This window comes from Paenibacillus dendritiformis (assembly GCF_015845845.1).
GTDB classification, from domain to species: Bacteria; Bacillota; Bacilli; order Paenibacillales; family Paenibacillaceae; genus Paenibacillus_B; species Paenibacillus_B dendritiformis_C.
The window spans coordinates 1-46,935 of sequence record NZ_LDIG01000213.1; the positions used below are offsets into that span (position 1 = coordinate 1).

General features: G+C 55.7%; 44 protein-coding genes, 1 pseudogene and 1 riboswitch. Of the genes and pseudogenes, 23 read left to right on the plus strand and 22 right to left on the minus strand.

The annotated features are described in order from the left end of the window. The 10 genes and pseudogenes from ABD76_RS29035 to ABD76_RS21440 form a co-directional block, all read left to right on the plus strand. Positions 1-199 (plus strand): annotated as a pseudogene (locus tag ABD76_RS29035) (IS1380 family transposase); the annotation flags it as partial. 376 nt (positions 200-575) lie between these two features. Further along, a complete protein-coding gene (locus tag ABD76_RS21400; protein ID WP_197259129.1) occupies positions 576-2,930 on the plus strand; it encodes a S9 family peptidase in 2,355 nt (784 codons plus the stop codon). Positions 2,931-3,001: 71 nt separating this feature from the next. Next, positions 3,002-3,112, plus strand: a riboswitch (SAM riboswitch). A 115-nt stretch (positions 3,113-3,227) separates the two neighbouring features. Next, positions 3,228-4,232, plus strand: coding sequence for a methionine ABC transporter ATP-binding protein (locus ABD76_RS21405; RefSeq protein ID WP_197259130.1), 1,005 nt, complete (start codon positions 3,228-3,230; stop codon positions 4,230-4,232). A gap of 1 nt (position 4,233) precedes the next feature. Next, on the plus strand, positions 4,234-4,893 hold the full coding sequence (locus ABD76_RS21410) for a methionine ABC transporter permease (protein ID WP_197259131.1): 660 nt from the start codon (positions 4,234-4,236) through the stop codon (positions 4,891-4,893). Positions 4,894-4,946: 53 nt separating this feature from the next. Further along, positions 4,947-5,792, plus strand: a complete 846-nt coding sequence (locus tag ABD76_RS21415; protein WP_197259132.1) for a MetQ/NlpA family ABC transporter substrate-binding protein — start codon at positions 4,947-4,949, stop codon at positions 5,790-5,792. A 27-nt stretch (positions 5,793-5,819) separates the two neighbouring features. Continuing rightward, positions 5,820-6,920: an iron-containing alcohol dehydrogenase family protein gene (locus ABD76_RS21420; RefSeq protein ID WP_197259133.1), complete on the plus strand. Its 1,101-nt coding sequence runs from the start codon at positions 5,820-5,822 to the stop codon at positions 6,918-6,920. Positions 6,921-7,008: 88 nt separating this feature from the next. After that, positions 7,009-7,251: a DUF2332 family protein gene (locus ABD76_RS21425; RefSeq protein WP_242069700.1), complete on the plus strand. Its 243-nt coding sequence runs from the start codon at positions 7,009-7,011 to the stop codon at positions 7,249-7,251. A gap of 44 nt (positions 7,252-7,295) precedes the next feature. After that, positions 7,296-7,898, plus strand: coding sequence for a CPBP family intramembrane glutamic endopeptidase (locus ABD76_RS21430; RefSeq protein WP_242069701.1), 603 nt, complete (start codon positions 7,296-7,298; stop codon positions 7,896-7,898). 254 nt (positions 7,899-8,152) lie between these two features. After that, a complete protein-coding gene (locus tag ABD76_RS21435) occupies positions 8,153-8,869 on the plus strand; it encodes a DUF421 domain-containing protein (RefSeq protein ID WP_197259134.1) in 717 nt (238 codons plus the stop codon). 20 nt (positions 8,870-8,889) lie between these two features. Further along, positions 8,890-9,261, plus strand: a complete 372-nt coding sequence (locus tag ABD76_RS21440) for a DUF4363 family protein (RefSeq protein WP_197259135.1) — start codon at positions 8,890-8,892, stop codon at positions 9,259-9,261. Here ABD76_RS21440 and ABD76_RS21445 read toward each other — a convergent pair. Continuing rightward, positions 9,258-9,779 carry a hypothetical protein gene (locus tag ABD76_RS21445; RefSeq protein ID WP_197259136.1) on the minus strand — a complete coding sequence of 174 codons (522 nt, stop codon included), beginning with the start codon at positions 9,777-9,779 and terminating at the stop codon, positions 9,258-9,260. The genes ABD76_RS21440 and ABD76_RS21445 overlap by 4 nt on opposite strands. Positions 9,780-9,908: 129 nt before the next feature. Here ABD76_RS21445 and ABD76_RS29745 point away from each other — a divergent pair, with 129 nt between their 5' ends. The 3 genes from ABD76_RS29745 (at position 9,909) to ABD76_RS21455 (ending at position 11,729) form a co-directional block, all read left to right on the plus strand. Beyond that, positions 9,909-10,169 carry a hypothetical protein gene (locus ABD76_RS29745; protein ID WP_242069702.1) on the plus strand — a complete coding sequence of 87 codons (261 nt, stop codon included), beginning with the start codon at positions 9,909-9,911 and terminating at the stop codon, positions 10,167-10,169. Further along, a complete protein-coding gene (locus tag ABD76_RS21450; RefSeq protein ID WP_242069703.1) occupies positions 10,166-10,813 on the plus strand; it encodes an ABC transporter permease subunit in 648 nt (215 codons plus the stop codon). The genes ABD76_RS29745 and ABD76_RS21450 overlap by 4 nt, the downstream gene beginning before the upstream one ends. Before the next feature lie 118 nt (positions 10,814-10,931). Then, positions 10,932-11,729 carry an ABC transporter permease gene (locus ABD76_RS21455; RefSeq protein ID WP_338125166.1) on the plus strand — a complete coding sequence of 266 codons (798 nt, stop codon included), beginning with the start codon at positions 10,932-10,934 and terminating at the stop codon, positions 11,727-11,729. A gap of 101 nt (positions 11,730-11,830) precedes the next feature. On the opposite strand, the gene ABD76_RS21460 is transcribed toward ABD76_RS21455, so the two are convergent. After that, positions 11,831-12,043, minus strand: coding sequence for a hypothetical protein (locus tag ABD76_RS21460; RefSeq protein WP_197259137.1), 213 nt, complete (start codon positions 12,041-12,043; stop codon positions 11,831-11,833). Positions 12,044-12,794: 751 nt separating this feature from the next. On the opposite strand from ABD76_RS21460, the gene ABD76_RS21465 reads away from it, so the two are divergent. Then, positions 12,795-13,403 carry a DUF2087 domain-containing protein gene (locus ABD76_RS21465; protein WP_197259138.1) on the plus strand — a complete coding sequence of 203 codons (609 nt, stop codon included), beginning with the start codon at positions 12,795-12,797 and terminating at the stop codon, positions 13,401-13,403. A 255-nt stretch (positions 13,404-13,658) separates the two neighbouring features. Here the strand turns inward: ABD76_RS21465 and ABD76_RS21470 are convergent, their stop codons facing one another. From ABD76_RS21470 to ABD76_RS21490, 5 genes are all read right to left on the minus strand, one after another. Further along, a complete protein-coding gene (locus ABD76_RS21470; RefSeq protein WP_172879155.1) occupies positions 13,659-14,672 on the minus strand; it encodes a zinc-dependent alcohol dehydrogenase in 1,014 nt (337 codons plus the stop codon). A gap of 24 nt (positions 14,673-14,696) precedes the next feature. Then, positions 14,697-15,518 (minus strand): carbohydrate ABC transporter permease, encoded by an 822-nt coding sequence (locus tag ABD76_RS21475; RefSeq protein WP_197259139.1) that lies wholly within the window; start codon positions 15,516-15,518, stop codon positions 14,697-14,699. A 43-nt stretch (positions 15,519-15,561) separates the two neighbouring features. Continuing rightward, complete coding sequence (locus ABD76_RS21480; RefSeq protein ID WP_197259161.1) at positions 15,562-16,494, minus strand: ABC transporter permease subunit; 933 nt, start codon at positions 16,492-16,494, stop codon at positions 15,562-15,564. A 122-nt stretch (positions 16,495-16,616) separates the two neighbouring features. Continuing rightward, positions 16,617-17,936: an ABC transporter substrate-binding protein gene (locus ABD76_RS21485; RefSeq protein ID WP_242069704.1), complete on the minus strand. Its 1,320-nt coding sequence runs from the start codon at positions 17,934-17,936 to the stop codon at positions 16,617-16,619. 345 nt (positions 17,937-18,281) lie between these two features. Further along, on the minus strand, positions 18,282-19,673 hold the full coding sequence (locus tag ABD76_RS21490; RefSeq protein WP_197259140.1) for an extracellular solute-binding protein: 1,392 nt from the start codon (positions 19,671-19,673) through the stop codon (positions 18,282-18,284). A 291-nt stretch (positions 19,674-19,964) separates the two neighbouring features. Here ABD76_RS21490 and ABD76_RS21495 point away from each other — a divergent pair, with 291 nt between their 5' ends. Next, a complete protein-coding gene (locus ABD76_RS21495) occupies positions 19,965-20,903 on the plus strand; it encodes a WYL domain-containing protein (protein ID WP_197259141.1) in 939 nt (312 codons plus the stop codon). 95 nt (positions 20,904-20,998) lie between these two features. Then, on the plus strand, positions 20,999-21,748 hold the full coding sequence (map, locus tag ABD76_RS21500) for a type I methionyl aminopeptidase (RefSeq protein ID WP_197259142.1): 750 nt from the start codon (positions 20,999-21,001) through the stop codon (positions 21,746-21,748). 102 nt (positions 21,749-21,850) lie between these two features. On the opposite strand, the gene ABD76_RS21505 is transcribed toward map, so the two are convergent. Further along, on the minus strand, positions 21,851-22,243 hold the full coding sequence (locus ABD76_RS21505; protein WP_197259143.1) for a rhodanese-like domain-containing protein: 393 nt from the start codon (positions 22,241-22,243) through the stop codon (positions 21,851-21,853). A gap of 229 nt (positions 22,244-22,472) precedes the next feature. On the opposite strand from ABD76_RS21505, the gene ABD76_RS21510 reads away from it, so the two are divergent. Continuing rightward, positions 22,473-22,835, plus strand: coding sequence for a VOC family protein (locus ABD76_RS21510; RefSeq protein WP_197259144.1), 363 nt, complete (start codon positions 22,473-22,475; stop codon positions 22,833-22,835). Positions 22,836-22,930: 95 nt separating this feature from the next. On the opposite strand, the gene ABD76_RS21515 is transcribed toward ABD76_RS21510, so the two are convergent. Beyond that, a complete protein-coding gene (locus tag ABD76_RS21515; RefSeq protein WP_197259145.1) occupies positions 22,931-23,263 on the minus strand; it encodes a MazG nucleotide pyrophosphohydrolase domain-containing protein in 333 nt (110 codons plus the stop codon). A gap of 77 nt (positions 23,264-23,340) precedes the next feature. On the opposite strand from ABD76_RS21515, the gene ABD76_RS21520 reads away from it, so the two are divergent. From ABD76_RS21520 to ABD76_RS21535, 4 genes are all read left to right on the plus strand, one after another. Further along, positions 23,341-23,919: an LOG family protein gene (locus ABD76_RS21520; RefSeq protein ID WP_197259146.1), complete on the plus strand. Its 579-nt coding sequence runs from the start codon at positions 23,341-23,343 to the stop codon at positions 23,917-23,919. Positions 23,920-24,586: 667 nt separating this feature from the next. Then, the gene (locus ABD76_RS21525) at positions 24,587-25,504 is read left to right on the plus strand and encodes a transposase (protein WP_197259163.1); all 918 of its coding nucleotides are present in this window, start codon (positions 24,587-24,589) and stop codon (positions 25,502-25,504) included. Positions 25,505-26,166: 662 nt separating this feature from the next. Then, positions 26,167-27,129 carry a hypothetical protein gene (locus tag ABD76_RS21530; RefSeq protein WP_197259147.1) on the plus strand — a complete coding sequence of 321 codons (963 nt, stop codon included), beginning with the start codon at positions 26,167-26,169 and terminating at the stop codon, positions 27,127-27,129. Positions 27,130-27,334: 205 nt separating this feature from the next. Beyond that, positions 27,335-27,745, plus strand: coding sequence for a DUF2992 family protein (locus tag ABD76_RS21535; protein WP_197259148.1), 411 nt, complete (start codon positions 27,335-27,337; stop codon positions 27,743-27,745). 156 nt (positions 27,746-27,901) lie between these two features. Here ABD76_RS21535 and ABD76_RS21540 read toward each other — a convergent pair whose 3' ends face one another. Beyond that, positions 27,902-29,644 carry a protoglobin domain-containing protein gene (locus tag ABD76_RS21540; protein WP_242069705.1) on the minus strand — a complete coding sequence of 581 codons (1,743 nt, stop codon included), beginning with the start codon at positions 29,642-29,644 and terminating at the stop codon, positions 27,902-27,904. Between the two features lie 228 nt (positions 29,645-29,872). Between ABD76_RS21540 and ABD76_RS21545 the strand changes: the two genes are divergently transcribed. Continuing rightward, positions 29,873-31,363, plus strand: a complete 1,491-nt coding sequence (locus tag ABD76_RS21545) for a gluzincin family metallopeptidase (RefSeq protein ID WP_197259150.1) — start codon at positions 29,873-29,875, stop codon at positions 31,361-31,363. A 35-nt stretch (positions 31,364-31,398) separates the two neighbouring features. Here the strand turns inward: ABD76_RS21545 and ABD76_RS21550 are convergent, their stop codons facing one another. The 8 genes from ABD76_RS21550 to ABD76_RS21585 all read right to left on the minus strand — a co-directional run bounded on the left by ABD76_RS21550 (position 31,399) and on the right by ABD76_RS21585 (position 41,699). Next, complete coding sequence (locus tag ABD76_RS21550) at positions 31,399-32,274, minus strand: sugar phosphate isomerase/epimerase family protein (protein ID WP_181454584.1); 876 nt, start codon at positions 32,272-32,274, stop codon at positions 31,399-31,401. Positions 32,275-32,358: 84 nt separating this feature from the next. Further along, positions 32,359-34,335 carry a hypothetical protein gene (locus ABD76_RS21555; RefSeq protein WP_197259151.1) on the minus strand — a complete coding sequence of 659 codons (1,977 nt, stop codon included), beginning with the start codon at positions 34,333-34,335 and terminating at the stop codon, positions 32,359-32,361. 36 nt (positions 34,336-34,371) lie between these two features. After that, positions 34,372-35,439, minus strand: coding sequence for a Gfo/Idh/MocA family protein (locus tag ABD76_RS21560; RefSeq protein ID WP_197259152.1), 1,068 nt, complete (start codon positions 35,437-35,439; stop codon positions 34,372-34,374). Between the two features lie 77 nt (positions 35,440-35,516). Beyond that, positions 35,517-36,380, minus strand: coding sequence for a TIM barrel protein (locus ABD76_RS21565; protein ID WP_197259153.1), 864 nt, complete (start codon positions 36,378-36,380; stop codon positions 35,517-35,519). A 420-nt stretch (positions 36,381-36,800) separates the two neighbouring features. Then, on the minus strand, positions 36,801-37,076 hold the full coding sequence (locus tag ABD76_RS21570; protein WP_197259154.1) for a hypothetical protein: 276 nt from the start codon (positions 37,074-37,076) through the stop codon (positions 36,801-36,803). Between the two features lie 212 nt (positions 37,077-37,288). After that, positions 37,289-38,029 carry an ankyrin repeat domain-containing protein gene (locus ABD76_RS21575; RefSeq protein WP_197259155.1) on the minus strand — a complete coding sequence of 247 codons (741 nt, stop codon included), beginning with the start codon at positions 38,027-38,029 and terminating at the stop codon, positions 37,289-37,291. A 128-nt stretch (positions 38,030-38,157) separates the two neighbouring features. Beyond that, entirely contained in the window at positions 38,158-40,188 is a 2,031-nt protein-coding gene (locus tag ABD76_RS21580; protein WP_197259156.1) for an endonuclease MutS2, read from the minus strand. Positions 40,189-40,754: 566 nt separating this feature from the next. Beyond that, positions 40,755-41,699: an AraC family transcriptional regulator gene (locus tag ABD76_RS21585; protein WP_197259157.1), complete on the minus strand. Its 945-nt coding sequence runs from the start codon at positions 41,697-41,699 to the stop codon at positions 40,755-40,757. 485 nt (positions 41,700-42,184) lie between these two features. Here ABD76_RS21585 and ABD76_RS21590 point away from each other — a divergent pair, with 485 nt between their 5' ends. Then, entirely contained in the window at positions 42,185-42,793 is a 609-nt protein-coding gene (locus ABD76_RS21590) for a hypothetical protein (RefSeq protein ID WP_197259158.1), read from the plus strand. Between the two features lie 237 nt (positions 42,794-43,030). On the opposite strand, the gene ABD76_RS21595 is transcribed toward ABD76_RS21590, so the two are convergent. The 4 genes from ABD76_RS21595 to ABD76_RS21610 all read right to left on the minus strand — a co-directional run bounded on the left by ABD76_RS21595 (position 43,031) and on the right by ABD76_RS21610 (position 46,534). Beyond that, entirely contained in the window at positions 43,031-43,732 is a 702-nt protein-coding gene (locus tag ABD76_RS21595) for an ABC transporter permease (protein WP_168178301.1), read from the minus strand. A 15-nt stretch (positions 43,733-43,747) separates the two neighbouring features. Next, positions 43,748-44,644 (minus strand): glycine betaine ABC transporter substrate-binding protein, encoded by an 897-nt coding sequence (locus tag ABD76_RS21600; RefSeq protein WP_197259159.1) that lies wholly within the window; start codon positions 44,642-44,644, stop codon positions 43,748-43,750. Between the two features lie 63 nt (positions 44,645-44,707). Beyond that, on the minus strand, positions 44,708-45,367 hold the full coding sequence (locus ABD76_RS21605; protein WP_168178303.1) for an ABC transporter permease: 660 nt from the start codon (positions 45,365-45,367) through the stop codon (positions 44,708-44,710). Between the two features lie 3 nt (positions 45,368-45,370). Beyond that, entirely contained in the window at positions 45,371-46,534 is a 1,164-nt protein-coding gene (locus tag ABD76_RS21610) for an ABC transporter ATP-binding protein (protein WP_197259160.1), read from the minus strand. Positions 46,535-46,935: the final 401 nt, after the last annotated feature.

Consider the following 46,935-nt stretch of genomic DNA (forward strand, 5'->3'; position numbering starts at 1 on the left):
TGGGCAAATTTCCATTCAAGAACCGGATGCCCCACTTCGAAACAAAGTCAGCCGCAGGCGGGTCAAAACGGTCATCGAAAATCTGATTTGGCTGGCCTCTCGAATGGTAGAGCATGCCAGACAAACGAAGCTCCGCTTCGGAAGACATAGTCCATGGTTTCAGACATTCCAGCGCATTTACGGGACCTTGTCGGGATAATAGATTGCGAACCTATGTTTCCGTTCAAGCTTTGCACAAGGGAAGCTTTGTTTCGTGATGTCTTTTTCAAGTGAATCGAGTCATCACCTCTGCTTTCTGCGCCTATCGTTACAACTGATAGTGATGGTTCTCTTATTCGTAACCCTTTCACGGATTCAGGACAGAGACTAGATGGAAAACATAGGTTTTTCACGCATTTATCCCCCATCAAAATGAACATTTGTAAAAGCATAGGTTTTCATATCGAAATAAAAACGACGGCCTTCCGCCAAACTTTGTCGTGCCCATCCCTCCTCCAATCGGAGTTCATACTCCGTTCATAATCCTTGCTTAGGATGAAGCTGCATACATCGCAATGATCAGGAGGAATGCCGATATGAGTAAAATGATATCCCGCGATCAGTATGATCGCGCCGCGAGACTGCTAAGCACCGAATGGCAGCGGCATGTCTTCAACGGCCGTGTCGTGCCGAACTGGCTTGCCGGCGGGAACCGGTTCTGGTACCGTCGCGACGTGCGGCTTGGCCAGGAAAAGGGAGCCGAATATATCCTCGTCGATCCGGAGACGAACGCCTCAAAGCCGGCCTTCGATCATGATCGCCTCGCTTCCTCCCTTAGCCGGGAGCTCGGCCGGACGCTGGATCCCCGGCATTTGAAGCTGGAGCGGCTGGACCTGCCCGAATCATGCCATTATATCCGCTTCGATATGGACGGGGAGCGCTGGGAATGCGATCTGTCCAGGTATCGGTGCACCCGCCTCCCGGCCCGGCCGCGGCCAGAGCCGTACGAGCTGCTCTCTCCCGACGGGCAGTGGGGCGCCTACGCCGAGAAGCATAATCTTTTCGTCCGCCATCTCGAGAGCGGGGAAGTGCGGCAGCTCACCTTCGGCGGCGAGCCTTATTATGATTATGCAGGCAGTGTGGAGGCGATGAACCTGAATCTCCGTCCCGAGGTCAAGTCCTTCCCGGCCGCCATATGGTCGCCCGACTCGACGAAGCTCATGACGATGCGGCTCGATCAGCGCTCGCTCCGCGAGCTTCATCTGCTTCAAAACGTGCCGTCTGCGGCAAACGGGGACCTGCGGCCTGTCCGGCATGCGATACGCTATGCTTGTCCGGGCGATTCCCATGTCCCGCTGGCCGACATTGTCATCTGCGATATTGAGCGGCAGGACAGCGTCACCGTGGAGGCGCCCCGGATCATACTCGGTTCCGACAGCCCCTTCAGCCCGCTTGCGCCGCAGGCCGGCTGGAGCAAGGACAGCAAGCAGGTCTTCTACCTGTCGATGGCCCGCGATTACCGTTCGGCCAAGCTGATCGCCGCCGATGCGGAGACGGGAGCGGCGCGAATCGCCGTCGAGGAACAGAGCGATACGTTCCTGTTCATCGATCTGTATCATTTCGGCAATCTGGACTTATACTTGCGGCCGGATCCGAACTTCCGCCTGCTGCATGACGATACGGCCCTCTGGCTCTCGGAGCGCGACGGGTACGCTCATCTGTATCTCTTCGACAGCCGCTCGGGACAGCTCATCCGGCAGATTACTTCCGGCGAATGGAACGTCCGGCGGCTGGCGGCCGTGGATGAGCGCCAGCAATGGATCTATTTCACGGCCAGTGGCCGCGAACCTGGGCGCGATCCGTATTATCAGCACCTGTACCGCATCCGTTTCGACGGGTCCGGCGTGACGCTGCTGACGCCGGAGGATGCGGATCATAAGATCGCCTTCGCTCCGGATCTGAGCTGCTTCACGGACACGTATTCGCGTGTCGATCTGCCCCCGGTATCCGTGCTGCGCCACAACGACGGCAGCCTCGTCCGGGATTTGGAACGGGCCGATATCGAGCTGCTGCTGGCGCAGGGCTATCAACTGCCGGAACGGTTCACGGTCAAGGCGGCGGATGGAGTTACGGATCTGTACGGCATTCTCGTCCCTCCCGCATCCCGCGAACCGGGGCGGAAGTATCCGCTGATTGACTATTTCTATGGCGGGCCCCAGCTTCTCAATACGCCGAAGTCGTTCCTGTTCGAGGCCCCTCTTGATTTCTCCGGCGGCGCCCAATCGTTCGCCGAGCTCGGCTTCGTCACGATCGTGATGGACGGGACGGGGACGCCATACCGCTCCAAGGCGTTCCATGACGCATCCGACGGCAGGCTGGAGCATGCGGCCGGATTGGCGGATCATGCCGCCGCCATCCCGCAGTTGGCCGAACGATACCCGTTCATCGATCCGAAACGCATCGGCATCTGGGGCGTGTCCGGAGGTGGCTACGGCTCGGCCCGGGCCATCCTCGCCTATCCCGATGTCTACTCCGTCGCCGTCTCGGGGGCCGGCAATCACGATCAGCGGGCCTACATTGCGGCATGGGGCGATCGCTTCCAGGGCCTGGCCGGCAAGGAACATCCCGATCGGTATGCCCGTCAGGACAATGCCCAGCTGGCGGCCAATCTGAAGGGCAAGCTGCTGCTCGCGCACGGCGATATGGATGACAACGTTCATATGGCCCATACGATGCAGCTCGTCGATGCGCTGATCCGGGCGAACAAGGACTTCGATTTGCTCATCATGCCGAACGTCAACCACAGCATTCAGTCGAACCCGTATTTCATCCGGCGGAAATGGGACTATTTCGTGAAGCATCTGCTCGGGGCCGAACCGCCCGCCCAGTATGAGATTGCGCCGGAGGCGCAGCATGCGGCCGCTGAGGCCTCCCTATCCATTCCCGACTAAACCTATGAAAATTAAATTGACAAGCGATGCAATCCTGTGTATGATTCTCACATGACAATTTCATTTTCTTGACCTTATCAAGAGCGACTGAGGGAATAGGCCCTATGACGTCCGGCAACCTTACCCATTGCGGTAAAAGGTGCTAAATCCTACAGAATGCGCGGCATTCTGAGAGATAAGTGGTTCCTAACGGTGCAATGCAGCCTCTTTCTCTCATGAAAGAGGCTTTTTTTCATTCGTTGGAATGGATGCCGGCCGGACGAGATAATACAGCATGAACGTTGGAGGGTGAGAGAGATGATAGAGATAAGAAATCTCGTCAAAGAGTACCGGAGCAAGACGGGAACGGTCGTCGGTGTCGACAATGTCTCGCTGCATATCGAGAAGGGCAGCATATACGGCATCATCGGGCGAAGCGGAGCGGGCAAAAGCTCCCTGCTGCGCTGCATCAATCTGCTGGAGCAGCCGGCCTCGGGCAGCATCCTCGTCGACGGCGTCGATCTGACCAAGCTGCAAGGCGAGCAGCTCCGCCAGGCCCGGTTGAAGATCGGGATGATCTTTCAACATTTTCACCTGATTCGATCCAAAACGGTCTATGAGAATATCGCCTTCGCGCTCAAGGCGAACCGGACATCCAAGGCGGATATCGAAGCGCGCGTGACCGAACTGCTGGAGATGGTCGGCTTGGCCGACAAGCGCGACGTCTACCCTTCGCAGCTGAGCGGCGGCCAGAAGCAGCGGGTGGGCATCGCCAGGGCGCTCGCGAACGATCCGCATGTGCTGCTCTGCGACGAGGCGACATCCGCGCTCGACCCGGAGACGACCCAGTCCATACTCGACCTGCTGCAAAAGATCAACCGAGAATGGAAGCTGACGATCGTGCTGATTACCCATGAGATGGAAGTCGTCAAGGCGATCTGCGATCGGATGGCGGTCATGCAGAACGGCCGAGTCGTCGAGGAGGGGCCTGTCTATGAGATCTTTTCGGATCCGCAGCATCCGATGACCCGGTCCTTCATCAGCAGCCTGTTCCAATTCGAGCTGCCCGAGCGCTTGCTCCGGAACAGCGCAGGCACCGTCGTCAAGATTCACTTCGTCGCGCCGCAGGCGGAGGAAGCCGTCATTACCGGCATGCTGAAGAGGTTCGACGTTGAATGCAATATCCTGCATGGCAAAATCGAATATATCCATGATGCGCCCCTCGGCATCCTCATCCTGGAGCTGAACGGCGACCCGGCCGAAGTGCGGCGGGCCATGGATTATATCGCATCACGAACGCACCGACTGGAGGTAATCAGATAAGATGGACTCCCTCATACAGATCTTGCCCGATCTGTACAAGGCGTTTTTTCAGACCTTGTATATGGTGGGCATCTCATTAGTTGCCGCTTTAATTCTGGGTCTTCCTATTGGAATAATATTATTTGTGACGGATAAAGGACTGTTCCTTGAAAATCGCCTCACCCGCGTTATCCTCGGCTTCATCGTCAACATGATCCGGTCGATTCCGTTCATCATTTTGCTCGTCACGCTGCTGCCGCTAACGAAGCTGATCGCCGGCACCACCATCGGCCCGACGGCCGCATCCGTCTCGTTGTCGGTGGCCGCTATCCCGTTCTTCGCCCGGCTCGTCGAGACCGCGCTGCGCGAGATCGACAAGGGCGTCATCGAAGCCGCGGTGTCGATCGGGGCCACGCCGTGGATGATCATCAAGGATGTGCTGCTTCCCGAAGCGAAGCCCGGCATCGTCCAAGGGATCAACATTACGGCCATCAGCCTGGTAGCCTACTCGGCCATGGCCGGGACGATCGGCGGAGGCGGCATCGGCGATCTGGCGATCCGGTTCGGCTATTACCGCTATGACAATACGGTCATGTTCACCACCGTTATCGTCCTCATCTGCCTCGTGCAGCTCATTCAATATGGCGGCGATTTCGCGGCCAAGAAGGTAGACAAGCGCTAACGCAAGCTAACGGAGGCTACAACATCATTTCACATATTATGGAGGGTATCATCATGAAAAAGACAGTCATTCTTCTCTCGCTTATCCTGACATTCGGCCTGCTGGCCGCCTGCGGCAGCGGTTCGTCCTCCAGCGGCGGGGACAATGCGAAGCGGGAGGAGAGCAGAACGTTGAAGTTCGGGGCCACCGCAGGCCCATACAGCGATATGCTGACGAAGGCGATCAAGCCGATTATGGAGAAAAAAGGCTATACGATTGAAATCGTCGAATTCGGAGATTACGTGCAGCCGAACCTGGCACTGTCCAACGGCGATCTGGACGCAAATCTGTTCCAGCACAAAATCTATATGGATAACTTCGCCAAGGAGAACAAGCTGGAACTGACCGATCTGATCGCCGTACCGACGGCGCCGATGGGCATCTACTCCTCGAAATACAACTCGCTCGACGAGATCGCCGGGGGCAGCACCGTCGCGCTGGCGAACGATCCGACCAATCTGGCCCGTTCGCTGGGGCTGCTGCAGGATGCCGGCCTCCTGACGATCAAGGATGACATCGATCCGCTGCGCGTCTCGGAGAAGGACGTCAAGGACAATCCGAAGCAGCTCGTGCTGCAGCCGATCGAAGCCGCCCAGCTGCCGCGGGCCGTCGACAGCGCCGATCTTTCCCTCGTGCCGGGCAACTTCGCCCTCGCGGCCAAGATGAATCTGCTCGATGCGCTGAAGCTGGAAAATATGCCGGACGATTACCGCAACCGGGTCGTCATCAACACGGCCGACAAGGACAAGGCCTTCGCGAAGGATCTGAAGGAAGCGGTCGAGTCGCCGGAATTCGAGCAGATCATCGATGAACAGTTCCAGGGCTTCGGCAAGCCGGAGTGGATGCTGAACCGGAAGTAAGGGAGAACCGATGGGGAGGGAGAGAAAATGACAACGCTGGAACAGCCGCTCATCGTCAGAGGGGCACCCGCCATCTATCGCTGCGAAGCCGGCATCTTGGAGAAGCTGGAGTCCCTGCTCCAGCCGTACGGCTGCCGCCGGGCGCTCGTCGTGCACGGCGAGCGCTCCTGGGAGGCCGCGGCTCCGTATTGGCCGCGGCAGACGGAGCTGACGCTGCTGCCGCTAGCGCACCGCGGCGAGTGCACGCTGGCGGAGGCCAGCCGGATCGCCCGCGAGGCGCGGGCGGCGCAGGCCGATATCGTGCTCGGCGTCGGCGGGGGCAAAGTGATGGACCTCGTCAAGGCGGCAGGCATCGAAGCCGGACTCGACACGGTGCTCGTGCCGACGCTCGCGTCGAACTGCGCGGCCTGGACGCCGCTCAGCGTGTTCTACGATGAACGGGGCCGCTTCACGCATTACACGCTCCATCCGAAAAGTCCGCTCATGGTGCTGGTCGATCCGCGAATCGCCCTGCGCGCGCCGGCCGCTTACCTGCGGGCCGGCATCGCCGATACGCTGGCGAAATGGTACGAGGCCGACGCGCTCGTCCGCCAGTGGAGCCAGCCGCCCGCGGCCGTGCGGATCGCGCACCTCACGGCCCGCCTGTGCCAGACCGCTCTGCTGGAGCACGGCCTGCAGAGCGTGCGGGATGCCGAGCGGCAGCAATTGACGGACGCGTTCACGCTCGCCGTGGAGACGATCATTATGACGGGCGGCACGGTCGGCGGCTTCGGCGACCATGCGGGACGGATCGCGGGAGCCCATTCGATCCATAACGGGTTGACGGCAGCCCCGGCGACGCATCATCTGCTGCACGGGGACAAGGTCGCCTATGGCATTCTCGTCCAGCTCGCGCTGGAGGGCAACCTGGCCGAAGTCGAGCGGCTGCTGCCGTTCTACCTGGATATGGGCCTGCCCCGCAGCCTGTCCGATCTCGGGCTGTCCGCCTCGGATCGCGAGACGCTGGACCGCGTCGCGGCCGCGGCGGTCCTTCCGCAGGAGTCGATTCATCTGATGAACCGGAACGTGACGGCGAACGATGTGCGGCGAGCGATGCTGCAGTTGGAATCAGCGGCCGCCGGAACATAATCAATTTTTTTAATCATCTCGACAAAAAATCAGAAATCCCCCTTATCATCCGCTCCGTGTAAAATGTTGAAAAAAGGGAGGGGATGACTTGGTTTACCTGAGCTTGTCCCACCGTTTCGCACGCTTTGCGCAACAAGAATGCGCGGGCTCCTGCGATCTGTACGAGCATTTGGCGCTGCACATCGCCGCCGATGATGAATTGCTCCGGATCGCCTCGCATGGAAGGCCGGGGCAGCCGGTGCCGAACCTGCTCTTCGGGGCGGTGCAATACTTGCTGCTCTCCGGCGCCGATCACGAGCTGCGCCGCTATTACGACGGGCTCGTCGAATGAAAAAAATGGATGCAAGTCATTATGCAGCGGGGGGAAATGAAGCCATGACCTTACAAGCTACAAGATCATTTTCGGAGAAGCGCCCGGTGTGGACGGTCGTGGTGGTGGAGCTGCTCTTACTGCTTGCCGTCTTCGCCGCCGGAGCGTATGCCACGATGAAGCAGCTCCCTTATACATCAGCGGTGCTGATCGCTTTCATTCCGATTGCGCTGGCGCTGCTGGGCTATTTGAGCGCGAAAAAGAGATGGGCGCACTACGGATTCCGCTCGCTCTCCACTCTCCATGCCCGCGACTGGCTCGACTACGCCCCGCTGCTTGTCGTGCTTATCCTTCTCAGCACCAAGGGATTTCATGATATTTCTCTATCCGAAGCAGACTTTTTCCTGTTCTTCACGCTGCTCGTCGCCTTCGTGGAGGAGACGATATACAGAGGATTGATTCTGAAGACCCTTCTCCGCAAAAGCGCCGCCGCAGCCGTAATCACCTCCAGCGTTCTCTTCTCCCTGACCCATATGCTCAATATGCTGTCGGGACAAAATGCGGCCGACACCGTTATGCAGTTGGTCTATGCGCTTCTGGTCGGCTTCGCGCTCGCCCTGCTGATGGTGAAGCATCACAACATCTGTCCGTTGATTCTTCGTTCATAACTTTATTCAGTTCATCGGGAACGAGAGCAATCTAATCTATGATTCCCTCGTTCTCTTCGTACTGGGCGCGCATTGCGTCTGGCTGCTGAACAGCGCAAAGACATCTGCCCCAAGGCAAGCGCCTCGCTGTGACCCTCATCGCCCGAATAGCTGCCGCATGGACCCGGACTTTTCCGTAAGCCATGCGGTGTTTTGCATATTCCAGTCCTTCCCGGGAAGACTAATTCAAAAATCGGGAAAGGCTGGGATAGTACATGATGGAGGAAACCTGGGTCGTCATCGTCCGATCCATAATCGCCTTCTTCAGCCTCGTGATCTATACACGGCTATTAGGCAAGCAGCAAATGGGGTCTCTCTCCTACTTCGACTATATTAACGGCATCACCATCGGGTCGTTGGCCGGAACATTGGCGACCGATCTCTCTTCGAAGGGCTGGCTGCATTTTATCGGACTTACAGTGTTCGTAATCATTACGTTTCTATTTCAGATTTGGACATTGAAAAGCCGATTTTTCTCCAAAGTGATCGATTCCGAACCGACCGTAGTGATTCAGCATGGCAAAATACTGGAGCAGAACTTAAAGAAAATGCGTATCCGCTTCGATGAAATCATGATGCTGCTGCGCGAGAAAGATACGTTCGATATCACCAAGGTCGAATATGCCATCCTGGAGCCGAACGGGGGGCTCTCCGTCCTGCTCAAATCCGAAGATCAGCCGCTGACGCCGAAAGATCTGAATCGGACCGTCACGCCTGCCCGCATGATGACGGATGTCGTGCATGAAGGCAAAATTTTGACCGTTAACCTCGAACGGAGAAACAAGACGACGAAATGGCTTCATCATGAACTAAAGAAGCAAGGGATTGAAAATATCAAGCAAGTGAGCTTTGCTGCTATCTTGCCTGACGACACGCTATATGTTGACTTGTACAAAGATAACCTGTCCAATGAAACGGATAACCGCGAATAGTTCTTAGCGAGGTGAGCAGCATGCAAAAGAGAAAATGGCTGATGTTGGCCTTGGCCGCTCTTCTTCTCGTTCTTTTCGGAGCCGTCCTGGGCTCGGGCAATTTTTTGAAGCAGCCGATGGGCAAAGAGGATCGGCTTCTTGAAGCGGTCCAGTCCATAGAACAGCATATCGAGAAGAAGAATTGGAATCAGGCCAAGGACAAAATCGAATACGCCTCCAATGCATGGAGACGTATTGTCAATCGGATTCAATACAGCGTTGAACGCGAATACATGTACGACATTTCCGGCATCCTCAGCCGCATCCGGGGCGGAATCGCAGCCAAGGACGATGCCGCTGTCATGGAAGAGGTATATTTTTTCTACGAGCTATGGGAAAATCTCGGCCGCTAACTCACGCATTTCCCCGTCAACGCTTCATACATCCGTTCCAGCGCCGCGGCCCCTTGCTCCTCCGCCCTCTTCGCGGCCATCAGGAGAGCCTCCGCCTCGCTCGCAATCGCCGGCTCGTTAGGCTCTCCGCCATGCGGGAAAGGGAACAGCCGCTGTAGCCCGCGGAGCGCCTCCGCCACGGTAATCGACCGCAGTCCCTTCGTCCACGCCTCCAGCCGATCCACGTCATCACTGTCCGTTACCCGCAGCATGTAGACGAACTTCATCGGCAGCTCGTTCAGCTTCGTGTACGGAAGCGCCCCATCCTGCTGCGGATCGCGGCAGTACAGCTCCTGCTTCTCATCGTCATAGCCGTAGATCAGCCCGAACTCCGGCACGAACAGACTCCACCCGATAACCGGCAAGCCCCGATCGATACTCGCTTGGGCGAACTCTATCGCTTCCCTTCGCTGCTCGGGATCGAACATCGTCGGACCGGCCGCGTTCACATCCGCCTCTATACTTCCTCTCTTTATCATAATGAAAAACAGCGCCGATCGACAAAATATGAGCCGGATTTGCAAAAAAATGAATAAAAATGTATACGAATTGACCGGTGTATGATATCACTAACATAAGGTGAAATAGGTGAATATTAGGAGGAAATGATGAGTTTTCGAGCACAATTTCTGCGAACGTTAATCATCAGCTTATTCGCCATGCTGATGGTTATCCTCATCGTATTGTTCCCGCGCGACCTCGATGTTCTTGTGGATGAATACCGGCTCAACGTAAACTATGACTTTAGTTGGGCAAAGTACGGGAGCAATATCAAGGAATTTTTTGCCGCCCTGTTCGGGGAGGGAAGCCTTGGCATCGATCGTTATAATCTGCCGATCGTAAAGGTCGTGCTGTCTTCCGTGCCATGAGCCTTGGCGTTATCGTCACGGCGCTCGTGCTTAGCTTCGGACTCGGCGTGCTGAAAGGGATTATGGACTACAAGCTGTCGCGGACGAAGTGGAACTTTTTTGGCAACTGGACGACCTGGCTTTTCCAATCGCTGCCCGATTTTCTGATCCTGCTGCTTATCCAGTGGTATGTGATCCGCTATCTGCCCTTTATCCGCTTCTTCTCGACGGAAGAATGGTATTCCTTTCTTCTGCCTGCCGTGCTTGTCTCGATATATCCGACGATGTATATCGCGCGCATCACAAGCGCTTCCATCGCGGATCAGGATGGCAAGATGTACATCATGGTAGCCCGTGCCAAAGGCTTGACCCAGCGTCTCATTTTTTACAAGCACGTATTCTATAACAGCTTCGGGACGATATTGACGCATCTCTCCTCCCTCTTCGTCTATGTCTTGTCCAATCTGCTGATGGTCGAGTACTTCATGAATTTCCCGGGAGCGGCCTATCGATTGTTTCTTGCCATCGATTACAGCGTGCACTTAGGCACTGGCCCCAATTATGAGCCCGGCGTCATCATCGGCATCGCCTTCTGCTTCATGATCATGGTGCTTATCGTCCAGTGGATCAGTCTGGCGGCAAGAAGACATTTCGAAGCGAGGTAAGGAAGGAGAACGACATGAAAAATATTACATTGTGGATCGGAGCCGCGATGCTGGCCATTCTCGTATTCTTTATGTTTTCGGCCCCGAGCTTCCCTTTGTCGACCAAGAATTGCAAGAAGTGAAGCACCGCTTCAACGAGAACAACCGGCTGCAGCTTCCGCCCTATCCGCCCTCGGCACTCAATCCGCTAGGCTCGGACAAGAACGGCGTCGACCTGCTGAGCAAGCTGATTATCGGCACGAAGTCGACCATTCTTATCGTATTGACGATTACGACGGTGCGCTATTTGACTGCGATCCCCCTTGGGCTGATGGCCCGGCGCAAAAAAGGAATCGCTCATTTTATCGTAAACAGCTTGAACCAGGTATTCTCTTTTTTGCCGTCGATCTTTTCCGCTGTGCTGCTGGTGAGCGTCCCTTTTATCCAAAACTCGGGCAACCGGCTGTGGTGGGTCATCTTTTTCGTGGCCGTCATCGAGGCGGGCCGCGTTGCCCATATCATTCAGGAGCATACATATAAGTTGTCACGGGAGCTGTACGTCGAGGCGGGGAACAGTCTCGGCTTGAGCCCGTGGCGGATGTCGAAGAGTTATTATATGCCGGCGATCCTTCCTGAATTGATTGTCAACTTCTGTCTCGATATGGGCAAAGTGATGCTGATTATCGGCCAGATGGGCGTATTGAGCATCTTCCTGACCCATCAATGGATCGAGGTCGACTACTTCACGCCGAAGTTTTTGAACACCAGCCTGGACTGGGCCTCGCTGCTCGCCGAGCACCGGGCCGAAATCTACGTGAACAAGTTCGGCTTCATTTTCTATCCGGCGGCCGCGATCGCCTTCGCCATCCTCACCTTCAATATTTTGGGCGAGGGGCTGCGCCGCCATTTCAACCGACGCATGAACGTATTGCTGTAACCCGCCCCTAACGGCAGGGCAGACGCCAACTCAGCCTGCCGGCTCCGTGTGCCGGCTGCATTGTGGGCGTCTGCTCTCTCGGCTAGGCTGGTGCTCCCGCTTCACTCCGCCGCTTCCCGCTTCACCGGCCTCATCGGCCGCCCCGACTTCGCGCACTCCGAAGCGGCGCAGGTGACAAGCTGCGTGCGGAAGGCATCCGCATAGTCGGATCGAATGCGCGTCGCATATCCTGTCCGCACCGCATCCGAAGCGCTGCCGTCCCAGCATTGGCGGCGGCGCCGCCCAGTTCCGCGCAGCCCTGCATCTCGGCGCACTATCCCCTGGCCTCAGGTCCTCCGCCTATGGCGAGACATGCGCGACGGTGACTCCCACATGCGTACAACCCTGCATCTCGGCGCATTATCCCCTAGCCTCAGGTCCTCCGTCCATGGCGAGACAAGCGCGACACGCGCACATCCACCGTATTCCACGCGGATGCACATCTGTCTCCTTTGCACGCATGCGGCACCACAATGCAACACCCCATATTTCTCTGCCAAAGCCACCTACTCTTCACTTTCCCGCCAATCCTGCAAAATTACAACTTTATTTTTTGAGGCAGACTTACTCGAAGCCAATCCTGCAAAACTACATCATTTTTCCCACAGCCCCCACCTTCCCCCCGTTTTTTCACGAAATTGATGCACCTGTGCAGGAATTTCTTCTTTTCACAGCAAAAACGGCCAAAAATACTGCACTTTTGCAGCATTCGCCCCTCCTCACCACCACGCCCTCTCTCTCGTCAACTCCGCCCCTCCTCTCCTCACCCGCTCCTGTCCTCTCGCCCACTCCGCCCTCCTCACCACCACCACGCTCCTCTCCTCTCGTCGACTCCCCCCTCCTCACCACCACTGTCCCCTGCTTCCAACCTCGACTTCCATCTGCCACAAAGGACAACCACAACCAACCTGCCGAAATCCGGCGGTTCTTCTTGACAACGGAATCTAATTTAACTATTATCTAATTTAACAAATACTTTATTAGATGGATATTAAATTACATAAAACGTGAGGTGTGAGGCATACCATGCAATTGGAAAAGATCGTTGCGTATCATAAGGCGCTCTCCGACCCGACGCGCATCAAAATGCTCGTCCTTATCGCCCAGGAGGAATACAGCGGGCAGCGGCTGGCCGAACGGCTCGGCGTTACCCCGGCCACCATTACCCATCATGCCGCCAAGCTGAGGGAGGCCGCCCTCATTAACGAGCGCCGGGACAAAAATACGATCTACTTTTCATTGAACCATTACTTTATGAAAACAAACGCGACGGCGACCTTTGACTTCATCTATCGCCATGCCGCCCAGAAGGAGGAGAGCCTTTTGCAGGACAAAGAAGCCCAACAGAAATACCAGCAGTCCGTTATCAATAATTTCTTCACCGCGGATGGACGCTTGAAGACGATTCCGGCCCAATTGAAGAAGAAGCTCATCGTACTCGAGCATCTTGTCTCACGCCTGGAGCACGGACGGAAATATACGGAACAGGAGATCAACGCGTTCATCCGTTCCTATCACGACGACTTCGCGACCTTGCGCCGGGAATTCGTCATGCAGCATTTCATGTACCGGGAGAACAGCATCTACGAACTGAACCCGCCGGAAATGTGGGCCTCCTGGAGACAGCTCAAGTAAACCGTGCCCATGCGCCTCGAACACGAAGAGGCAGAACGGACACTAGCTGGCAACCGTCATGACATGCATGGAATATATCCGGTATACTCGAAAAAAACGGGGAGCCAAGCAACAGCGAAAACGCGCGACTGAACAAGCGCGGAAACGAGCAACACCGTCACCAAGTGAACGCCCCACCGAACCAAACGCGCAACGGCCCGGTCCGGGTCTGGATCGCATCCAAGCCCGGACCGGGCCGCTTCATCGCGCCGCTTCCTATGAGCGGCCGGCGTCCGCATAGCGCAGCACGACGCCAATCGTATCCTTCGGCGATTGCTTGTAGCGGGCATAGGCGATGTCCGCCTTCTCCATCGGCAGCTCCGCCGAGATAAGCGGATCCACGCGAATTCGGCCCGCCGCCAGCAGGCGGACATACTCGGCCACATTGCGGCCCTCCGTCCAGCGCACATAGCCGAGCGGATAATCGAATCCGCCTACCTCGTAATCGCGCGCATACCGTCCCGGCCCGCCCGCCCGCGAGATGAGCACCTCCGCTTCCTTCGCGAACATGCGCTCGCGGTCGAATTCCATTTTCAGGTCGCCGACGATGACGACCTTGCCGCGATCCCGCAGCCAGCCGAGCGACTTGTCGATTAGATCGGTCGCGCTGCCGCCGGCGCACAGCAGCACCGCATCGGCGCCCTCGCCGTTCGTCAGCTCGCGAATCGCCGCTTCCAGCTCCTGCGGGTCGGCATAAGCCGCCTCGACACCGGCTTGCTTCAGCATCGCGCACCGTTCCGGCAGGAGATCATAGCCGATGACGGTATAGGCTGCCGCATGGGCCACCTGCGCGATGATCTGCCCCAGGATGCCGAGGCCGACCACCACGACCCGCTCCCCGAATTGAAGCCGCGCCTGCCGCAGCGCGTGAATCGCGATGGCGCCGAGCCCCGCGAAGGACGCTTCCCGCAGCGATACCTGCGGGGGCAGCGGCGCAGCCAGATGCTTCGGCACGGCAAGCAGCGAAGCGTGCTTGACGAACGGCGCCCCGTAGCAGGCCACCCGGTCTCCCGGCCGGAGATGGCCGACGCCCTCGCCGACCTCTCTGACGATGCCGGCGGCGCTGTAGCCCAGGGCGAACGGCCCCTGCACCTTTTGCTGCATCGACATCTCGGTTCCCGGACTTATCGCCGAATAGACGGTGTCCACCAGCACGAAATGAGGCCGGAGCACCGGCGCCTCCTTTTCCACGGTGTGGACGACGCCATCTGTAGATACGACTGCTCTCATGGGTAATCTCCTCTTTCTATGATGTTAAGACTTGATACCGGACATGGCGATCCCTTCCGTGAAATACCGCTGGAAGAAGACGAAAATAAGGAAAGTCGGCACAAAAGAAATCGCCGCTCCCGCCATTTCAATCCCGAAGTTCCCTTCCTTCGTCAGCAGGGACGCCAGTCCGACCGTAATCGGGTACATCTCTTCCGTTGTCATGAAAATCAGCGGCGTGAACAAATCATTCCAGCAGCTGATGAACGCGAACGTCCCGATCGTCGCGATGGCCGGCTTCGCCAGCGGCAGCATAATGCGGAAGAAAATCGTGAAATCCCCTGCGCCGTCGATGTAGGCCGCTTCCTCCAGATCCTTCGGGATCGTCATCATGAACTGCCTCACGAGGAATACCCCCATAATGGCCCACAGCTCCGGAACGATAATCGCCCCGTACGTATTAATCCAGCCGAATTGGCTGAACATGATATACTTCGGAATAATGAGCAGCTGGCCGGGCACCATGACGACAGCCATCATGAGCCAGAACACGATTTCCCTGCCGGGGAACTGCTTTTTGGCGAAAATATACCCGAGCACCGCCCCGAAAAAAATCTGGGTCGCCACCGGGATTAGCGTGATGACAAGCGAGTTCTTAATCCAATGCAGGAACGAACTCTGCCCGATAATGTACGTGAAATTGTACAGCGTCGGATTCGTCGGAATCCAGAACAACGGATCGGCCGTTGCCTTCTCCACCTTTTGCAGCGAACCGAGAATCATCATCGCAAAAGGAAAAAAGAACAGGATGCCGAGAATGACGAGCAGCACATAAATGACGGCCTTGTGCTTCAAACGAATATTCATGCGAACCCCTCCTTCGGATGCCGGCGTTCACTGCGGGCGCGCATCAGTAATGCACCTCTTTGCCCAGCACGCGGCGCTGTACGAGCGATATCGCGAAAATGATGAAAAACAATATATACGCAAGCACGCTGGCATATCCGAGGCGAAGTCCGGTGAAGCCTTCCTCATACAAGTAATACACCAGAGTCATCGTTGCATAGTTCGGTCCGCCGCCCGTAATGAGAAACGCGGAATCGAAAATTTGAAAAGAACCGATCGTCGTAATAATGGCAACGTAAAAATGAATCGGCAGCAGCAGCGGGAACGTCACGCTCCAGAACGTGCGCCAACGTCCGGCGCCGTCGATTTTGGCCGCCTCGTACAAGTGATTCGGAATCGATTTGAGGCCGGCATAATAGTAGACCATCGTGCTTCCCGCCACCTTGAAAATGCTCAGGCCCGCCAGCACGGGCAGCGCCTGCGACGAATTCGAGAAGAACAGCTGCGGCTCGATGCCGAACCAGCTGAGCGCATAGTTGATCATGCCGTACTCGGTTCCCTTGAACATCCATGCCCAGATTCCCGAGATAATGACGAAGGAAGTGACGACGGGCAAGAAGTACAAGCTCTTGAAAAAACCCGCCGCGCGCACGCCCGAATTGACGAGCAGCGCCAGCAGCAGCCCGACTCCCATCGTCGGCACGATATAGTAGACCGAGAAGAGAACCGTATTCCAGATCGCCTTCCAGGCAATCTCATCCGTGAAAAAATAACTCCAGTTCTCAAAGCCGACAAAGGCCGGCGTGCCGATGATAGGCCAGTCCATGAACGTCAGCACGAGACTGAAGGCCAGCGGGAACACTTGGAACACAAGAAAATGAATCAGTATCGGAATCAAAAATACGTACACGATGGCATTCCGCCGGAATTCCTGCCGGAACCGCTCTCCCGGCGGCCGCCGTATGGCAGATTCCCGAGCCGCGGCTCCCTGCTTCACTGTTTGCACGTGCTATCACCTTCCATCCCTGTTAATGAGGCCGGCCGCGCCACGCAAGGCAGCGGGCCGAGCGGCGGCCGGCAAGCTCCGGTCCGCGCCCTCCCGCCGCTCCCCGCCAAGAGTCAGCTTTTTTTCATGTCGTCCTGAATCGCCTTTGCTGCCGCATCCGCCGCTTCCTGCGGCGATTTGCCGCCTTCCAGCATCGCGGCGATCTCGGCCTGGATCTTCGGCATAATCGTGCGCGCCACCGGGCTCATTACGCCAGGACGGGTATAAGCCGTTACCTCCAGGAAGATTTCCATATCCTTATCCCCTTCATAGATGGACGAAGCCGATTTCCGGGTCGGGATATAAGTGGCCAGCTTGTTGAACTTTTTCTGCGCTTCGGTATTGGTCAAGACTTTGATGAATTCCACCGCCGCTTGCTTGTTTTTGCTGTTCTTCGGCACGGCGAACATGCCGACCGTCCCGAAGCTGGCTTGCTCCGCGCCTTTGAGCGGCGGGCCGGCCGCATAATTGAACTTCTCTTCCTTCAAGACGGTTTGGGTGTAGCCCGAGCCCCAGACCGCCAGCATTTTGCCAGACAGGAATTCGGCAAACTGATCCTGATTCGAAATCGAATCCTTCGGAATCCAACCCTTGTCATACATATCTTTAATCATCTGGAACGTGCGGACGCCCGCTTCATTGTTGATGGCGATCTCCCCGTTTCCGTCGATGACGTCCCCGCCTTGCTGCCACAGAATCGGATACAGGGTACCGTTGCAGCATGCCGCGCCGCCGTTGAAATCGCGGGCGTAATAGCCCTTGGCCACGGCCTTCTCGGCCCATACATTGAACTCATCCCATGTCTGCGGCAGAGCCGAAGGGTCCACGCCAATCTCCTTGATGATGTCCGCGTTATAGAACATGAGCTGCGCTTCCTGCAGAATCGGGAGCGCGTACAGCGTCTCCTGATACGTGGCCGCCGCCAACGCGCCCGGGGTGAAATCATCCATCTGATTGTCATCCATATAAGGGGTTAGCGGCTCAAGGACATCCTTGCTGGCGAACTGCGGGATCTGGTCGGGAAGCTGATAGAACACGTCCGGCCCGTTCCCGGCCGCCAGCGCTGTCAATATTTTTTGCTCCCGGTTCTTCCACGGGATTTCCTCCAGCTTTACCTTCACGTCCGGATATTTGCTGTTATATTCCGCGATAATGCCGTCGAACACCGCTTTCATGTCGTTCTTTTTCTCCTCCGACACATAAGGATGAATCCATACCGTAAGCGTGCCGGACAGCGCTTGCTCTTTCTGACCCTCCGGCTGGCCTGCGTCCGAATTGGCCGCTTCCTTCTCCGGGGACTCGGAGCTTCCCGCTCCCCCCGAGCCGCAAGCCGTCAGGAGCATGGACAACGCCAGCACAAAGGCCAGCATCAACAGACTGGAACGTTTCGTCATCTTGTTAGACCATCCCTTCTATTCATAGCTTTTATAATCCAGATGTATACTAATCCCCTTCATTTCCGACCTCGCATCAAATTTCTCACCGGCTTCGAATGAAGATGATTAGGCAGCCCCCGCCTCCCTTCCCTGCTCTCTTTTTATAAAATTCTGTATTGCTCCCGATCATCACGCATGAATTGCAATGACCCAGACAAGTTGTAGTTCATATCTGGTATGTAAACAATCATAGACCCCAAAGAAAGCGCTGTCAATCCTGTTTTTAAAAAGACGAATTAAAGACAGAACGGAATTGGGCGGCCATCCCCCGAGCGTCCTCTTTCATCAAATAAAAAACCGCCCTTAACGGGCGGCTCTATCGGACAGCAGGCTTTCCAGTCTGCTGCACATCGCTGCTTCGTCTTCGAGACGCGACCAATACAGCTTCAGCGCATTGCATACGTGCTGCAGGTCCGCGGATCGCAGCCCCAGCTCCGTGAAGAAGCGGAGGGACGGAATAATCTCGCGGTACATCGAGAAGCGGCTGGGCCGCGGGAACATTTCCTGCCCGTTCCATTCCGCCGCCTTCTTGTGCGCCGGGATGCTGAACGTATGCTGGCGGATGTGAAGCTGGGCCTCGTAGGAGAGCAAGTAATCAACCAGTTCAAGCGCCGCTTCCTTCACCGCCGACGTCCGGTTCACCATCAGGCCGATGGCGAGCAGGAGCGACTTCGCCTCGTTCAAGTAGGGCAGCGGCGCCACCTCGAACGCAAACGGCGCATCCTTCAAATGGTTCAGGCTGAAATAGGTCGCGATAATGACCGACAGCTTGCCCTGCAAGAACAGCCGCTCCGCATCCATATCATTCTCCGACAGATAAGCCGGATACGCGCTCTGCCTGTCAATCAGCTCGCGGGTCAGCCGGAGGCCCTCCATCAGCTTCGTTCCGCAGACAGGGACATGGCCCGCTTCGTCGGACTCGAACCGCCCGCCGCTCTGCAGCAGGAACACAGGCCAGCGGTTGTTCGAGAGCATATGGAAGTAGAAGCCGAACGTGCCCGGCTCCCTTCCGAGCTGCTCCGCTACAGCCATCAGCTCCATCCACCGCCAGCTGCTGTCCGGCTCGGGCAGATCATGCGCCAGGAAATGATCCCGGTTGTAGCAGAGCATGACCGGCGAGAAGATGAGCGGCAGGCCCAGCAGCCTCTCTTCATGCCGGAAGCAGTCCGCGATGAACGGATACAGCTCCGGGCGGGGATCCAGCGGCTCCAGCAGCTCATGATGCCCTTCATCCGCGAGCCAGCGGAAATCGTTGTAATTGACCGTCGCCACATCCAGCATGTCATGCCCGATATAGCCGGATACCGCATCGGGATAGTTCTCGTACGGAAGGGGAACGAGTTCTACCCGGATGTGCGGATGGGTTTGCCGGAAGCGCTCGATAAGCTGATTCAGCGCCGCCTCCTGGATGACGGAACGGTAATATCCGAACCGCAGCTTCACCGTGCCGGACGCCCCTGGATCGGCGACCCGGTTCCCGACCCGCGGCACCTTCTCGATCAGCTTCTCCTCGACGAGACGCTCCAAGCCTTTGCGGACCGAGTTTTTGCTTAATTGGAATTGCTCCGCAAGCGCCACCTCCGAGGGCAAATAATCGCCGGCAGCCCGACGGCCCGTAATAATATCGTCCCGCAGCACGGTAACCATTTCGTCCAATCGCTGTCTAAACGTAGTGCGGCTTGGTCTGCTCGTCATCCTGTACGCTCCTTCGATTCATCGTTACTTGCAGCTCTCTATCGGTAACCTCTATCGTCAGCCTCTGCCATTAGTCTCTCACGCTGATTTATACCTCTCTCGTTCATATTCTAGTATATATCTAGTATATTACTTCATGATATCGGCCGGAAGCCGAAAAGTCAATAAATGGTCTCCCTTCCTTGACCGCCTCTTTCCCCTCACTTCCCCATCCACTACAATAGAGGGAAGAGCAGCCTCCCGCAGAGGGATGCCTCCGTACGATAATCCATGCTGTGGAGGACGCAAATTGTGAAAATCGATCGTCTGCTCAATATCATCATTCTGCTGCTGAATCGCCCGATCGTGCAGGCCAAAGACTTGGCTGAGCGGTTCGAGGTCTCGATTCGCACCATCTATCGCGATATCGAAGCGATTAATCAGGCCGGCATTCCGATCGTGACCTACCAGGGAGCGAACGGCGGCATCGGGCTCGCCGAAGGCTATCGTCTGGACCGGAACCTGCTGACGAACGAGGAACTGGCCGCGATCGTAACCGCGCTCCAGAGCGTGTCCTCCTCCTATCCGGATGAAGGGCATGCCATGCTGGTGGAAAAGATCAGCAGTATTATTCCCGCCTCGGAAGCGGAAGACTTCCAGTTCCGGACGAAGCAATTTGTCGTTGATTTATCCCCTTGGGGGAACCACGACAAGCTGGAAGCGATGATTTTGACGTTGAAAAAAGCGATTGAAGAGCGGCAGGCCGTTCGCTTCTCCTACCGCAACGCCGAGGGAGAGGCGACGGAACGGACTGTGCATCCCTACACCCTGGTGCTGAAGGGTCATGCATGGTATTTATACGCTTATTGCACCAGCAAGCTCGGGTTCCGCTTCTTCAAGCTCGTCCGCATGAAGCGGCTGAAGCCGCTGGACACCCGATTCGATCGGGAAGACATCTCCCTGGAGGATCGGCCATGGGACAAGGAATGGCATGCGCCCGAGCGCCTCGTCTCTCTCACGCTCCGCTTCGGTCCCGGCATCCGGCATGCCGCTGAGGAGTGGTTCGGAGCGGAATCGCTGCAGGAGGAGGAGACGGGGCATTCGATCGCCAACGTCTCCTTGCCCGACAATGCTTGGCTGTACGGCTTTATTCTCAGCTTCGGTCCCGAAGCCGAGGTGCTGGAGCCGGAATTCGTCCGCCTACGGATTCGCGACCTGGCCGCCGGCATCGCGGCGAACTACCGCGAATAGCTCCGCCCGTAATCACCATCGCGCATTTCAGGCATATATTAACTGCAAAGACTCTAATCAGGCGATTGTCCGCCTGACGAAGGAGAGAACAAGCGATGGTGAAGCTGAAGACGGCAGCGGAGATTGAGCAGATGAGACGGGCGGGGCAGCTCGTCGCAGCTTGTCACCGCGAGCTGGCCAAGTGCATCCGGCCCGGCGTCAGCACGCTGGAGCTGAACGATTTCGTGGAGCATTATATTGAAGAGCAGGGCGGACAGCAATATACGAAAGGCTACAAAGGATTTCCGTATGCGACCTGCGCCTCGGTGAACGATGTCATCGCCCATGGATTTCCCAGCCCGGAGCCGCTTCGGAATGGCGATATCGTCAAAATCGATATCGTCGCGGTGTACGACGGATGGGTGGGGGATTCCGCATGGTGCTATGCGGTCGGCGAGATTTCAGCCGCCGCGCGCCGGCTGATGCGGGTCACGAAGGAATGCCTCGATCTCGGCATTGAGCAGGCGCTCCCGGGCAACCGGATTGGCGATGTCACCCACGCCATCCAGAGCCATGCCGAGGCGAACGGCTATTCCGTCGTTCGCGACCTGCTAGGACACGGGGTCGGCCGCGCCCTGCACGAGGAGCCGAAGTTTTCCCATGTCGGCAAGCCCGGGCGGGGCTTCCGCCTGAAGGAAGGCATGGTCATCACGATCGAGCCCATGCTCAACGAAGGCACGCCTGAGATGTGGATCGATGATGACGGCTGGACCGCACGCACGTGGGACGGCCGCTTGTCGGCCCAATATGAGCACACCGTGGCCATCACGAAGCATGGCCCGATCATCCTGACAGAGCAGCGCTAGATCATTCCGGCTGCTCTGTCTTTCTTGTCTCCGGCAGGCCCGACTCGCTTCTGCTGCCCGGCCTGCCGGACGGCGCCGCCGCCTGCATCGGCGCGGGGCTGCTTACGCGCAGCCGCAGCAAGGATGCACGCGCGGCGCGAACGCCTCGCACGGGTACATATACCCGTACACTCGGCCGAAGCCGCGGCGCTTCAGCAGCCGTGCAGCCTTGCGGATATGCCGCTTCCGCGCCCCGATCAGCACTACCGTATCCCCAGGGCTCAGCACCTGGCTCCATACATAAGGCAGGCGGCCGACATACATCGACACCGTCTCCTCCATATGGCGGCAATCATAGTCGGCAGGCTCGCGCACATCCACCTGCTTCACCTCGGAATCCCCCTCGCGAAGCGCCTGGAGCTCATGCGGCTGCAAATACCGAAGGCCTTGCACGGGCCGATGCATCCACATGGCAGACAGAAGGCCCAATATCAATAACATGACGAGAATCCACACCGGCTTCTCCCTCCTGACAAATACCCCATACTGTATAATAGAGAGCAAAAAATAAATGAAACACATACCCTAACGGGTATGTATTATACACAATTTCGGCCGCATTGTAAATGCACCCGCCATGTCTCTCCGCCGTACCTCACCGGAGGACGCGACTCCCGCCAATCTGTACGCGGATACAATATTTTCTGGCGCTCGGCGCATATTAAGGAGAAAAGGAGGCATTTTTATGATCAAGCAAATCGCGACCGTCGCGGTCTATGTCGAAGATCAGCAGCAAGCCAAGCGCTTCTGGACCGAACAGGTCGGCTTTTCGGTAACCGCGGAGCATCCTATGGGTCCCAACTCCTTGTGGCTGGAAGTCGCTCCGGCAGGAGGCGGAAGCCGTCTCGTCCTCTATCCGCGATCGATGATGAAGGGCTGGGAGGAACAAAAAGCCTCCATCGTGTTCGAATGTGACGACATCATGTCCACATACGCAGCGATGAAGGCCAACGGAGTAGAGTTCAATGGCGAACCCAATACAATGCAATGGGGAACCTACGCCAGCTTCTCCGACCCGGACGGCAACCAATTTTTGCTGAAAGGCTGACAGTCCCTCGCCAGGAAGGGACCGCTTCTCCCCGCCGGAGAAGCGGCCTCCCTATCCGGCCAAGCCCGCACACAGCCCTCTCCCCGCTCTACACGCTATTTATTCAGCCTCGCCGTGCCGAACCGTTCCGATAACTTGTTCATATGGCTCTCGGCAATCTCGGATAGACCGATCCCGTATTTCTCCGACAGAATCAGCAGATTGGCCAATACATCGCCTAACTCCTCAACCAGCTCCTGTCTGAGCTCCGCCGATGATAATTGCGTCTCATCCGGACGATCACGGCCAATTTCCAGAGCCCGGACCACTCTGGCCACTTCCCCGACTTCTTCCATTAAAAAGCCGACTCGAATAAAAGAATTATATTGCGACCATTCCCGCTGCTTGTAAAAATCGCTTACCCATTCCTGGAATGCATTCATATCCATTTCCGTCTCTTTCCTTCCTTGTGCAAGATGTCTATACTAGAACATGCGTACTATAGAATTGAAGGAGATGCCACTTAATGAAAAAAGTATGTGTATTTGCCGGATCCAACCTGGGCAACCACCCCGACTTCGCCGCCTTGGCGAAAGAACTTGGCCAAGCATTGGCCGAACAACAATTCGAACTGGTCTACGGCGGTTCAACTGTAGGGCTAATGGGCGAAGTCGCCAACGAGATGCTCCGTCTCGGCGGCAGAGTGACCGGCGTCATGCCGCGCGGCCTGTTCCGCGGAGAGATGATGCACAGCGGCTTGACCGAATTCATCGAAGTAGCGGACATGCATGAGCGCAAGGCGACCATGCATCGCCTGTCCGATGCATTTATCTCCCTGCCAGGCGGGCTCGGAACATTCGAAGAACTGTTCGAGGCGCTAAGCTGGGCTCAGCTCGGCATCCACAAAAAGCCGATCGGCGTGCTCAACATTCAGGGGTACTTCACGCCGATGATCGAGATGATTCGCCACTCCATCCAAGCCGGATTTGCCAGAGCCGAGCACGAGCAGTTGCTGCTCTCTTCAACCGATCCGCGTGAGCTGCTAAGCAAGCTGGCAAGCTATAAAACGCCGGAATTCGGCAACAAATGGAATCAGCTCGACTAAACTCTGTCCGTCCGCTATCGTTACTGTGCAAGTTCTTCTGTGGAGATGTTCCGCCCGTCTGCCAGGCCTCTCCACAGATAGAACGCGGCATAGGCTTCTCAACATCCCCGCCGACGGCATAACTTATATCGCTACTCACGCTGCTCAACCGGTTGCCGCTTAAACCCGGTATCGTCTCCCATGACCACTCCCGCTCCCGACAGTACCCCGTATAGCGGCCTGCCCTGCACGATTTCCTTGTCCCTTAGTGCGCATCCTATCCAATACTCTATCCTATTTTTCCGAGCAGAACAAATGATCGCTTCTTTTCTGCACTTGTACTTTTGTCTCTTGCTACACTTCTGTTTCTACTCCGCCGCCAAGCTGACTGCTCGCTGATGGTACCGACAGACATGGGGTCTTCCGTTCCTTACCAGCACTCTCCCATCGAATCAGAAGTCGACTCCAGCAAGTTGAGAGTGCCCCCTTAGAAGTACTATACCATCGAATCAGAAGCGCAGAGCGAACTCCCATTAAAATAATCCGCTAAAAATCCTCACTTAAAAAAATCACTTAAAAAAATCATTTTTCAATCCTGAATATTCCATTTAGATCTTGAAACAAGAACTAATGTTCGCTATAATAGAAATAGAACAAACGTTTTGTGCGAAGGAGGTTGACGTAGGTGGTGGATAATCTGGAGAATATTGATACTCTTGAGGAGTTATACCGTCAGTTTCCGACAGAGTCCGCTTGCGCCGATTATCTTGTTCAATGGAAATGGCCGCATGGCTTCTCCTGCCCGCGCTGCAGTCATCATAGCGCTTATATCACGAAGACCCGCCGGCTTCCTATCTATGAATGCCGCGCTTGCCGCCATCAGACCACGCCTACCGTGGGCACCGTCATGGAAGGCAGCCGCACATCTCTGCGTAAATGGCTCGCCGCCTTCTGGCTATTTTCCCGTGCTCAGGAAGGAATCAATGCCGTTCGCCTGCGCTCCCTCATACAGGTTACATATAAGACCGCCTGGTCGATGCTTCATAAGATACGGGCGGCAATCAGCCAAGCCCATGCCGAGAAGCGGCTTTCCGGCGAAGTTCAGGGCATTGTCGTATTCTATGGCAGGGCCTATCGTCCATCTGTCGAACTCCATCCAGGTGAGTGCGCTCTAATCGTTGCTGAATCCATCGTGCCGGAAGAGGAGCTTCCTCAGCTCAAGATGACGTTGGTTGACAAGAAGCATGTTATCGAAAAACGCCTGTATCGAACCGGCTGCGAACAGTTTATTAACGATCACGTCGAACCGAGCACCGCTGCGCGTGTCTCCATTGTCGATCAGTATTTTCGGGTGCGCAGAAATAGCCCTTTGTATCAGACATTCCGGCAAGCATGCCGTTGGCTGAATGATACGTTTCACGGAATCGGTCCCAAGTACTTGCAGCGCTATGTAGATGAATTTATTTTCCATAAAAATTTGGATAACTCCATCAGCCTGTGGGAACGGCTTCTGTCATTATGTACATCTGTTGGTCTGTATTATTTCCATAAAAAGGAACCACATACAAGAGCTAACGCATTCAACTCGAGAGCGAAAGCTGCCTAATACTTCTTTATCCGTCCATTTTCGATCCACCATGCACATATCGTGCCTGCTAGCATTATTGGGGCGTTCAGTCTGAGCCAATGGGATAGTACTGATAAGGACCGAGAACCCTTAATTATCCCGGAGTATCATCTAAGATCACCATTCATAATTCATAAGTCATCAATCATACCTTGCGCCTGGTTTATCATCCAATATTCATTCATCATACATATAAGTCTGGTTTACTATCCAGTATCCATTCGTCGTGTCTATCCGCGGGTTCACCATTCAATGTTCATTCGTCATGCCTGTCCGCTGGTTCACCATTCAGTATCAGTCGTCACGCCTGCCCGCTGGTTCACCATTCAGTGTCAGTCGTCGTGTCTATCCGCTGGTTCACCATTCAATATCATTCGTCATGCCTATCTGCTGGTTCACCATCCAGTGTTCATTCAACGTGACTAACACCCGGGGTCTTCACCTTCCAGCATTCATTCATCGTACCTTTCGCCTCATTTCTAAAATCTATCACTTTTCACTGGAATTCGGTACCACAATCACCCAATCATATACTGGTCAATTTTTCTGTTTTCACATATGATTATCCGGAAGTCATTCTAGTAATGGGAACTTGCAACGACACGGAAAAGATGAATATCGAAAGGGTGGGATCCAGAACAATGAAAGCACTGAGAAAAGCGATTAGCGGACTTCTGGCTGCTACGCTGCTGCTGGCGCCGGTATCGGTTTTTGCGGCGGAGAATGTAAAAATGAACGTCAATTTCAATGAAGCCCGGGTGAAAGTAAACGGCAAGCTGGTGCAGAGCAACGTCCTGCTGTACAAGGGCAAGGTTTATGCTACTGTCGAAGGGATGGCCAATCTGTTCCAACTCGATTATTTCTATGATGAAGAGAGCAAGACCTTTTATCTTGGCATGCTTCCGGCCGGTACGATCTCCGATGAGGTTATTGAAGCTTGGGAAACGCTCGGTAAAGAGGTGAAAAAGACCGGCGAGTTGGGAGAGGTCGCTGGCGATCGCGGCGTAACAGGTATAGTGAATGAATATAAGGTAAGCATTCATGGCATCCCGGTCGAAGACGATACCATTTCGATCGGAGAGAATTTATATGTTTCGTTCCAGTCGGTGGCCGATATTTTAGGCCTCAAAATGAAATATGATCAAGCCACGAATACAACCTATGTCGGGTCGATTCCTGACTCCATTTTGAACCCTCAGAAGAAAGATTCCGCCAAGAGCAAAACGGCGCAGAGCAAAAAGTCAAAAATGTATGATGTGGCCGCGAGTGGAGATATGAAAGGTTGGCGTTTGCTAAAGGGTCACCCTAATGAGAAGAATATTGCCGTTTATTACAAACAAGATGGTTCCATCCTGCAAATGGAGTTCAAAGATATCCGCAAAGTCGATTTGAAGCGCAAGGTGCAGTGGGTGGATGACAATGGATTCAAGCATACCAATACGGTTGGTGAAATATACCAATTATTTGCATTGAGCAATCAGTACACTTCCGATTGGTTCAGCTCAAAATTCGGCAAGTTGTATACCGATTGGATGATGGTACAGGCCTTTCATGGCGAAACACTCGTGGAGGATTATCTGAGATCAAAAGGCAAGCTAAAATAAATTGCTGCTGTTCATCAAAATATAGTGCTATGGCGCTACTGGCCAAAGCGTTAAAAAGCGTTATAATAGAATCGAGTGTAAAAACACGGTCCGGTTGGTAGTCCGGGCGCATTCGCTGTCGCTATGAATATGGCTGCTGCGGATGTCAGTAACCTTCCCCCCTCGGGATGTCCCTCACTCGAAGTTACTTGAGGGGGAATGGAATGTGAAATTAACCGTTTATTTTGAGACCCCGTTCTGGGTAGGTATCGTGGAAGAGCAATTCGGCAATCAAGTGAAGGCTTGCCGTCATGTGTTTGGTGCAGAGCCCAAAGATGCCGAAGTGATGGAATTCGTGATGACCCGAATGAATCCGCTATTGGAGCAGGTTCAAAGCGGTGTTGAAACGGAGATTTCCCGTAAGCGTCCGGTCAATCCGAAGCGGCTTGCCCGAATCGTAGCAAGAGAGATGCAGCGGCACGGAATATCGTCGCAGTCTCAGGAAGCGCTAAGGTTGGAGCTCGAGGCGAGGAAGAAGGAACGGACGGTACGCACCCGCGAACAGCGCGAGGCTCTCAAGGAGAAAAAACGGAGCATTCGCATCCAAAAAAGAAAAGATAAACATAGAGGCAGATAACCTCTATGTTATCTTGGAAGCCCCGAGCGCACGCGCAGCGGGGCTTTTCTCTATTTTCGCATCGTTCTCGGCTGTCGACATTCATTTCCCGGGCAATCATTCCATGTCGATTTCTCCAGGCAAAAAACGCCATCCGCAACAGCCCTTATCTTGGTGCTATACGTGGCTGCGCTTGGGCAATTGCTGATCTAACAGCGATCGCAGGCCATCCAGATTCTCCAGCAGCTGCGAAGACAGCTCACCCAGTTGCCGATAGCTTCGGATCGCTTGCTCCGTCTGTCCAGCGTCAATCTGCCGTGCTGCCGTCTCCGCAAGAGAATGGACTCGGTCATGCCGCGCGACCATCTCCCGGAACGCCGGCTGCTGAGTCAGCAACGAACCCGGATTGGCTTTATGCGCTTCAATCCATTTCCCAAGCCGGCATTGTTGGGAATTGCCGATAATCTCAATATCGCTCTTGTCGTAACCAAGCATCCGGTTATAGATCCACCATTTCCATAACAAATGGTCGGTCTTGAGAACTCGAAGAAGTTGAGAATCGTTCAAATGATGGAACCACTGCAGCGACTCTGACCGCAGCTCTTCCACAGAGCGGCTCGTATGATATAAATGTTCACCCGTGTCTCTTGCCAGCGTAACGACCTGCCGGGTCTGATCGACGATTTCTTTCATATGCTCCGTGATTTCGACCGTGGCCGCCGCTTGCTGTTCGACGATCGAAGCTATCGACTCTTCCGACATTCCCATCTCGTCGATGGCGCGCATCATTTCCTCCAACTGTATGAATGCCCCGCGGTTCTTCTCATGCTGCAGCTCCATCTTGCCGGCCATCAGGTCGGTACGTTCCTGAACAGATGTTGCCAACTGCTGAATGTTGGCGATGACTTCATAGACCTCGCCCACGGATGTTTTGGTCTGCTCCGACAGCTTCCGAACCTCTCCCGCTACGACTGCGAAGCCTCGCCCTTCTTCTCCGGCCCGCGCCGCCTCAATCGATGCGTTCAGCGCAAGCAGATGAGTGGAATCCGCAACGGAGTTGATCATATCGACGACTCCGGACAGCTCCAGGAGCGACTGCTGCAGCTCCTCGAACCGGGCTTTGGTATCACGGAACAAGTCGGTCATCTCTTCCAATCCGTCTATCGTCTGCTCGACGATGGCACGGTTATCCTGAAGTGTGCCGAGCATTTTTTCGGTCGTGGCAGCGGCTTCGGTCGTCTGGGAGGAGACTTCCTCGATAGAGGCGGTCAACTGCTCCGCAGACTCCTGAATATGCTGGGCATCCTGCATCGACGCTTCGGCAGACATTAATAAGGTATGTATTCCGTCCATTTGAATCAGCTTTTCCATCGTCTCGCTATTCGTATCAAGCAAGCGGAATTCGTATGCCGACTGGTAGGCCTCCAGTACGATTTGGGCATCCAGCATCAGGATACGATGCAGGGCCAACAGCAGTTCTGATGCTTCAGCGGTGCGAAAGTCCTGCAGGATCAGCGGGACAAAGTATTCATATATTCGTAAAAAGGAGGATACGAACCACTCCGGCGCCAGTTGGATATGACTATGCACAACGCCAATCCTCTGCCGTATCCGGATATATTCTTCGTCAAGTTGAACGTTCGGAATGGAATTCAGATAGATGATGAACGTCTTGGCCAACCGTTCGCGCGTACTGTGACGCTCAATTAATTGCTTCATCTCGGGAATTTCGAACAGCAGCTCATAATGACGGTCGGTAATGGCCTTGGCGTACTTTTCGAAATAAGGAGTCAAACGCTTTAACAGCTTCAGGTCATGAGTCGTCATCTGCAGAAACATTATCTTGGTCCGAAGCGACGGAAGCGTTTCCATTTGCGCGGCTTCGATATTGCCTGGCATCTTCGGCTTTCGGTAAATCAAAATATCCTTCCTTTCTGCAACCAGATGCATGAGTTCTGTGTTCTATAAGTTTTTTTACACTTATGTAATAATACCATATTTTTCTGCGACAATAGTCCTGAATTTTTGAATCGGTTGCGGATGACAAAATCGTAAGCATGGCGTAAGTCAATTCAATAGGACTCGAAACTTGCCTTCGATACAATGAACATAACATACGACAGGACCGATGACGGAAGGAAGAGGCCAATGAGGCTAACGGGCGTTTCTATATACAAATCACTTCTGCTGCGGCATGCCGGCATCCTCGTCTCGCTGCTGGCCCTTGTGGCCGTCCTCGCAGGATGTACGGGGAAGGAAAGCAGCGCGCAGGCTATGCAGGGATCATCTCCCATTCAGTATCAAGTGACCGCCGTCTGGGATGACGCCGCTCATTCGCTGAAGGCGACGACGGTGCTGCATTTTCGCAATGAATTCGATCAGGCCTTGAAAGAGCTTGTCTTCCATTGGTATGCCGACAGCTACCGCACTCCGGACACGCAGCCGATTCATGAGCGGAAGCTCAATCAGCGCCTCGCATCCGAAGGGTTACTGGGGAGCGCTTTATCCGACCTGCCTGCCAGCGGCGGAGTCACCACGACCGCCGTAACGCTGGAGAACGGCCAGCCTCTGGAATACGAGCATGTCAATCAGTCTCTGACCGTACAACTGAAGCAGCCCCTTGCCCCGAACGGCACCGTGTCTCTCCGTATCCGCTATGAGATCCAGCTTCCTTATGGGGCCTGGCGGCTGGCCTACAACGAACAATTCGCCGGCGGCACCTATTGGACGCCGCAGCTTGCGGTATACAACCCGCTGCGCCATGCCTGGAACCGGGTGCCGAATTATCCCGGATACTCGAGCGATTATTTTTATGCGGCCGATTACGACGTTCATCTCCAGCTGCCCGCTTCCTGGATCGTCGTCACGACAGGACAGCAGTTGGAGCATCGCGTGCAGGACGGCGTGCAATCCACTCATATCCGCGCTAATGGCATCCGCCAGCTCGCGTTCTACGCCAGCCCGGACTATGCCGAGACGAAGCGGCCGCTTCCGGACGGGAAGTCCCTCGCGGTCTACACGTTGGATGACGGGGAACGGCCGTCCGAGCAATGGCTTGACGCCGCAGCCGATGCGATCGCGTTCTACTCCGATGCCATCGGGGAGCTGCCGGAAAAGCATCTGGCATTCGTCGAAGCTCCGTATGCCGGGATGAGCGACAGCCTTGATGGGGTCATCCTGTTCGGCCGGGAAGAGAAGCTGAACGGCCCGCTCTCGTCCGACATGCTGCGCTTGATTGCGAAGCAGTGGTTCGGTTCCGCGATCGGCGTCAATTCACGGACCGACGGATTCCTTGATGAGGGGATGTCCGAATTCGCCGCACGCTTTTATCGGCATCAGCGGCTGCAGGAGCCTTGGCCTTCCGCCTCAAACACCGATTACCGGGTGCTCGAGCTTCCAGCGGCCCGGCTCGGGGAGGACGCCATGACCATCTACCGCGAACGGGGCGCCGGACTGCTCGCCGCTTGGACGCAGACCGCCGGAACCGATGCCGTTCCCGTGCTCTGGAAGAGCTACTACAATCGCTACCGGGGGCATTTCGCGACCATAGAAGGCTTCCTCAATGTAGCGGAGGATGCGCTCGGGCAGGAGGCGCATGACCGGCTCTGGCAGTTGCTGAACAATCCGCCCTCATCATAAAAACAAGCCACCCGTGATTCGGGTGGCTTGTTTGTTTAGCCTTTATAGCGTTTAATGAATTCAACCGCTTTGCGGATGTCGGTCTCCGGAGAATCGCCGACTTCGCGTTCGATTGTCAAATAGCCGGTATAGCCGATATCGACCAAGGCTTGGAAATACGCATCGAAGTCTACTTTGCCTTCGCCGAGCGGCACTTCCTGGAATGGCCCGTCGGTCGCCATGTCCGCAATCTTCTCATGCGACATCGGCTCGAATCCGAGCATCCCGTAGACGAGGCGCGGATCGACTTCCCGCAGACGGACGCCGTCCTTGACGTGCGTATGAACGATGTAATCCTTCAGCGTATGAACGCCTTGCACCGGATCGTCCCCGGTTACCATCACCATATTCGCCGGGTCGAAGTTGACGGCGACCCCTTTTCCCGACAACGTATCCAGGAACGACTTCAAATGCGCCGCCGGCTCAGGGCCGGTCTCAATCGCAAAATGCGCGCCCAGGCTGTTCGCGTACTGGCTCAGCTCTTCACAAGCCTGCTGCATCGCATAATAAATCTCGTTCTGCTCATGCGGCACGATGCCGATATGCGTCGTCACGACGTTGGTTCCCATATCAAGCGCCAGATCGAGGATGCGCTTCGACTTCTCGATTTTGGCCGGATTCGCCTCTTTGTCCTGGAAGCCGTGTCCGCCCAAATCGCCGACCAGCGCCGATATTTTCAAGCCGAGCGAATCGATATACTTCGCCAGTTCCTTGCGCGCATCCTTCGACAAATTATCCGGGTCCATCTCGCCGCTGACCGCATAGATTTGCACGCCGTCCGCGCCTACTTCCTTCGCCTTGGCCAGCGCTTCCCGAAGCGGAAGGCGGAAGCTGTCCGTAATGACACCGATTGGATTCGTTAACAATGCCATGTGAATCACTCCTTAATCAGGTTTATGATGTAATGCGCTCTTGCGCGTGTTCCGAATTCAATTCCGCAGCAAGAGCGGGCCCGTCTAGCGGTTCGGGTAGCCCGTTCCCTTCCGCCGCTTCGCGGCATGGTCTTGGAAAAGAGGCGCAAGCTCATCCTTCAGTTCGCCGATCATAAGCCCGCTCGCAATCTCCGCCACCGTCCAGCCCGACTCTATCGCCCATGGGCCCCAGCCCATATCGGACGGCGATCCGAATACTTCGCCGAGCTCGACGTCGTACGCCCGTGCCCAGGCGCCGTCGATGTCCGGATTGGCGCTGCTGAGCTGGGCCTGGACCATGAAGTCCGAGCTCTCCGTCCACAAGTCAAGGAACATGCTGTCGCCGGTCACGAAGTAAGCCTGCATCCAAGCCATCGGCAGCCAGTTATTGGAATACAGGAGGTCGACGACAGGGTGCCCGTTCTCGGTGACGAGCGAGTTGTCCCGCATCCCGTTCTCTTCCCACATCGGCGCCTTATAGCCTTCATCCCATTCCAGATATGCGCCGCTCGGATGCTTGAAGCGCTGTAAATCCCCGGTTACCCGGTACAGCCACTCGCGGTGACGCTCATCCTGCGTCGACCAGTAGAGCCAGCTCAGCGGCAGCACGAGACGGCACAGTTCCTGCGTCTGGCTCTGCTCCCGCACCGTATCCGGGTAGACGCGCATCAACGCCTCCAGTCCTTTGCGCCCGGCATCGAGGAACAGCCGGATGCCGGTAAGCTGGTACGCGAGCAACAGCGCCGCGTAATAATAAGCGTTGTAATGCGCGCTCGGGAATTGGGCCGGCTCGCTGCGCATTCTGTGCAGCTCCTCGGGATGGCGGTCGAATATCATATTATTCGTGCGCGACACCCGCATGCCATCCGACCCGGTTGTCTTCAGCAGGAAGTTGAGCGCCAGCAGACAGTCGTCCAGATGACGTTCGCTGCCCTCCACGAAGCACTGCCACATTTGCGGCAGGATGGCGCGCGACACGTCATCCTGATAACAGATGCTCCACGCCTCTGCGTTAAAGCGCATCATGCCGGACCAAGGGACATCCTCTTTGCACAGAAAGTACTTGAAGACATAATCATGCAGGCGATTGGCAATGGCGAGACTGCGATCATCGTTCGTCACCTTGTAATGCATGAAATAGGCCATCGCCGTCTCGCCGATGCAGTCAGCCCGCTGTTGGCGGCTCAGCCGCTGGCTGCCGTCGCCGTATATCTCGGTGCCCCAGCCCTCATGCACCCCGGTGCGGCCTTCATCATACAGCACGCCCGACCGCTCGAACCAGCGGATGGCGCGTTCCGCGGCTTCTCTGTAGGAAGCGGCCCGCCTTCCGTCGGGGCCGGTGCTGACGACCGGCTCCAGCGGAGACAGAGCCGCGACCTCGACTCGGCGATCCAGCAGCCAGCCGATGACAAAGGCGACGACATGCCGGATGCGCTGCAGCGGAGAATAGCGTGCGCGCAGCCATGGGCAGAGCCGGAAGCCGCAGACGAGCAGCGTATCCCGCTCGAACCAGAGCGCGCGGTCGGACACTTCTCCGAAGAAGGAGTCGTCCAGCTCCACGCGGTCATGCGCATGCACCCGTGCATACTGCAAAATCGGCACGTCATGCAGGCACGCCCCCGCGAAGGGACGGAGACGCAGGCCGCACTGGTCATCGAGCAGCGCGCCTAGCGGGAGCCCCGCCAGATCCGTTTCCTTGGAGCAATAGATGAGACGATGATATCGCGTCGACTGAGGCGGCTCGCAATACACGTGGCCGATGCTAGCCACATATTCCGCGAATATCCGTTTGCCTGCCGCAATCTGCCTTTCCAGCAGCACGCGCTGATGCGCGGGGAACAGAAGAGGCGTCTCTTCCGTTCCCCCGAGCAGCGCAATCGCCTCGTACACATCCAGTACGCCTTCCCGCACCTCATCCGGATGCAGGACGGTCACCTTCGGCTCAATCAGCCGAATCGCCTGCAGCATATCATTATCATTACTGCGTGTAATTACAGCCAAAGCGGGGTCTTTGCCGTTCATGCTGTTCTTCCTCCCTCCCGCTTCTTCGCCATTGCATTAAGAGAAAACAATTTCGGTTCCCTTGGCGCTCGACTCGTAAATCGCGCAAAGGATTTTCATCAGCTCCACGCCGTCTTCCACCGGACAGATCGTCTCGGTGCGGCCGAGGCAGCAATCGATGAAATGATCGACTTCTTTTTGGAAGCCCCGTTCGAAATCAAAGCTGAGGTGGTCGATTTGCGGCGTCATGTTCAAAATCGTATCATGCTTTTCTCCCATAATGAGCAGCTGCGGCTCAACTTCCGCGCCGCCCTTGTCCCCGAACAAGCGGACGCTGATCTCGTCCTGCTTCAAATGCAGCGCGAAACTGACATCCACAGCGAGCGAGGCTCCGTTTTCGAAGCGGATCAGCGCGTTCGCCATATCCTCGACCGTGTTCACGTTCGCGTCGTAATCCGCCGCCTGGTAGAAGGACAGATTCTCGATATGGTTCCGGTTCCCGAGACGGTTGTACGCGTTGCCGCTGACCGATTTGACCTTCGGCTTGCCCATCAGATACCAGCACAGGTCGATGACATGGACGCCCAGGTCGATAAGCGGCCCGCCGCCGGAACGCTCCACATCGCTGAACCATCCGCCCGGGTTGCCCAAGCGGCGCAGACAGGATGCCTTCGCATAGTAGATTTCGCCCAGGTCGCCGGCGTCGATAAATTTTTTCAACACGCGGGTATTCATGCCATAACGGCGGACATAACCCACTTGAAGCGTCTTGCCGCTTTTCTTCTGGGCTTCTTGTACCGCCAGCGCTTGCTCCACCGTCTTGCAAAGCGGCTTCTCGACGAGGACATGCTTGCCCGCTTCCAGCGCGGCAATCGCGATCTCCGCGTGAGAGTTGTTCCATGTGCAGATGCTGACCGCCTCTACGTCCGGATTCGCAAGCAGCTCATGATAATCCGTGTAAATCTTCGCTTCGGGAGCCCCAAATTTCTTTGCCTTCTCCTTTGCCCGCTCCGCGTTCAGATCGCAGACCGCCACCAGCTCGGCTTCATTGTTCTTTTGATATCCTCCAAAATGCATTTCCGAGATCGAACCTGCGCCAATGACGCCTACTTTAACTTTGCTCATGATGGACTTCCTCCCATAGATATTGATAATAAAGAGTTGCTTAACTCCGGCTATAAAATAATCGTATTATGGCGCGTTTACACTTCAGACCAGATGCGCCGCGCATTTTCGACTCCGATTTTCGTACCTCTCAGGCAATCTTCCATGCCCTCGAATTCGATGCTTACGTATCCGTCATAACCCGATCCCTTCACCGTGCGGATAATATCGTACATTGGCAGATCGCCTTGCCCCACGATGGCGCCGCGCAAGTAATTGCCGTGCAGCGAGCGGAACCAGCCTTCCCCCGGATTGCGGTCCGCCGGACGGATGTAGAAATCTTTCAGGTGAACCATGGACGCCAGCCCGACATTGTTGCGGACGGCATTCAGCGGATTCTCGTCCGCGCACGTGAAGTTGCCCACGTCCATCGTCGTGCGGAAGTTCTCGCGACCGACCGCCAGTACGAGACGCTTCACCCGTTCGCTTGCCTGAATGTAGAAGCCGTGGTTCTCCACGCTTGTCGTAATGCCGAAGCCTGCCGCATAGTCGGCGATTTGGCGGCATGCCTCCACGAGCGCCGGGAAATCCTGCTCGAAGTAGCTGACATCGGTCTCCGGATAGGACCGCCATGCGACATCATGCCGCATGCGCTTTACGCCGAGACGATGAGCCACGTCCACATGCGACTTGACGCGCGCCACTTCCTTGGCGAACGCTTCGTCATCGAGTCCGGCGAAGTTCGCCCCGATGCAGTAATTGGACAATTCCAGACCGATTTCCGCCGCCTTCTCGCGAATGGCGTCTACCCGATCGGGATGATTGGCCAGATCGAGATCCATGTCCACGATCTCCGCGTGATCGGCTCCTTGCGCCTTAATCCAGTCCAGCACGTCCAGTACCGTCATCCGTATATCCTGCAGCGCGGCATGCAAGCTGTAAATACTAACTCCTAATTTCACCCTGGCTCACTCCATTTCGTCTTGGTTCAACCGGCTTGTATCCCGTCCTGCTGCTGCAAACGGTTACAGTTCCGGCCGTTCCTCTCACCTCTATTATAGGAAAGCCCGTGCAAAACACATTGAACTATAGTCCACAATTGTTGGACTTTCTTACACAAATAAACCCGGCAAGCCGGGTTCCAAGGCAAATGTATCAATGAATTCGTTCCTATGGGCAGGAACGACACGGCGTGCCGTACTTAAATAGTCAACCCTAATCATCCCCTGGCCTCTTACGACCGCTATCCCATCGGCGCAGGAAACTAACTGCTCATGCTCTCTTATCACCAATATCCCATCAGCGCAGGATACGAACCTGCTCTTGCTCTCTTATCACCAATATCCCCTCGGCGCAGAAACGAACTGCTCATTCTCTTCTTATCACCAATATCCCCTCGGCGCAGAAAACGAACCTGCTCTTGCTCTCTTTTCACCGATATCCCCCCGGCGCAGGAAACAAACTGCTCTTGCTCTCTTTTCACCAATATCCCCCCGGCGCAGAAACGAACTGCTCATTCTCTTCTTATCACCAATATCCCATCGGCGCAGAAAACGAACCTGCTCTTGCTCTCTTTTCACCAATATCCCCTCGGCACAGGAAACGAACTGCTCTTGCTCTCCTATGACCAACATCCCATCGACGGAGGAAGCTTGCATCTAAAAGTCTCCCTCTTGCGACCAGTATCCCATCGGAACAGAAAAAATAATTCTGACTTAATGGGATAGTACTCATAAGGACATCAAAGGGCATGAGACAACAAGCTAGGCAGGGAACCTGAACCGATGGCAGAGTGAACATAAGAGCAAAGAGGACAACCACTGCGCCGCCACGCCAGGCCGAAGCCAAGGCGGGGCGCTGCCTGCCGGGTCTAAGGAGCATCCGCCTTGGCTCCGGCTTGCTCCAGCAGCCGCGCGATCTCGGTGAAGCCGCGCGAACGGGCATGGCTGAGAGCGGTCACCCCGTCTCGATCCGGGATGTTCACGTCCGCGCCATGCCGGATCAGCAGCTCCACCGCCCTCTGGTGCGGCTCCCCGCCGCTGCCCAGCACGACCGCCTCCATCAGGGCGGTCCAGCCGAGGTTGTTCACATGGTTCACATCCACATCCGACGACGTCAGCAAATACTCGATGACGTCCAGATGCGCGTGCTCCGCCGCCGGGATAAGCGCCGTTCCGCCGAAGCGGTTCGTCCGCTTCGTATCCGCTCCCGCTTCAATCGTCAGCTTCAAAATATCAAGCAGCCCCTCCGCGCCCGCATATAAATACGGATTGTCCCGGTTATCCGCCTGGATATTGACATCCGCCCCTGCGTCAATCAGAAGGCGAACGGCCTCCGTATGTCCGCCGAGCGTCGCCAGCATCGCCGGCGTGCGCCCGCTGCCATCCTGCGCATTGATATCGGCGCCTTCCTTAATATACCGCCGGACGTCTTCCTCCTTGCCCTTCTTCGCCGCGTCAAGCAGCGCCGCATCGCGGGCCTTCGCTTCCCTGCTTCTGCTGTCCTTCCCCGGTTCCTCCTGCATATGGCCGCCTGCGGAGCGATCCGCCGCGATACCGCAGCCCGACGCCAACACGAGCGACAGGCAGAGCAATACTGCGCGCAGCATCATGAATCCCCTCCTCGATTACCCAATTATCTCGCTTTACTGTATCACGTCCCCACCGATAGCTAAAATATTTTCATTGTTCGCGTTCCATATGATTCGGATCTGACGGGGCCCGCAGGCCCCGCCCGGCATCATTCCTCCGCCTCATGGACAATGCTCAAGCCTTCCACATGCTTGCGCTCCATCAGCTTCCGCTTTTTCCGGTTCTCCTTCGTCTCGAATACGATGTCCATATCATAATTTTCCGGATACAATTCCTTGCCTTCAATATACAGCGACAGCCGCTTATGATTGATTTTGACCTTTTGCCGCTCGATCATCACCCCGACATTGCCCCGCGCATCCGCTGCTTCATATACGATTCCGGTTCGCCCCAGATACGAGATATAGACGCAATCGCCAATCTCCAGCGGACGGTCCTGCTTCGCCTTCCCTGCAGCCGAATTGTCCGCTGCCCCAAGCCCAGACGAAGCGGCCCCGTCAACAATCGCGGGCCCGTCAATGGCTTCGGGCGCCTCGGAGTCAAGCATCGGCCGGGACACCGACTCCGACATGGTATCGCCAACCCGCAGCAATGCGGCGTCATAGCCCGCCGCCGTCCCCGCTTCCGCATCCACGCGCAGCCCCGGCCCTTCCTCCCTGCGCGCCGCCAGTTCCTCCGCCCTGCGGATCAGCTCCGGGTCCAGCCCGAGCTTCCGTGAGATGAGGAAGGCGTAGCTGCTGCCGGCTTCTCCGATGCAGAGCCGATAGAGCGGCTGCAGCGTATCCGGATCGAACTCCATCCGGGCGTTGCGGAAGCCCGGCGTGACGCCGGCGAAATGCTTGATCTCGTTGTAGTGGGTCGTCGCGATGACCATCGTCCCGCGCCGCGCCAGCTCCTCCAGCAGCGCTATCGACAGGGCGACCCCTTCACCCGGATCGGTGCCCGACGCCATCTCGTCGATAAGCACGAGCGTCGCCTCATCCGCAAAGGCCAGCATATCGATGACCCGCGTAATATGAGCCGAGAACGTGCTGAGCGACTGCTCCAGGCTCTGCCCGTCGCCGATATCGGCCGCGATATGGCGGAACACCGGGAAGCTGCTTCCTTCCCCGGCAGGCACGAGCAAGCCGGACTGCACCATCAGGCACAGCAGCCCGACCGTCTTGAGCGCCACCGTCTTGCCGCCCGTGTTCGGCCCGGTGACAATCAAGGCCCGGTAGCCCCGCCCGATCTGAATATCGAGCGGCACCGTGCCGCCGCCGAGCAGCGGATGCTTCGCCTGCCGCAGATTGACGACGCCGTTCTCGTTCAGCCGGACCGGCTGCCCTTCGATCGATTGCGCATATTTCCCCCGCGCGAACACATAGTCATACCAGCCCACCGTCTCCGCGTTGCGGCGCAGTTCTTCCGCCTTTCCTTCGAGCAACTCGGTCAAATAGCTGAGAATCTTCGCCTCTTCCTTCCCTTCCTCGATACGAAGGATCGCCAGCTCCTGCTGCAGCACGGCCAGTTCCTGCGGCTCGACATAGACCGTCTGCCCGCTGGACGATTCGTCAACGACGCTGCCCTTGATCTGCTTCCGGTACTCCTTTTTGATCGGAAAAACATAGCGTCCGTTCCGCTGGCTGACGAGATTTTCCTGCATCAGCGAGCGGTACCGGTTCAACAGCGCGTCGATTTTGCCGCGGATCTTGTCTTCGACGGCCGTCAATTTGCGCCGGACCTTATGCAGCTCCTTGCTCGCCTCATCCCGAATCCGGCCATGCGCGAGGCAGCGGTCGATCTCGGACGCCACCCCGTCCAGCGGATGCATTGAAGCCGCATAGGCGGCGACCGTCGGGGCGATTCCCTCCTTGGACCGCATATAGGCGATAAGCTGCGAGCAACTGTGCAGGAACTGCCGTACATGGGCAATATCCTTCTCGCCGAACAGATACCCTGACCCAAGCAGAGACAGCACTGTATCCATTCCTTGCAGGGAAGGGATTGGAACGCTCGCCCCCTTGGCAAGCATCTGCGTCGCCTCTTCGGTCTCCAGCAGCGCATGCTGCACCGCCTTGGCATCGGTGAGCGGCTTCATCTCCTCAATATGCCGCTGCCCGGCATAAGAGAGAGCATACTTCATTACCTCCTGCTTCACGCGTCCGTATTCCAGGCGCTCCAGCATTTTGTCATCCATTGTTCAGCACTCCTTCTCATATCTTCATCCAATACAGATGTCCGCCTACGACAAAAAAAGGCAGAAGAATGCGCAAGTATCGCATCTTCTGCCTTCCGTCATAACGTATCGGGACCCGACGCTCCCCGGTTCCTCCCCGGGCAGCCCCATCACGTGCAAGGATCCGGGACGCGTGCCATAGGCATGCGTCTCCCCTCTCCTGAACACAAAAAAACCGTGCTCTAACAACAGCACGGATCGGTGTCGCCTGCAGACGTTAATCTTGGCTTCAAATGAATATCCGCTGTTCTTAACTAATTCCGGAAGTCTGAATCGCACATGCTCAAATAAACGTCCAGCAAGACGCATTTTCGAACAAATGCAAGGCTTCCCTATGGAATTGATTAGTTAAGAACGACCGCCAACATTAACATCTCTCCCTGTATATGGATAAATTCATCGTAAACGATAGCTCCCGCAAAGTCAAGCATGCCTTCAAGCCCCAGCCCCGCTGGCTTTGCGCGCTTCTCCGTCCGCCCGGGGCATGGGGCTGCGTCCCCCCGCTTGACGGTAGGCGGGCGGATTCTCTATTCCAGCCGCCCGGGTGCCTTTTTCTTGTACTGAGTGGGAGACAGACCGGTATGGCGCTTGAATATCCGCGAGAAATAGGCCAAGTCGTTAAACCCGACGCCGAAGCAGATTTCCGTAATCGACATATCCGATTCCAGCAGACAATCGACCGCTTTTCGCACCCGCAGATCAATCAAGTAATCATTGAAGGTTTTGCCGGTGAAACGCTTGAACAAGTAGCAGAAATACGTCTTCGACAAGCTGAACTCGCGGCACAGCCGTTCCAGCCTCAGCTCTTCCGCATAGTGAACATGAATATACTCGGTGACGGAGGTAATGACGTCCCGGTATTTTTCCACCCGATCGTCTTCTTCGCTTGTCTTGTCGGCCGGCTTCGTATACTCGCGGATAATAATCGCCAGCAGCCGGAGCAGATCGGCCTTCAGCACCAGCTCGTAATACCGGCGGGTATGCTGATACTCCTCCAGCATCTCCTGCAGCAGCAGCCCCACCTGGATATCGGTATCACCCGTCAGGGCCACTTTTGGCGTCGACTGCTTCTCATCCATCAGGAACTGCTCGAGGTAAGAAAAGTCAACGCCCCGCTCGCCGTCGCGCTCCGCCGGATCAAGGACGAAATGCGGCAAAAATTCGCACCCGATAATCTCGACCTCTTGCCCGGCCACCATCTCTACCCGATGGACCGCGAACGGCGGGATAATAAATAAATTCCCTTTGACCATATGATAACTATGATGGTTAATCGTATGCTTGAACTCGCCTTTCAGCACGTACCAGATCTGAATGTAGTCATGAGTATGATCCCAGATGTTGCCGATCGACTGATCCAACCGGTACACCTTGCAAGGAAGATGGGCCTGCAGCTCCTGCTCCGAACGAAATTCGATGACGCCGCGCGCCTCAGCCTCGCTGTCATGACCGCGCCTGCCGTCATGTGACATGTACATCACCCTGTCTGTCCATTGAAAAGATAAAATTCCTTGCTTCTATTGTACAACGCTTTCAGCCGTTTGCCCAATTGGTAGTTGCCGGACATTCGCTTTTGCCGATGCGCAATATATCGCTCCATTCTAAAAGTCCGGTAAATAAGTCACGGCCTGGGAGCGAGTGAGGTCTCCACTCGCGACTGTAGCTGATATTAAGATTCTTGAACCCGCATGAGGAGAAAATCAGACATGCAGAGGTGACCGATGTTGCTGTTCCGACTCCCCCTCGGCCCTTTACCCCTTTGTTCATCAGACTTCTTGAGGATATTGCTGTGATTCGTTCTTCCAACTAACTTTTATAATTTCTTATGACTCAAAATCAGGATTTACATTTTAACTTATAAATGGTAGGTTAAGGTTAGAGGTATTGTCCTACTCAGATATAGGTATTCCCTTACATCTCCTCTAATCAAATTTGCTAAAAGGAGTTGAACTGCTTTATGAACTACAAAAAAGTAGCTCTACTGGGAATAATGTGTTTCTCGTTGCTGTGCCCGCTGTCTGTCCAGGCGCAAAATCACACCGATACTTCCAAAATCGAGCAGCAACAACAGCTTACTGACAAAGAAATTCAAGAGAAGTTGAGCTTGATCGGCAACAAATACCGCGTGGGTGAACTGCTATCAGAAGAAGACGCCAATTTCGTAAGGACATATGCGAAACAGCCCTCTCACCCAAGCGAGTTTGCACTGTTTAAAACAGCAACATTCACAGGAAGCTACGGCAATGTCGAGTTAACGGGAACGGGAACTGTAGATTTGGGCATTATTAACAATAGCACTCAAGGCTCTTTCATTGTTCGAGATACAAAAAAGAACTACCATAAAACAATAGGCAGCGTAGCAGAATTACGATGCTTTGGAGTTTTTGGCGAGGGGGGAACCGGCATCGGATTAGTATACTCCAAAGACTATAAGAATGAGAGTACAAACGCTAATTATAACAAAAACTCATTCAGTGATAATTTTGTCGCCAGCGTTGCGTATTATACTTTTGAAGTTCGCGGCTTGGTAGACGGCAATTCCTTCTCTACTACCGCTAACGACTAGAAATATGACGTCAGTCTTCCTTGGACTCTCCAGGGAAGACTGACTTGTTTCCATGAAATCATTTCAGAAATTATATGTGCCTATGGGAGGGTCCGTATATGTCCTGGCGGCAAAAAGCAGCGCTTATCATACTACTCATACTGATCGTTTTTATTTTAGGGTATTTTTTTGACCGTTAAAATTAGCCGATTATCGTAACGGCAGGCCTAATCCCCCGCCGCGGGGCTTCCGGCCGCGTCAGGCGGCCGGACGGGTCGAGCCCGGCCCAGCGCCGTTCTTCCGCGATTTGCGCTCCGTGAGGTTCCATCGTTTCTGCAGGATGGCGAGCAGCACATCCGCGACGATGGCGAGCAGCGCCGCCGGGATCGCCCCGGCGTAGATGCGCAGCGGGTTCTGCGAATTGATGCCGGCATAGATTTCCCGGCCCAATCCGTCCCCGCCGACGATAGGCGCGATCGTCGCGACCCCGATCGCGATGACGGCCGCGATGCGCAGCCCGGTCAGCATGTAGGTCAGCGCCAGCGGGAACCGCACCTTGAACAGCAGTTGCAGCGGACTCATGCCGACGCCGCGGCCGGCTTCCACATAGCTCGCATTGACCTGCTTCAGGCCGACGTACGTATTGCGCACGATCGGATTGAGCGAATACAGGAGCAGGCCGACGACGACCGTCTTCGTTCCGAGCCCGAACGCGAGCATCAGCAGCACGAGCAGGGCCAGGCTCGGGATGACCTGAAGCGTGCTCGTCACGGCGAGAATGAGCCTGGACAAGCCCTTGTACCGGGCGCACAGCACGCCGAGCGGAACGCCGATGACGAAGGCCAGGCCGACTCCGGTGAGCACCATTACGATATGGGTCACGAAATATTCCCATAATAAATCCGTATTGCGGCCGATATACGCGATCAAATCCGCAATTGTCCATTCATAGCTTCCCATTGCGTGCCTCCTTTCTTACTGAAGCAGTCCGACTCGTTTTAAATAATTGACGGCCACTTCCCGTTCGCTTTTCTTTTCGACATCCACTTCATAATTCAAATCGATCATCGTCTTCTCGTCCAGGGTTCCCACGAGCAGGCCGAGCACCTCCTTCAATTCCGGATGCGCCTCCAGCACATCCTTGCGCACCACGGTCGAAGCGTCATACGGCGGGAAAAACTGCTTGTCATCCTGCAGCGTCTTCAATTGGTAAGCCTTCAGGCGCGAATCGGTGGAATAAGCAAGCACAATATCGACCTGGTTGTTCGCCACCGCCTCGTACACGAGGCTTTGCTCCATCGGGAACTCCTTGCCGAACCGGAAGCCGTATTCATCCTGGAAACCCTTATACCCGTCCAGCCCCCGCTCGAGCCAGGTCGTATCGACGCCGAGCCGCAGACTGCCGGCATCCTTCTGCACATCGGATATTTTCTCATATCCGCGCTCCTGCGCCAGATCGCTCCGCACGGTGAAGGCATACGTATTCTCGAAGCCGAGCGGATCGAACCACGTAAAATCAAAATATTTATCGAAGCCCTCCTGGGCCTGCTTCAATACCTCATCCCGCTTTTTCGTCTCGACGACCGGGAAATGGTTGTTGAAGATCTCGCCTGTATAGAGCGTGGCAATCTGCAGCTCGTTCTTCTTCATCGAGTTAATGACGATGCCGCTCGCCGCCAGGTCTGGCAGCACCTTGGCCTTCAGTTCGGTGCGGTCTTCAATGAGCGCCTTGTACATTTCGGCCAATATTTTCGCCTCGGAATAGGTCTGCGCTCCGATGACAAGCCGATTGTCCAGCCCGCAGGAAGACAGCAATATCGTCAACGCCAGCAGGGCAATCGCGAGGCCCGCCGGCCGTGTTCGTCCAGTCATACCGAATCCTCCTCCTTCATTCACTTCAGTCCCGGACCGTACCCCCCGTTACGGACGGCAATGTTAAGCAGACAAGCTGCTCGTCCGTCCAAAACGGCGTGTAAGTGCTTTTTCCAAAAGCCCGAGAAGTCCGTCGATGACAAACGCGAGCACGATGGCCCCGACGGCTCCGGTAACGATCAGCTCCGGCTTGTTGACGCCCATGCCCGATACGATCAACTGTCCCAGGCCCCCGGCCCCGATCAAGGCGGCGAGCGTCGCCCAGCTAATAATATAGACCGTCGTTACGCGCACGCCGGACATAATATAAGGCAAGGCCAGCGGAAGCTGAATGCGCACAATTCGCTGGAACGTCCCATAGCCCATGCCGCGAGCCGATTCCAGCACGCTCCGGTCCACGGACTCGAAGCCATCGTACGTATTGCGCAGGATCGGCATAATCGAATAGAGGAACAAAGCGAATATGGCCGGCTTCATGCCGATGCCCATCAGCGGAATCATAATGGCCAGCAGCGCGAGACTCGGCACGGTCTGGAGCAGATTGGCAACGAAGAATACGATGCTGTTCAGCCAGGAGAACGTATTGTAGATAAGCGCGATGCCGAGCGGAATGGCAACGAGGCACCCGATCAGCACCGAAGCGGCCGAGATGACCATATGTTCGGCCAGCGCCGTGACGATGTCGCTTCCACGCTCTTGCAGAAATGTCCACCATCCACCCATCGGTTACGCCTCCTCTCCGAATGTATTCGGCGCGCTCTCCATGATCGAGGGATATACGTCCGCCAAATGCTTTACGATGCTGCCGCGGGTAATCAAGCCGATAAACTTGCCGTTCTCGTCAACGACAGCCAAAATCGTAAGCCGGTTGTCGCTCATGATCTTCACCGCTTCCGGCAGCGGCGTTCCCGGCCGGACGAAATAGCCGATCGGCCGCATTACATCCTTCACCCGCTTGTTCTCCTCCCCGTATTGGTCCAGCACCTTATAAATGGAGACGATGCCCTGCAGCTTGTCGTCACGGTCGACGATGAACAGCGAGTCCACCTTGCGGCTCTCCATCAGCTTGATCGCTTCCGCCAGCCCCCGGTTCGGATACGCCGTCACCGGCTTCGGCACCATCACTTCATCCACGACCGGAATATCGAAGCCGGCCGCTCCCTCCAGCCGCTTCTGGCCGATGAATGTGCGGACGAAATCATTGGCCGGATGCCGAAGAATAGATTCCGGCGATCCGGTCTGCACGACTTCGCCATCCTTCATCAGCACGATCGTATCCGCGATTTTGATCGCCTCATCCATGTCATGGGTGACGAAAATAATCGTTTTGTTCAGCTCCTGCTGCAGCCGGATCAGCTCATCCTGCAGTTGCTCCCTGCTGATCGGATCGAGCGCGCTGAACGGTTCGTCCATCAAAATGATGTCCGGATCGGCGGCGAATGCGCGGATGACGCCAATGCGCTGCTGCTGGCCGCCGCTCAACTCGGAAGGATAGCGATCGCGGTACACTTCCGGATCGAGGTGAACGAGCCGCAGCAATTCATCCACCCGTTGTTCGATCTTGGCTTTATCCCATTTCTTCAATTGCGGGACGACGGCAACGTTTTTGCCGATGGTCATGTGGGGGAATAATCCGATGTTTTGAATGACGTAGCCGATATTGCGCCGGAGCTCCACAGCGTTCTGCTCCGAAATATCTTGGCCGTTAATGAGGATTTTTCCGCTTGAAGGGGTCATCAGACGGTTAATCATTTTCATAGTGGTCGATTTGCCGCATCCGCTCGGTCCGATCAGAACGGTGAGCTCGCCCTTCTTGAATTCCAGATTGATGTCTTTCAATGCTTGAAAGCCACCTTCGTATACCTTATTTACTTTTTGGAATTGGATCATGCGCCATCACCTCTTTTTTATAAAAAATATTGATAGAAGCTGTTGACCCCTGCGGGTACTGCCAAGTATGTAGATGAATCCGGCCGACCTGAAATGGGGAGCGGTTATTTGTTATGTGTACGCGAATCAGCACAAGGAATAGAACGCGCGATCGCTGATAGCGCATTTACACATAAGCATACTTTATAATTAAACCTATCCTGACCATATGAAACAAAAGACTTAGGTTTCGACAAAAAACAGGCCTCTTGGTCTTCATTATCTGCAATTTTTGGATTCTTATGTTTACCAAAAAAACCGTCCATCTCCAACCACAAATCGAGTAGGAGGGGGCGCCTAGCCCCCGACCTCTCACACCACCGTACATACCGTTCGGTATACGGCGGTTCATGTTATATTCC

Excerpts from the sequence above, each read along its gene's own strand:
- ABD76_RS21400 (WP_197259129.1), top strand. The coding sequence starts at position 576 with ATGAGTAAAATGATATCCCGCGATCAGTATGATCGCGCCGCGAGACTG.
- ABD76_RS21405 (WP_197259130.1), top strand. The coding sequence starts at position 3,228 with ATGATAGAGATAAGAAATCTCGTCAAAGAGTACCGGAGCAAGACGGGA.
- ABD76_RS21410 (WP_197259131.1), top strand. The coding sequence starts at position 4,234 with ATGGACTCCCTCATACAGATCTTGCCCGATCTGTACAAGGCGTTTTTT.
- ABD76_RS21415 (WP_197259132.1), top strand. The coding sequence starts at position 4,947 with ATGAAAAAGACAGTCATTCTTCTCTCGCTTATCCTGACATTCGGCCTG.
- ABD76_RS21420 (WP_197259133.1), top strand. The coding sequence starts at position 5,820 with ATGACAACGCTGGAACAGCCGCTCATCGTCAGAGGGGCACCCGCCATC.
- ABD76_RS21430 (WP_242069701.1), top strand. The coding sequence starts at position 7,296 with ATGACCTTACAAGCTACAAGATCATTTTCGGAGAAGCGCCCGGTGTGG.
- ABD76_RS21435 (WP_197259134.1), top strand. The coding sequence starts at position 8,153 with ATGATGGAGGAAACCTGGGTCGTCATCGTCCGATCCATAATCGCCTTC.
- ABD76_RS21440 (WP_197259135.1), top strand. The coding sequence starts at position 8,890 with ATGCAAAAGAGAAAATGGCTGATGTTGGCCTTGGCCGCTCTTCTTCTC.
- ABD76_RS21445 (WP_197259136.1), bottom strand. The coding sequence starts at position 9,779 with ATGATAAAGAGAGGAAGTATAGAGGCGGATGTGAACGCGGCCGGTCCG.
- ABD76_RS29745 (WP_242069702.1), top strand. The coding sequence starts at position 9,909 with ATGAGTTTTCGAGCACAATTTCTGCGAACGTTAATCATCAGCTTATTC.
- ABD76_RS21450 (WP_242069703.1), top strand. The coding sequence starts at position 10,166 with ATGAGCCTTGGCGTTATCGTCACGGCGCTCGTGCTTAGCTTCGGACTC.
- ABD76_RS21465 (WP_197259138.1), top strand. The coding sequence starts at position 12,795 with ATGCAATTGGAAAAGATCGTTGCGTATCATAAGGCGCTCTCCGACCCG.
- ABD76_RS21470 (WP_172879155.1), bottom strand. The coding sequence starts at position 14,672 with ATGAGAGCAGTCGTATCTACAGATGGCGTCGTCCACACCGTGGAAAAG.
- ABD76_RS21475 (WP_197259139.1), bottom strand. The coding sequence starts at position 15,518 with ATGAATATTCGTTTGAAGCACAAGGCCGTCATTTATGTGCTGCTCGTC.
- ABD76_RS21485 (WP_242069704.1), bottom strand. The coding sequence starts at position 17,936 with ATGACGAAACGTTCCAGTCTGTTGATGCTGGCCTTTGTGCTGGCGTTG.
- ABD76_RS21490 (WP_197259140.1), bottom strand. The coding sequence starts at position 19,673 with ATGACGAGCAGACCAAGCCGCACTACGTTTAGACAGCGATTGGACGAA.
- map (WP_197259142.1), top strand. The coding sequence starts at position 20,999 with ATGGTGAAGCTGAAGACGGCAGCGGAGATTGAGCAGATGAGACGGGCG.
- ABD76_RS21510 (WP_197259144.1), top strand. The coding sequence starts at position 22,473 with ATGATCAAGCAAATCGCGACCGTCGCGGTCTATGTCGAAGATCAGCAG.
- ABD76_RS21515 (WP_197259145.1), bottom strand. The coding sequence starts at position 23,263 with ATGGATATGAATGCATTCCAGGAATGGGTAAGCGATTTTTACAAGCAG.
- ABD76_RS21520 (WP_197259146.1), top strand. The coding sequence starts at position 23,341 with ATGAAAAAAGTATGTGTATTTGCCGGATCCAACCTGGGCAACCACCCC.
- ABD76_RS21530 (WP_197259147.1), top strand. The coding sequence starts at position 26,167 with ATGAAAGCACTGAGAAAAGCGATTAGCGGACTTCTGGCTGCTACGCTG.
- ABD76_RS21545 (WP_197259150.1), top strand. The coding sequence starts at position 29,873 with ATGAGGCTAACGGGCGTTTCTATATACAAATCACTTCTGCTGCGGCAT.
- ABD76_RS21550 (WP_181454584.1), bottom strand. The coding sequence starts at position 32,274 with ATGGCATTGTTAACGAATCCAATCGGTGTCATTACGGACAGCTTCCGC.
- ABD76_RS21555 (WP_197259151.1), bottom strand. The coding sequence starts at position 34,335 with ATGAACGGCAAAGACCCCGCTTTGGCTGTAATTACACGCAGTAATGAT.
- ABD76_RS21560 (WP_197259152.1), bottom strand. The coding sequence starts at position 35,439 with ATGAGCAAAGTTAAAGTAGGCGTCATTGGCGCAGGTTCGATCTCGGAA.
- ABD76_RS21570 (WP_197259154.1), bottom strand. The coding sequence starts at position 37,076 with ATGCAAGCTTCCTCCGTCGATGGGATGTTGGTCATAGGAGAGCAAGAG.
- ABD76_RS21575 (WP_197259155.1), bottom strand. The coding sequence starts at position 38,029 with ATGATGCTGCGCGCAGTATTGCTCTGCCTGTCGCTCGTGTTGGCGTCG.
- ABD76_RS21580 (WP_197259156.1), bottom strand. The coding sequence starts at position 40,188 with ATGGATGACAAAATGCTGGAGCGCCTGGAATACGGACGCGTGAAGCAG.
- ABD76_RS21585 (WP_197259157.1), bottom strand. The coding sequence starts at position 41,699 with ATGTCACATGACGGCAGGCGCGGTCATGACAGCGAGGCTGAGGCGCGC.
- ABD76_RS21590 (WP_197259158.1), top strand. The coding sequence starts at position 42,185 with ATGAACTACAAAAAAGTAGCTCTACTGGGAATAATGTGTTTCTCGTTG.
- ABD76_RS21595 (WP_168178301.1), bottom strand. The coding sequence starts at position 43,732 with ATGGGAAGCTATGAATGGACAATTGCGGATTTGATCGCGTATATCGGC.
- ABD76_RS21600 (WP_197259159.1), bottom strand. The coding sequence starts at position 44,644 with ATGACTGGACGAACACGGCCGGCGGGCCTCGCGATTGCCCTGCTGGCG.
- ABD76_RS21605 (WP_168178303.1), bottom strand. The coding sequence starts at position 45,367 with ATGGGTGGATGGTGGACATTTCTGCAAGAGCGTGGAAGCGACATCGTC.
- ABD76_RS21610 (WP_197259160.1), bottom strand. The coding sequence starts at position 46,534 with ATGATCCAATTCCAAAAAGTAAATAAGGTATACGAAGGTGGCTTTCAA.